Source organism: Vibrio sp. CUB2 (genome assembly GCF_001557945.1).
GTDB classification, from domain to species: Bacteria; Pseudomonadota; Gammaproteobacteria; order Enterobacterales; family Vibrionaceae; genus Vibrio; species Vibrio owensii.
Genome location: NZ_LNRB01000020.1, coordinates 1 through 56,408, shown reverse-complemented (window position 1 = coordinate 56,408; position 56,408 = coordinate 1). Strand labels below are relative to the sequence as shown.

Here is a 56,408-nt window from a genome sequence, read left to right as displayed (position 1 = left end):
TGGATGACATCGGTCTTGGCGATAAAGGAGAAAGTTATCCAGCGGCTCTGTCTGGTGGCCAACAACAACGTGTGGGTATCGGCCGAGCGATGGCGCTGCAACCGGAACTGCTGCTTTTTGATGAGCCAACTTCTGCATTAGATCCTGAATGGGTTGGAGAAGTTCTCTCATTAATGAAGAAGTTAGCCAATCAACATCAAACCATGTTAGTGGTCACGCACGAGATGCAATTTGCCAAAGAAGTGGCGGATAGAGTGATCTTTATGGCCGAAGGCAACATCGTTGAACAAGGTTCTCCACAAGATATCTTCGACAATCCACAAGATCCTCGTTTGAAAAAATTCCTTAACCAAGTTGGAATAGAGTAAAGATCAAGCATCAAGATCAATCGATCCTTGAGATTTTACTCACACTACGTATAATCGCCCGGCCGGAATTTCGTACTCATGAGTCATTGACACATTATGTGAGTGTGATTACAATTCCGCCTCTTTGTTGAGAGGCGTCGGTTGTTCTTCTTTAATAAAGAGCTTCTTTATATAAAGAAAGCAAAATGCCCACGCCGGGTTTAACAAGAACCTAAAACTACTGATCAGTAAAGGTAATTATCATGAAACGCACTTTTCAACCTACAGTTCTAAAGCGCAAGCGTACTCACGGCTTCCGTGCTCGCATGGCAACTAAGAACGGTCGTAAAGTTATCAACGCACGTCGTGCAAAAGGCCGTGCGCGCCTATCAAAATAATCGCTAGTTTATTTTGAACACGTACGCGTTTAATCGGGAGTTACGCTTGTTAACTCCCGAGCATTATCAAAACGTCTTCCAGCAAGCTCATCGAGCTGGCTCGCCTCATTTCACCATCATTGCACGCAATAACAAACTTTCTCATCCTCGATTAGGTTTAGCTGTTCCGAAAAAGCAAATCAAAACTGCTGTTGGTCGTAACCGCTTTAAGCGTTTGGCTCGTGAAAGCTTTCGTAACAATCAACATCAACTTCCAAATAAAGATTTTGTTGTGATTGCAAAGAAAAGCGCGCAAGATTTAAGCAATGAGGAATTATTTAAGTTGTTTGATAAGCTATGGCATCGCCTGTCTCGCCCTTCACGTGGATAGCCATTGGGCTCATTAATCTATATCGCTGGTTTATCAGCCCTCTGATTGGTCCTCGTTGCCGGTTCACTCCAACTTGTTCCACTTACGCGCTAGAAGCTTTGAGAGCTCACGGTTTTGTAAAAGGATGTTGGTTATCAGGCAAACGTCTATTAAAATGCCACCCTTTGAATGAAGGGGGGTATGACCCCGTTCCACCAGTCCAAAAACAAGACAGAGATAACTAACGATGGATTCTCAACGTAATATCCTGCTCATCGCTCTGGCACTGGTTTCTTTCTTGCTGTTTCAACAATGGCAAGTAGCAAAGAATCCAGCACCTCAAGCGGTTGAACAGGCTCAATCAAGCAGTACTCTACCTGCACCATCTTTTGCTGATGACTTGGATCCAGTTCCTGGCCAACAGCAAGCTTCTGCAAAAACTATCACAGTAACGACTGATGTTTTAACTCTGTCGATCGACACCGTTGGTGGCGATGTGGTACATGCCGACCTGAACAAATACGCTGCTGAACTTGATTCATCAGACCCATTCGTTCTGCTAAAAGACACCAAAGGCCACCAGTTCATCGCACAAAGCGGTCTAGTGGGTCCTCAAGGTATCGATCTTAGCAGCACTAACCGTCCTCACTACAACGTGAGCGCAGACAGCTTTACTCTAGCTGACGGTCAAGACGAACTACGCGTTCCAATGACATTCACTGCAAACGGTATCGAATACATCAAAACTTACGTATTCAAACGTGGCAGCTACGCGCTGAACGTAGAATACGATGTTGTGAACAACTCTGGTAACAACGCAACATTTGGTATGTACGCTCACTTGCGTCAAAACCTAATGGACGCTGGTGGTAGCATCACAATGCCGACTTACCGTGGCGGTGCTTACTCAACAGAAGACGTTCGTTACAAGAAATACAGCTTTGAAGATATGCAGGATCGTAACCTGTCTATCAACCTAGCAGATGGCCAAGGTTGGGCAGCAATGATCCAACACTACTTCGCTGCAGCTTGGATCCCACGCAACGAACCAGGTACTAACCTGTACACTCGCGTGATTGGTAACCTAGGTGACATCGGCGTACGTATGCCAAACAAAACTATCGCAACGGGTGACCAAGCGAAGTTTGAAGCAACACTATGGGTTGGTCCTAAGCTACAAAAAGAAATGGCAGCTGTGGCACCAAACCTAGACCTAGTAGTGGACTACGGCTGGCTATGGTTCATCGCTAAACCACTTCACTCACTGCTTGCTTTCATCCAAAGCTTTGTGGGTAACTGGGGTGTAGCAATCATCTGTTTGACCTTCATCGTTCGTGGTGCAATGTACCCACTAACGAAAGCGCAATACACGTCTATGGCGAAAATGCGCATGCTACAGCCTAAGCTGCAAGCAATGCGTGAGCGCATCGGTGATGACCGTCAGCGCATGAGCCAAGAGATGATGGAACTGTATAAGAAAGAGAAAGTGAACCCACTGGGTGGCTGTCTACCTCTTATCCTACAGATGCCTATCTTCATCGCGCTTTACTGGGCACTAATGGAATCGGTTGAGCTACGTCACTCTCCATTCTTCGGTTGGATTCATGACCTTTCAGCGCAGGACCCTTACTACATCCTGCCTCTACTGATGGGTGCGTCAATGTTCCTAATCCAGAAGATGAGCCCAACAACAGTAACGGATCCAATGCAGCAGAAGATCATGACCTTTATGCCGGTTATGTTTACCTTCTTCTTCTTGTTCTTCCCATCAGGCCTAGTTCTATACTGGTTGGTGTCGAACATCGTTACGCTTATCCAGCAAACTTTGATTTACAAAGCGCTGGAGAAAAAAGGCTTACACACTAAGTAACCTTGATAGAAAAGCATAAGAAAGGCGGCCAAAAGGTCGCCTTTTTGTTTTTGGCTGATTACAATTCAGCTAATTAATTGGTTCTGGCTCCCTAGGGGTGTAAACCCTATAGCCCAGCTAAAAAGGCAAGATTATGACTACAGATACGATTGTCGCTCAGGCTACCGCACCCGGTCGTGGTGGTGTCGGCATTATTCGTGTTTCTGGCCCTAAGGCCAATCAAGTGACGCTAGAAGTCACAGGTAAGACGCTAAAGCCTCGCTACGCAGAGTATCTGCCATTTCAAGCGGAAGATGGCACCGTGCTAGACCAAGGCATTGCCCTGTACTTCCCTAACCCACATTCGTTTACAGGCGAAGACGTACTTGAACTGCAAGGTCACGGTGGCCCGGTGGTAATGGATATGCTGATTAAGCGTATCTTGGGTATCGACGGCGTACGTGCTGCTCGACCTGGCGAGTTCTCAGAACGTGCCTTCCTAAACGACAAGATGGACCTAACTCAAGCAGAAGCGATTGCCGACCTGATCGATGCCAGCTCAGAAGAAGCAGCAAAATCAGCACTGCAATCATTGCAAGGCCAGTTCTCACAACGCATCCAAACGCTGGTGGAATCTCTGATCCACTTACGCATCTACGTGGAAGCGGCCATTGACTTTCCAGAAGAAGAAATCGACTTTTTGGCCGATGGTAAAGTGTCTGGTGACCTACAAACAATCATCGATAACCTAGATGCGGTACGTAAAGAAGCCAACCAAGGCGCGATCATGCGTGAAGGCATGAAAGTCGTGATTGCAGGCCGACCTAATGCTGGTAAATCAAGCCTATTGAACGCTCTATCTGGCAAAGAATCCGCTATCGTTACAGATATCGCCGGTACTACGCGTGACGTATTGCGTGAACACATCCATATCGACGGTATGCCTTTACACATCATCGATACCGCTGGTCTGCGTGATGCTTCTGATGAAGTAGAGAAAATCGGTATCGAGCGTGCATGGGATGAAATCGCCCAAGCAGACCGTGTTCTGTTTATGGTTGATGGCACCACAACTGACGCAACGGATCCAAAAGACATTTGGCCAGACTTCGTTGATCGCTTGCCAAACAGTATTGGCATGACGGTGATCCGTAACAAAGCGGATCAAACGGGCGAAGATATGGGGATCTGCCATGTAAATGATCCGACACTGATTCGCCTCTCAGCAAAAACAGGCGCAGGTGTGGATGCTTTGCGTACTCACTTAAAAGAGTGCATGGGCTTCTCAGGCAATACCGAAGGCGGCTTTATGGCTCGTCGTCGTCACCTAGATGCGCTAGAACGTGCGGCTCAGCATCTTCAAATCGGCCAAGAACAGCTTGAAGGCTATATGGCGGGGGAAATCCTCGCAGAAGAACTGCGTATTACTCAGCAGCACTTGAATGAGATTACTGGCGAGTTCAGCTCTGATGACCTCCTCGGCAGAATCTTCTCCTCATTCTGTATCGGTAAATAATCAAAACGCGCGGTGTTAAGCATAAGTTTAACGCCGCGTTTCTTTTTGTACTGACGCACTGTGGTTACCCCAGGCGTGAGTATGGCTCAATAAAGGAAGACACATGATCCACATTATTACAGGCAGTACGTTAGGTGGCGCAGAATACGTAGGTGATCACCTGAGTGATCTGCTAAATGAAAACGGTTTAGAAACGACGATCCACAACCAACCAGAATTGTCATCGATCGAGAACCAAGGCACTTGGCTAGTGATCACTTCAACTCACGGCGCGGGCGAATACCCAGATAATATCCAACCTTTTATTGCTGCGTTACAAAACACACCACCTAAGATGGCCGATGTGAAGTTCGCAGTGATTGCGATTGGAGATTCAAGCTACGATACATTCTGCGCAGCAGGTCAGCATGCTTATGACCTGTTAGAAGACATTGGTGCAACGCCTATCACAGACTGCTTGAAGATTGATGTACTCAGCCATGATGTACCTGAAGACGCCGCAGAGGTGTGGTTGAAGGAGAATCTGGCACGCTTTACCGCTTAATACCTCTCTTACAGAGTCGCATCGCGGCTCTGTTTCTCCTCTTTGTGAATAACTTCCTACAAAACTTTTTGTTCAACCGCTCAAAAAACACCCAAATTCGCTGTGGATAAGTAAGGTAAGATCCGGTGACTTTCCTTTAGTTATCCCAAGAACAACTTTGATCCGTTTTACCCCCTGTGTATAACCCCGCATTTTGATCTCAGGAAATCCTCGATCTGATCAAGTCATGATCACAAGATATGATCCAAAGAAGATCTATGATCTTGTTGATCATTTTCTAGTTATCCACAGAAACGGTCGATCCTAATAATAGATCCAATAAAAGATCATATATATAGATCTTATATATATAGTCTTAGGGACTAAAATTTGAAAAGCGAGAAAACGATTCTCTCTCACAGAGAAAAAAGGTAAAATACCGCTCTTTTTTATCTGTCCATTAAATCCTTTGAATACCTGAGGTCAGTTCATGCTTTATCACGAAAACTTTGACGTCATTGTTGTCGGTGGCGGACACGCAGGAACGGAAGCCGCGCTCGCATCTGCACGCACAGGACAAAAAACACTCCTTCTTACCCATAACATCGATACATTAGGCCAGATGTCATGTAATCCGGCGATTGGTGGTATCGGTAAAGGTCACTTAGTAAAAGAAGTGGATGCTATGGGCGGTCTGATGGCAGAAGCCATTGACCATGCGGGTATTCAATTCCGAACGCTAAATGCCTCTAAAGGTCCAGCAGTTCGTGCAACTCGCGCGCAGGCTGACCGTGCATTGTACAAGGCGTACGTACGCAACGCGCTAGAAAACGCACCAAACCTAACTCTGTTCCAACAATCGGTTGATGATCTGATTGTGGACCAAGATCGTGTGGTTGGCGTTGTGACTCAAATGGGTCTGAAATTCCATGCAAAAGCTGTGGTTTTAACCGTAGGTACTTTCCTTGGCGGTAAGATCCACATTGGTATGGAAAGCTCTTCAGGTGGTCGCGCTGGGGATCCACCATCGATCGCATTGGCGGATCGATTACGTGAACTCCCATTCCGTGTGGATCGTCTGAAAACGGGTACACCACCACGTATCGATGCGCGCAGTGTCGATTTCTCTGTGTTAGAAGCACAGCACGGTGACAACCCAACACCAGTATTCTCATTCATGGGTAAACGTGAGCATCAGCCGCGCCAAATCCCATGTTTTATTACTCACACCAATGAGCAAACTCATGATGTGATCCGCAATAACCTTGATCGCAGCCCAATGTACGCCGGCGTGATCGAAGGTATTGGTCCGCGCTACTGTCCGTCTATCGAAGACAAAGTGATGCGTTTTGCGGATAAAAACAGTCACCAAATCTTCATTGAGCCAGAAGGCCTAACCACGCACGAGTTATACCCGAATGGTATTTCCACCAGCTTGCCGTTTGACGTGCAAGTACAAATCGTTCGTTCAATGAAAGGTTTTGAAAACGCACACATCGTTCGCCCAGGTTACGCGATTGAGTACGATTTCTTCGACCCACGTGATTTGAAGCAAACTTACGAGACCAAGTTCATCAGCGGTCTGTTCTTTGCGGGTCAAATCAACGGTACAACTGGCTACGAAGAAGCCGCTGCACAAGGTTTGATGGCTGGCTTGAACGCTAGTTTGCACAGTCAAGGCAAAGAAGGCTGGAGCCCACGCCGTGACCAAGCTTACATGGGTGTATTGATTGACGACTTGTCGACTATGGGTACCAAAGAACCGTACCGCATGTTCACATCTCGTGCGGAGTACCGTCTGTTGCTGCGTGAAGATAACGCCGATCTACGTTTGACGGAAAAAGCGCGTGAACTTGGTTTGATTGATGATGCTCGTTGGGCACGTTTCAACGAAAAAATCGATAACATGGAAACCGAGCGTCAACGCCTGAAATCGACGTGGATGAACCCGAATTCTGTGGGTATTGATGAGCTGAACAAGCTATTGAAAACACCAATGGCACGTGAAGCAAGCGGTGAAGATCTTCTTCGTCGTCCAGAGATCTCATACTCACAATTGACGCAACTGGATGCTTTTGCTCCTGCTCTAGAAGATCAACAAGCGTCAGAGCAAGTTGAAATTCAAGTCAAGTACGATGGTTACATCAAGCGCCAGCAAGAAGAGATCGAAAAATCACTGCGCCATGAGCACACTAAGCTCCCTGCGGACTTGGATTACAAAGACGTGAAAGGTCTATCCAACGAAGTAGTCGCTAAGCTGACAGAAGCGAAACCAGAAAGCATCGGTATTGCATCACGTATTTCTGGTATCACGCCGGCTGCGATTTCGATTCTGCTTGTTCACCTGAAGAAGCACGGCTTGCTGAAAAAAGGTGAGGAAGAGTAATGAGCGCTTTACGCACAAGATTGGATGACCTGATCGCTCAAACTGATTTGGAAGTGTCTGATAAACAACGCGAGCAGTTAGTCGGCTACGTCGAACTGCTCGACAAGTGGAACAAAGCATACAACCTGACGTCGGTTCGTGACCCACTTGAGATGCTAGTGAAACATATCCTTGATAGCATCGTCGTTAGCACTCACTTACCAGGTGAGCGTTTTATCGATGTTGGCACAGGACCTGGTTTGCCAGGTATTCCATTGGCAATCATGAATCCAGAGAAGACCTTCTTCTTGCTCGATAGCCTTGGCAAACGCATCCGCTTTATCAAGCAAGTTGTGCACACGCTAGGGCTGAAAAATGTGACGGCAATTCAAAGTCGCGTCGAAGAATTCCAGCCAGAAGAAAAATTTGATGGCGTTTTGAGTCGAGCTTTTGCTTCAATGACGGACATGGTGGAATGGTGTCATCATCTGCCTAAACAAGATTCTGGGGTGTTCTTGGCTTTGAAAGGTCTTCACCCTAAAGATGAAATAGATCTGCTTCCTGAATGGTGTAGTGTGACGGAGATCATATCTTTAGCTGTTCCTGAGTTGGAAGGTGATCGTCATCTAGTAATCTTATCGCGCAAGGAAAATTAGCGAGGTAATCGTGGGTAAAATTGTAGCAATCGCCAACCAGAAAGGTGGGGTCGGCAAAACAACAACGTGCATTAACTTAGCAGCTTCGATGGCGGCAACAAAGCGCAAGGTTTTGGTGATCGATCTCGACCCTCAAGGCAATGCTACGATGGCCAGTGGCGTTGACAAGTACATGGTTGACGCGACGGCGTATGATCTTCTGGTTGAAGATACCCCGTTTGATCAAGTGGTTTGTACTGAAACCACAGGGAAATACGATCTGATTGCAGCGAACGGCGACGTCACCGCTGCAGAAATCAAATTGATGGAAGTATTCGCGCGCGAGGTGCGTCTGAAAAACGCCCTTGCGTCAGTTCGCGATAACTATGATTTCATCTTTATTGATTGTCCTCCTTCTCTAAACCTTCTTACAATCAATGCTATGGCCGCAGCCGACTCTGTGCTGGTGCCGATGCAATGTGAATACTTTGCGTTAGAAGGTTTAACTGCTCTTATGGATACAATCAGCAAGTTAGCGGCCGTGGTCAATGAAAACCTCAAAATCGAAGGTTTACTGCGTACCATGTACGATCCACGTAACCGCCTGTCTAATGAAGTATCCGATCAACTTAAAAAACACTTTGGTAGTAAAGTTTACCGTACTGTGATCCCACGTAATGTGCGTTTGGCCGAAGCGCCGAGCCACGGTAAACCTGCAATGTACTATGACAAGTACTCCGCAGGCGCCAAAGCGTATCTTGCTCTAGCGGGCGAAATGCTCCGCCGCGAAGAAATCCCAGTTTAACTCTCTAACCTAAGGAATTCCTCCTATGTCTAAGCGTGGTCTAGGAAAAGGACTGGATGCGTTGTTGTCGACCAGTTCGTTGGCTCGTGAAAAACAGCACATTGCATCGCACAGCCAAGCATTGTCGGCAGACGGTGAACTGACTGATTTGGCGATTGGCCAATTGCAGCCTGGTGTTTACCAACCGCGTAAAGATATGGCGCCAGAAGCGCTAGAAGAACTCGCAGCTTCAATTCAATCGCAAGGCATCATTCAGCCGATCGTGGTTCGCCAAGTGGCAAGTGGCCAGTTTGAAATCATCGCTGGTGAACGCCGTTGGCGCGCAGCAAAGCAAGCCGGTCTAAAACGTGTACCTTGTTTGGTGAAAAAGGTCGAAGACCGCGCTGCAATTGCTATGGCGCTTATCGAGAACATTCAACGTGAAGATTTGAATGTGATTGAAGAAGCTCAAGCGCTTGAGCGTCTACAGGATGAATTCACGCTAACGCATCAGCAAGTGGCCGATGTGATTGGCAAATCAAGAACCACTGTTAGTAACCTATTACGTCTAAATCAGTTAGAAATTGATGTAAAAGGTCTGGTTGCAGACAAAAAATTAGAAATGGGTCATGCTCGAGCTCTGTTAGCCTTGGAAGGCGAGCAGCAGGTTGAAGTGGCTCAACAAGTGGCTAAGAAGCAAATGACCGTTCGCCAAACCGAACAGTTAGTAAAAAAGTGCTTAGCCCCACAAAATGAGCAAAAAGCTCAACAAGAAGATACCGAAGCGGAGCAAATGTCGCATAAATTGAGTCAACTGCTTGATGCTAAGGTTTCTTTGGTCCGTTCTGCAAACGGCAAAGCGAAAGTGACGATAAGTCTTGATGAGCCTCACAAATTGGATCAACTGATTGCCAAGCTAGAGGCCTAAATGAGATAATTGATTTAGGTCAATTAATTAAAATAATCGAATTTTGTGTGAAAGTTGTCGGATTGTAAACAAAACTGTAAGTTTTTGATGCAATATAATTGCATTCAATTGTTCGCACCGTATAATTTTCGCCAATTTCCCTGCACAGAGAGTTTAGTGCAAAGTGGATATTACTAGAGGTACGAATACATGGTAGCTGCGTTAGCTAGACCAGGACGAGAGCTCGCAAAGCAATTGTTAATGATCCAGTCTGGCGCGGTTATTTTTGTGGCTGCAGGAATGGCGATAGCCGTGAATCCTGAATGGGGAATTTCAGCGCTGGTAGGTGGAGGCATCTTTGTTGTTGCCAATGCTGTCTTTGCGCTATGTGCTTTTATGTTTAGTGGGGCTCGTGCTGCCAAACGCATCGCGGCGTCTTTCTACACAGGTGAAGTACTGAAAATCCTCATCACGGTTGTGTTGTTCTACGTAGCCTACATGTATATGCAGGTGGAACTTGTTCCCCTCAAACTAACCTATTTGCTGGTACTAGGTATTAATATCTGTGCACCAGTGCTATTCATTAACAACAAAAAATAGGATGAGTTATGGCTGCGCCAGGTGAAGCGCTAACATCGTCCGGTTACATTGCCCACCACTTATCAAACCTTTCTTTAGCTAAGTTAGGCTTGGTAGCGGATGAAGCAAGTTTCTGGAACGTACATATCGATAGCCTGTTTTTTTCTTGGTTTACTGGTTTAATCTTCCTCGGAATTTTTTACAAAGTAGCGAAGGGAACAACAGCGGGTGTACCGGGTAAGCTTCAGTGTGCTGTAGAAATGATCGTTGAATTTGTCGCGGAAAACGTCAAAGACACGTTCCATGGACGCAACCCACTGATCGCGCCTTTAGCACTGACTATCTTTTGTTGGGTATTCTTGATGAACGTGATGGACTTAGTCCCGATCGACTTCTTACCGTACCCAGCAGAGCATTGGCTAGGTATCCCTTATCTTAAGGTTGTACCGTCTGCTGATGTGAATATCACCATGGCTATGGCTCTAGGCGTTTTCGCATTGATGATTTACTACAGCATCAAAGTGAAAGGTCTAGGTGGATTCGCAAAAGAACTTGCACTACATCCATTCAATCACCCACTAATGATTCCGTTTAACCTACTGATCGAAGTGGTATCGCTACTAGCGAAGCCTCTTTCTCTTGGTATGCGTCTATTCGGTAACATGTTCGCGGGTGAGGTTGTATTCATTCTTTGTGCGGCAATGCTACCATGGTACTTACAATGGATGGGTTCACTACCGTGGGCAATCTTCCATATCTTGGTTATTACGATTCAAGCCTTCGTATTCATGATGTTGACAATTGTTTACCTGTCAATGGCACACGAAGACGCTGATCATTAATTTTTTAAGCTTTTTATTTGGGCACTAAGCCAACAACTATAAATTGGAGATAGTAATGGAAACTTTACTGAGCTTTTCTGCAATCGCCGTAGGTATTATCGTCGGTCTTGCTTCTCTTGGTACAGCGATTGGTTTCGCACTACTAGGTGGTAAATTCCTAGAAGGTGCAGCACGTCAACCAGAAATGGCTCCTATGCTACAAGTTAAGATGTTCATCATCGCAGGTCTACTTGATGCGGTTCCAATGATCGGTATCGTAATCGCGCTACTATTCACTTTCGCAAACCCATTTGTGGGTCAACTAGCAGGCTAATTAACAACTCTGTTAATTGTATTTTTGTAGTTGATTCTTAAAAGGGAGTAGCTGTTGTGAATATAAACGCAACTCTGCTAGGTCAAGCAATCTCGTTCGCACTATTTGTGTGGTTCTGCATGAAGTATGTATGGCCACCGTTGATGCAAGCGATCGAAGAACGTCAGAAGAAAATTGCTGACGGTCTTCAAGCAGCAGAACGTGCTGCAAAAGACTTGGATCTAGCACAAGCCAACGCTTCTGATCAGATGAAAGAAGCGAAGCGCACAGCAACTGAGATCATCGACCAAGCGAACAAGCGTAAGTCTCAAATTATTGATGAAGCTCGCGAGGAAGCTCAGGCAGAACGCCAGAAAATCCTAGCGCAAGCGGAAGCAGAACTTGAAGCTGAACGTAATCGTGCACGCGATGAGCTGCGCAAACAAGTTGCTACTCTGGCTGTAGCTGGTGCCGAGAAAATCCTTGAGCGTACTATCGATAAAGACGCTCAGAAAGATATTCTCGACAACATTACTGCAAAACTTTAAGTCTGGGGGCGCATATGTCTGATATGACTACAATCGCACGCCCCTATGCTAAAGCAGCTTTTGACTTTGCTGTAGACAAAGACCAATTGGACCAATGGGGCCAAATGTTGTCTTTCGCTACTGAAGTTGCCAAAAACGAACAAATGAATGAACTTCTAACGGGTTCTGTCTCTGCTGACAAATTGGCGGAGATTTTTGTTGCAGTTTGTGGTGAACAAGTTGATGCACACGGTCAAAACCTGATTAAGGTTATGGCTGAGAATGGTCGTCTAACGGCCCTTCCAGATGTTTGTGAGCAATTCTTCTTATTGAAGAAAGAACATGAGAAAGAAATCGATGTTGAAGTCATTTCAGCAAGCGAACTTTCTGATGAACAGCTAGCAAACATTGGCAGCAAACTTGAAGTGCGTCTTGAACGCAAAGTGAAGCTGAATTGCAGCGTAGATGAGACCCTACTTGGTGGGGTTATTATTCGAGCCGGAGACCTAGTCATCGATGACTCAGCGCGAGGTCGTTTGAACCGCCTGAGCGATGCATTGCAGTCTTAATGGGGATTGGAGCATGCAACTTAATTCCACGGAAATTAGCGATCTAATCAAACAGCGTATCGAATCTTTCGACGTTGTTAGTGAAGCTCGCAACGAGGGTACTATCGTATCGGTAAGCGATGGTATCATCCGCATCCACGGCCTAGCGGACGTGATGCAAGGTGAAATGATTGAATTACCGGGTGGCCGTTATGCACTAGCACTTAACCTTGAGCGTGACTCGGTTGGTGCGGTAGTAATGGGCCCATATGCTGACCTTAAGGAAGGCATGAAAGTTACAGGTACTGGCCGCATTCTTGAAGTGCCAGTTGGTCCAGAACTTCTAGGTCGCGTAGTGAACACACTAGGTGAGCCTATCGATGGTAAAGGTCCAATCGAAGCTAAATTGACTTCGCCTGTAGAAGTAATCGCACCAGGTGTAATCGACCGTAAATCGGTAGACCAACCTGTACAAACTGGCTACAAATCAGTTGACTCAATGATCCCAATCGGTCGTGGTCAGCGTGAGCTTGTAATCGGTGACCGTCAGACTGGTAAAACAGCAATGGCGATCGACGCGATTATCAACCAGAAAGACTCTGGTATTTTCTCAATCTACGTAGCAATCGGTCAGAAAGCATCGACTATCGCTAACGTAGTTCGCAAACTAGAAGAGCATGGCGCGCTAGCTAACACTATCGTTGTTGTTGCATCTGCTTCTGAATCTGCAGCGCTACAATACCTAGCGCCATACGCAGGTTGTGCGATGGGTGAATACTTCCGCGATCGCGGTGAAGACGCACTGATTGTTTACGATGATCTATCTAAGCAAGCGGTAGCTTACCGTCAGATCTCTCTACTACTAAAACGTCCACCAGGCCGTGAGGCATTCCCAGGTGACGTATTCTACCTACACTCGCGTCTACTAGAGCGTGCAGCTCGTGTAAACGAAGAGTACGTAGAGCGTTTCACTAACGGTGAAGTGAAAGGTAAGACTGGTTCTCTAACTGCTCTTCCTATCATCGAAACTCAAGCAGGTGACGTTTCAGCATTCGTACCGACTAACGTAATCTCGATTACCGATGGTCAGATCTTCCTACAAACTGAGCTATTCAACGCGGGCGTACGTCCAGCGGTTGACCCTGGTATCTCAGTATCTCGTGTAGGTGGTTCAGCTCAGACGAAAATCATCAAGAAGCTATCTGGCGGTATCCGTACAGCACTAGCTCAGTACCGTGAACTAGCGGCATTCGCACAGTTCTCGTCTGACCTTGATGAAGCGACGAAGAAACAGCTAGACCATGGTCAAAAAGTTACAGAACTAATGAAGCAGAAGCAGTACGCTCCAATGTCTGTATTTGACCAAGCACTAGTAATCTTCGCGGCAGAGCGCGGCTATTTAGCAGATGTTGAACTAAGCAAACTGCTAGATTTCGAAGCGTCTCTACTATCGTACGCTCGCGGTCAATACGCTGAATTCGCAGCTGAGATCGACAAGACGGGTGCATACAACGATGAAGTTGAAGCTCAGTTGAAGAAACTGACTGACGACTTCGTAGCAACCCAAACTTGGTAATTAGGTCGGTGGCAGTTTCTGCCACCAACTAACGGAGAGTAACGATGGCCGGCGCAAAAGAGATACGTAATAAAATCGGTAGTGTTAAAAGCACTCAGAAAATTACGAAAGCGATGGAAATGGTAGCAGCTTCAAAAATGCGTCGTTCTCAAGACGCAATGGAAGCTTCTCGTCCATACGCTGAAACAATGCGTAAAGTGATCGGTCATGTGGCTAATGCAAATCTAGAGTACCGTCATCCGTACCTAGAAGAGCGTGAAGCTAAACGTGTTGGTTACATCATCGTTTCGACAGACCGTGGTCTGTGTGGTGGTTTGAACATTAACGTGTTCAAAAAAGCCGTTACAGACATGCAATCATGGAAAGAGAAAGGTGCTGAAGTTGAACTGGCTGTAATTGGTTCAAAAGCAACAGCTTTCTTTAAACATGGTGGCGCAAAAGTTGCGGCACAGGTTTCTGGTCTGGGTGATAGCCCAAGCCTAGAAGACCTAATCGGTTCTGTTGGCGTAATGCTTAAGAAATACGATGAAGGTGAACTGGATCGTCTATATGTGGTGTTCAACAAGTTTGTGAACACTATGATTCAGCAACCAACGATCGATCAATTGCTACCTTTGCCTAAATCGGACAGCGAAGAGATGCAGCGTGAGCACTCATGGGACTACATCTATGAGCCTGAGCCAAAACCTCTATTAGACACACTTCTAGTGCGTTACGTAGAGTCTCAGGTATACCAAGGTGTGGTTGAGAACCTTGCTTGTGAGCAAGCGGCTCGAATGATTGCGATGAAGGCTGCAACGGATAACGCAACCAACTTGATTGAAGATTTAGAACTTGTGTACAACAAAGCCCGTCAGGCTGCGATCACACAAGAACTATCGGAAATCGTTGGTGGTGCATCTGCGGTTTAAGCTTAGGTAAAACGAAATAGTTTAGAGGATTAACGATGGCTACAGGTAAGATCGTACAGATCATCGGTGCGGTAGTCGACGTAGAGTTCCCACAGAGCGAAGTACCAAGTGTATATGACGCTCTAAACGTTACAGAATCTAAAGAGCGTCTAGTTCTTGAGGTTCAACAACAGCTAGGCGGTGGCGTAGTTCGTTGTATCGTAATGGGTAGCTCTGATGGTTTACGTCGTGGCGTTGAAGTGGTTAACACTGGCGCTCCAATTTCAGTACCAGTAGGTACTAAAACTCTAGGTCGTATCATGAACGTCCTAGGTGACGCGATTGATGAGCGTGGTGAGATCGGTGCAGAAGAGGTTTACTCTATTCACCGTGAAGCACCAAGCTACGAAGAGCAATCAAACGAAACAGCACTTCTAGAAACTGGTGTTAAAGTAATCGACTTGGTTTGTCCATTCGCTAAGGGTGGTAAAATCGGTCTATTCGGTGGTGCAGGTGTAGGTAAGACCGTTAACATGATGGAACTTATCAACAACATCGCACTTCAACACTCAGGTCTATCAGTATTTGCTGGTGTTGGTGAACGTACTCGTGAAGGTAACGATTTCTACTTTGAGATGCAGGAAGCGGGCGTTGTAAACGTTGAGAATCCTGAAGAATCTAAAGTAGCGATGGTTTACGGTCAGATGAACGAGCCACCAGGCAACCGTCTACGTGTTGCACTGACTGGTCTAACAATGGCAGAACGTTTCCGTGACGAAGGTCGTGACGTACTTCTGTTCGTTGATAACATCTACCGTTACACGCTTGCAGGTACTGAGGTATCAGCACTTCTAGGTCGTATGCCTTCAGCGGTAGGTTACCAGCCAACTCTTGCAGAAGAGATGGGTGTACTACAGGAGCGTATCACGTCAACTCGTCAAGGTTCTATCACGTCTGTACAGGCGGTATACGTACCTGCGGATGACTTGACTGACCCGTCTCCAGCAACAACGTTCGCGCACTTGGATGCAACGGTTGTACTTAACCGTAACATCGCAGCTATGGGTCTATACCCAGCGATCGACCCACTAGATTCGACTTCTCGTCAGCTAGACCCACTAGTAGTTGGTCAAGATCACTACGACACAGCTCGTGGTGTTCAGCAGACTCTTCAGCGCTACAAAGAGCTGAAAGATATCATCGCGATTCTGGGTATGGACGAGCTATCTGAAGAAGATAAGCAAGTTGTATCTCGTGCACGTAAGATTGAGCGTTTCCTAACTCAGCCTTATCACGTAGCGGAAGTATTTACAGGTGACCCAGGCGTTTACGTACCTCTTAAAGAGACACTACGTGGCTTTAAAGGTCTACTAGCTGGTGAATACGATGACATTCCAGAGCAAGCGTTCATGTACTGCGGTACGATTGACGATGCTATCGAGAATGCGAAGAAGCTATAAGGCTAACTAGGAGGCGATATGGCACCAATAACCTTTCACCTAGACGTAGTAAGCGCTGAGAAACGTATTTTCTCTGGTCGTGTAGAAACGTTTCAGGTGACCGGTAGCGAAGGTGAGCTGGGTATTTTCCACGGCCACACTCCGCTGCTGTCCGCTATTAAGCCTGGTATGGTGCGTATTGTGAAACAGCACGGCCACGAAGAGTTCATTTATGTCTCTGGTGGTATGGTCGAAGTTCAGCCTGGTACTGCTACAGTACTGGCTGATACAGCGATTCGTGGTGAAGATCTAGACGCAGCGAAGGCAGAAGAAGCCAAGCGCCGCGCTGAGGAGCAAATCCAGAATCAGCACGGTGATATGGACTTCGCACAAGCGGCCAGTGAACTGGCTAAAGCCATTGCTCAGCTACGAGTTATCGAGCTGACCAAAAAGCGTCGCTAAGCTCAATTAGCAACGTTGCATGAAAAAAGGCGGCCATTTGGTCGCCTTTTTGATTAATTTTAGTTGGAAATTTACATCCCACCATTAACTATTCCTTTTTAGCTGTTTAAAATAACGCCCAATTAAAATAGAACGTCAATAGGTTATTAATGAAATTCAGTGCTGTGATTCTTGCTGCGGGTAAAGGTACCCGTATGTATTCGAACATGCCTAAAGTGCTACACACTTTGGCAGGGAAGCCGATGGCAAAACATGTTGTCGATACATGTACAGGTCTTGGCGCACAAAACATCCACCTAGTATATGGTCACGGTGGTGATCAAATGCAGCAAACGCTAGCAGAAGAGCCGGTTAACTGGGTACTGCAAGCGGAGCAACTAGGTACAGGTCACGCGGTTGATCAAGCGTCTCCAAAGTTTGAAGATGATGAAAAAGTATTGGTACTTTACGGTGATGTTCCACTGATTTCAGCTGAAACGATTGAAAACCTATTAGATGCACAGCCAACGGGCGGCATTGCACTGTTAACAGTGATGCTAGATAACCCAATGGGCTACGGTCGTATCATTCGTAAAAACGGTCCAGTAGTGGCGATCGTTGAGCAAAAAGATGCGACAGAAGAGCAGAAGCTCATCAAAGAATGTAATACTGGTGTGCTGGTGGCGACAGGTGGTGATCTGAAACGCTGGCTTGCTGGTCTAAACAACGAAAACGCACAAGGCGAATACTACTTAACAGATGTTATCGCGGCTGCGCACGATGAAGGTCGCGCGGTTGAGGCGGTGCACCCAGTAAACGCGATTGAAGTGGAAGGTGTTAACGACCGTGCGCAATTGGCTCGTCTTGAGCGTGCATTCCAATCAATGCAAGCACAGAAATTACTAGAGCAAGGCGTAATGCTGCGCGACCCAGCGCGTTTCGACCTACGTGGTGAACTGCAATGCGGTATGGATTGTGAAATCGATGCGAACGTAATCATCGAAGGTAAAGTATCACTGGGTGATAACGTTGTAATCGGCGCTGGTTGTGTACTGAAAGACTGTGAAATCGACGATAACACCATCGTTCGCCCATACAGCGTAATTGAAGGCGCAACAGTTGGTGAAGAATGTACAGTTGGTCCATTCACACGCCTACGCCCAGGCGCAGAGATGCGTAACGACTCTCACGTGGGTAACTTCGTTGAAGTGAAAAACGCGCGTATCGGTGAAGGTTCTAAAGCGAACCACCTAACTTACCTAGGTGATGCAGAAATCGGTCAACGTACTAACATCGGTGCTGGTACCATCACTTGTAACTACGACGGTGCGAACAAGTTTAAGACCATCATTGGTAACGACGTCTTCGTTGGTTCTGACAGCCAACTTATCGCGCCAGTGACAGTTGCGGATGGTGCAACCATTGGTGCTGGTACTACGTTAACCAAAGATGTCGCTGAAGGTGAGCTTGTGATCTCTCGTGCGAAAGAGCGCAAAATTACCGGTTGGCAGCGTCCAGTTAAGAAGAAGTAAGCTTAATTCGCTTACATAAAAAGAATAAAAACCAAAGCCGCTCTTGATGAGCGGCTTTGTTGTATCTGGTGCTGTGAAAGAGAGAGTTTAGTGACTTGGGATCGCTATGCGCTTCTCTAGCCAGCGCACCGCTTGAGAGACCAAAAGAATCAGCACCAAATATTCTAAGACGAGAAACGTATAGATCTCTAATGGTAAGTACTCATTTACGACCAACTCATTCGCTCGTCTCGTTAAGTCACTTAAACCTATCACGCTGACCAACGAACTCATCTTTAGGATATAAACGAATTGATTCCCCAGCGGCGGTAAGATTTGGCGAAATGCTTGGGGAAGAATCACTAAGCGCATTTTTTGCCAGTAGTTCAATCCGAGTGACTCCGCTGCTTCATGTTGTCCACGACTGATGGCTTGGATTCCCCCTCTAAATACTTCCGCCATGAAGGCACTCTCTGCAATGGTTAGCGCAATCACACCTGCCCAAAAGTGGTTCAGGGATACATCGAGTAGTGTCGGCATTCCGTAATACACCCACAACAACAATACCAAGACAGGAATGGAGCGAATCACTTCCACGTAAACTCGGTTGATCCATTTGAGAATTGGAGAGTCAGAAAGCGCGGGTAAAGCGATGCTCAATCCAATTGTCATCGCAAATAGCATGCTGAGCAGTGACACTTGGATTGTGTCATTAAAACCAGCGATCAGAAACTTGATGTTTGTTAGCCCTTGCTCAGTCGATGGATCAAGTACATACCAGCCCCATTGGTAGTCGGAGCAACCTGTGAGAAAAAGCAATGAAACGAGGCATAGATGTCGATAGTTCACATTTACTCCCTGAACTGACTAAAAAACTTCCTTTGTTGCTGCTATGTTATCAATGAAGCCGTACTAATGGTTAATAATTAAAGGGAATATCTCCTACCGTCATTCTTTTAAGGGAATAGAAAATGAAAAAAACGTTGCTTGCGTTGGGAATGTGTCTGCTTGCGATGACTCAAGTCGCTCATGCAGAAAGTCGTCTACAAGAGATCTTGGACAAAGGCGTGTTGCGTGTCGGGACAACAGGGGATTGGAACCCGATGACGATGAAAGATCCTGCGACCAATAGTTATCGTGGTTTTGATATCGATGTCACCACTGAGCTTGCTAAAGATCTGGGCGTTAAGGTGGAATTCGTTGCGACCGATTGGAAAACACTGGTTAACGGTATTACGGCCAACAAATACGATATTACTGGTAGCGCATCATTGAACATGTCACGGGCAAAAGTAGCAGGTTATAGCCAACCGTATTTCTATCTTGCGTTTGTGCCTGTGGTGCAAAAGAAAGACCTAGTGAAATTCTCTGATTGGGCAGACTTCGATAAGCCAGATGTGAAAGTAGCAGCGACGTTAGGAACGGTTCAAGAGAAGTTGGTCAAAGACTTCTTTCCATCAGCGCAGCATATTGTGATTGAAGCGCCAGCGCGTGACTTCCAAGAATTGCTAGCTCGCCGTGCCGACGTATCGGTTACATCAAACGTAGAAGCGGCCACGTTGGTGGAGAAGTTTAAACAGTTGGCGATTGTTCCAGTTAAAGAGCCGCGTAAACCAACTCCAATTGCGATGCTCTTGCCGCAAGATGACCAAGTATGGATTAACTACATCAACCACTGGGTTGAGCTTAAGAAGACTCAAGGTTTCTTTAAGCAAACGGCTGAAAAATGGGGTTTGAAGAGTATGTAAGCTCTTATTCATCGCTATCCTAGAAAAACAAAGAGCCGCATAGTGCGGCTCTTTGTTTATTGTTTTTAGACTGAGCTTACTGGTTTTTAAAGCTCGTCTTCACTTACCACTCGAGCATTGTCAGGTGTTGTGAAGTGCTGAGACAATTCACGGTTAGACAGAATGTAACCCATCCACAGACCACCCATACAAATCACAATAGCAACACCTGTCACCATTTGTGCTTGGCTCGCCATTGCTGCAACGAGTGCGCTTGATAGGCTGCTCACGGTAATTTGCAGGCTGTTTTGTAGACCAGCAGCCGTAGCAGGACTCTGTTGAGCACTTGCTAAGGCGCGGTTTACGACGATTGGGTAAAGCGCACCGTTTGCCACCGCAATCAAACAGAATGGAGCTAGGATTGGCCAGATAGAGGTCAGTTGCCATTGTGACGCAGCGAAGATAAGCAGTGCAGCAACACTAAACAGGCCAATCAACTGACGCAGAATCTTTTCGTCACCATATTTACGAACGCCAACCTTACCTAAGTAGCCACCAACCATGAAAGCAATAGTTTGTGGGATAAAGCTCAAACCGATGTCTTTTGCTTCATAGCCGAGTTGAGACATGATTTCTGGCATACCGGTTAGGTAAGCAAAGAAAGCCGCAGACGCTGTTGCAAACATAAACACGTTACCTAGGTAAGTTTTAGAACCTAGTAGTGATTTGATGTCTGAAGAGATGCTGGTTTGTTTTACTTCTACTTTTTCATCTTTTTGCGCCATTGTCGCAACGACAAGCAGTACGCCCATCAGCGTCAATGCAACAAAAATGCTGTGCCAACCGAAGTTGTTTGCCAACAACACACCTAGCTGAGGGGCTAGTGCTGGAGACAGTGCTACAAGCGGCATGATAGTGGCAAAGATTTGTTGGCTCTGGCTAGAGTGGCGTTTGATTACCATCGCTTGCCAAATAACGGCTGGAGCACATACACCGATAGCCTGTACAAAGCGCAGTGCTAAGAGCTGCCACACTTGCTCACTGAATGCGAGACCGAATGAAGCAACAGTAAACAGCGCTAAACCTGCGGCTAGCGTATTACGATGACCAAATTTGTCTGAAGCCAGACCCCACATCAACTGACCAAAAGCCATACCAACAAGAAAGACGGTCAGAGAAAGTGCGATTTGTTCTGGACCTGTAGCAAAGTCGATTTCCATCGCTTTGAAGGCAGGTAAGTACATATCGGTGGCGATAAAGCCGAGCATAGATAGGGCTGCTAGATAAACAAGCTGTAGTTTTGATATTTTCATGATTCAACCAATCAAATTATTTAATCATTTTTTGTTCAGTATCAGTTGGCGCCAACCCTGATTTATTTACCTCGCCATTCTATTTTTCGATTTTGAGAAAATAAAACGCTAAAATTGTTGGTTATCAATCAAATTTTTTGAAAGGTCGAAATCATGTTCTCCAAGTCTTCACTGGAAATGCTCGATACCGTTGCTCGTTTGGGTAGTTTTACTGCGGCAGCAGAGGTGCTGCATAAAGTGCCTTCTGCAATTAGCTATGGCGTGCGCCAAGTTGAGCAAGAGTTAGATGTGGTTTTGTTTCGTCGATTACCGAGAAAGGTGGAATTGACGCCTGCAGGTGAGTTGTTTATCGAAGAGGCGCGCTTGTTGCTCAGGCAAATGGCAGAAGTGAAAGCGCAAACTCGCCGCGCGGCACATGGCTGGCAATCAACACTCAAGCTCACACTGGATAACGTGGTTAAGCTCGATAAGCTCAAGCCTCTGGTTGAGGATTTCTATCGAGAATTTGAATTTGCAGAGCTGCAAATCAACATGGAAGTGTTTAACGGCTCTTGGGAAGCCATTGCTCAAGGGCGTGCTGATATTGTTGTTGGAGCCACGTCTGCCATCCCGGTAGGTGGTGATTTTGAAGTCAAAGACATGGGGATGTTGGACTGGGCATTTGTAATGTCTCCTGCACATCCTTGTGTTCGCCAACAAACCCTAACAGAAGAGTTTGTCAGTCAATTTCCGGCGATCTGTCTCGATGATACTTCTAACGTGTTGCCAAAACGTCACACAGGGCACTACCCCAAACAGAGACGTTTATTGCTGCCTAACTGGTACAGCGCAATTGAGTGTTTAAAAAACGGAGTCGGAGTGGGTTACATGCCACGCCATATTGCGATGCCGCTTATCCATGAAGGCGTGCTGGTGGAAAAAGTTCTGCAGGATGATAAGCCGTTGAGCCAATGCTGCTTGGTATGGCGTAATGACGATAATCACAAGTTGATTCAATGGATGGTGGATTATCTTGGTTCGTCAAGTCAACTGCATCGAGATTGGCTACAACATTCATAAAAATGGAAATTGCTTTAAACACCTGTTGACAACATGGTCAATTTATTAACAATCAAAACAAAGTTCGGTAAATTTAGGATGAAGGATTATGTCAAAGCTAGTGGATCGAAAATGGCAAATCTTACCGATCATTGCATTGTCTGTGTTTATGTTGGTGGGGCTTTACGGTTTTTATATGACGCTTGAGCGTTCTGTGCATGATTCAGTTCAGCGCACTACCGAGTCATTGCTCACTGACGTTATTTATGAAATCAAGGAAGACAACCCTCACTTTGCTAGCGAGTCGGATATCGACGACTACATTGGCGATCTCACGCAAGCGGATGCGGACGCTCGTATTCAAGTGATAGATCAGCAAGGGACGGTGGTAGGTGATACCGCACTTTCTGATCGTGCTCTGATTGGCTTGGAGAGTCACGGCGATCGTCCGGAGTTTATTCAGGCTTGGGAAAACGGATCTGGCTACGATGTGCGCTTTAGTGAAGTGCTGTCGGTCGACCTATTCTACGTTTCACGCAAGATTGAATTTGATGCTCAGGAATTTGTGGTCGTGTTATCCGTACCGATGCATCACCTTAAAACCATGACTTCGGAGTTAATGGCAATCTTAGGTGTGATGGTTGTTTTGAGTATTGGTTTTCTTATTGCGACCTCGATCTTCAGTCATCGCCAAATTATCCATAAAGTCTCTGAAGAGCAGAAAAAGCAGGACGAGCGTATTCGTCAACGCACTCTAGAAATCGAGCTAATGCATCGCCTAGCGAATATGCTGGCAGCATGTAACAACCTGGTCGAAGCGCAAATGGTGGTGGAAGACATCGTGCCGCGTATCCTCGGTAAAGTGAATGGCAGTATTTCCCTGATGCGTTCTTCGCGCAACCAGTTGGTTACTCAACTTGATTGGGGAGAGAGTTGGCCGGGCAGTCGTTCTTTCGCTCCGGATGAATGCTGGTCATTGCGCAAAGGTCGCAGTCACTTATCGATAGAATCTTTCCATAACCTCACGTGTGAGCACATGGCATCGGTTGAGAATAACCAAACGTTGTGCATTCCTCTGACAGCGCATGGGAACACTATTGGCATTATGCATTTGTACTTTGGCCAAGGTGATATCAAGGTTGACGAGATGACCATGCAGCTTGCTTACAGTGTGGCGGAGCACCTTGGTTTGGCATTGGCTAACCTGAGCCTGCAAGAAAAACTGCGCTCGCAAGCACTGAGCGATCCGTTGACAGGTTTGTACAATCGTCGCTTCTTCGAGCAGAAGCTGACTGAACATGTGAACAACTCGGCAACCAGTACAGAAGATATGTCTCTATTGATGCTCGATCTCGACCACTTCAAGCGATTTAACGACAACTTTGGCCATGATGCCGGTGATTACGTGCTCAAAGAGATTAGCGCTCTATTAAAACGCACCGTCTCTGAAGATGAAACGGCGTGTCGTCTCGGTGGAGAAGAGTTAGCCGTGATTCTGCCGCATTGCGATATGGCTTCCGCGACCGACTATGCACAAAACATTGTTGACCAGATTAGAGCGTTGCATCTTGAGCACAAAGGTTTGTCGTTAGGGCAGTTAAGTGTGTCGATTGGTGTTGCAACGTATCCAGAACCGGCTTCGGATATTGAGGGACTGGTGAAGATGGCGGATAAGGCGTTGTACCTTGCGAAAGACCAAGGTCGAGACCGTGTTGTTAACTATCAGCAATACAGCGAGTTCAAGGCGCCAGAGCCGGAAACGGCAGAGATTGCGTTGATTCAAAGTTGATAAAAAAATCCCTCATCAAACGAGGGATTTTTTATTGCATGATACTGGTTACGACAAGAAGAACTTGTAAGACGGGTTGTCTGTTTCGTCTTTGCATTGATAGCCAAGTTCGCGCAAATGCGCAGAAAACTGAGCTAAGTCGCTTTCATCTAACTCGAAACCACATAAAACGCGTCCGTAGTCAGCGCCGTGGTTACGGTAGTTGAACAAGCTGATATTCCAATGAGTACCGAGTGTACTCAAGAACTTAAGCAGCGCTCCCGGATATTCTGGGAATTCAAAGCTGTAGAGGCGTTCTTTGAGTGGCTTAGATGGCTTACCACCAATCATGTAGCGCACGTGCAGTTTCGCCATTTCATCATCAGAGAGGTCAACCACAGGGTAGCCACCATCACGTAAGTCGTGAATGATGTTTTCTAGCTCTTCCTGACCGCCTTGCAAACGAACACCGACAAAGATATTCGCCAGGGCGTCATCATTGTAGCGATAGTTAAACTCCGTTACGGCACGGCCGCCAATGAGGTTACAGAACTCAAAGAATGCACCTTGACGCTCAGGAATAGTAACTGCAAGCAGACCTTCACGTTTCTCACCAAGCTCGCAACGCTCAGAAACATAACGCAGACCATGGAAGTTAGTGTTTGCACCAGACAGCACGGTGCCTAGATTCTTACCTTGCAGTTTGTTTTGCTCAGCAAACTTCTTCAAACCTGCCAGAGCAAGTGCGCCTGAAGGTTCAGCAATGGCGCGAGTGTCTTCAAAGATGTCTTTTACTGCTGCGCAGATTTCATCGCTAGAGACCGCAATATGGCCATCAATGTACTTTTGACATAGACGGAAAGTCTCTTCGCCAATGCGTTTTACAGCGACGCCATCGGCAAACATACTGACTTGGTCTAGTACCACTGGCTCACCAGCATCCAAAGCGGCTTTGAGGCATGACGAATCTTCTGGCTCAACCGCAATCACTTTGATTTCTGGCATGAGCTGCTTCACAAGCACCGCAACACCCGCAGCCAAACCGCCACCACCGACAGGGACGAAGATGTAGTCAAGGTGACCATTTTGTTGCAGCATTTCCATGCCGATGGTGCCTTGACCTGCAATCACCAGTGGATGATCGAAGGGAGGGACAAAGGTGTACCCGTTTAACTCGGATAGACGCTCTGCCTCGGCTTTTGCCTCATCAAAGTTACTGCCGTGCAGCACCACGTTGCCACCAAAGCCACGTACCGCATCAACTTTGATGTCAGGTGTGGTTTTTGGCATCACGATAGTGGTCTTGATGCCTAGCTTAGTACCAGAAAGCGCCATGCCTTGAGCGTGGTTACCTGCAGATGCTGCGATGACACCTGCGGCTTTTTGCTCTTCAGACAGGCTTGCCACCATGTTGTATGCACCGCGCAATTTGAACGAGTGCACGGGTTGGCGGTCTTCACGTTTGATTTGCACATTGTTGCCAATACGAGCAGCAAGGCGAGGCATCTCTTGCAAAGGTGTGACAGTCGCGACTTCATACACAGGAGCACGCAAGATCTGGCGCAGATAATCTGCACCAGATTGGTTTTCCTGTTTTAAGGGAAAGGGTTGACTCATAAAGCTAGCCCTCAAGCTTAGATTTGTCTCGTACTGCACCTTTGTCAGCACTGGTCGCCATACTTGCGTAAGCTTTGAGTGCAAATGAAACTTCACGTTGGCGGTCTACCGGTTTCCAGCCTAACTCGTCTTGTTTCGCACGGCGCTCTGCAAGTTCTTGTTCAGACACTTGAAGTGAAATTGAACGGTTTGGAATATCAATCGCAATAATGTCGCCTTGCTTCACCAAGCCAATCGCACCGCCGTTTGCTGCTTCAGGAGAGGCGTGGCCGATAGACAGGCCAGATGTACCGCCAGAGAAACGGCCGTCAGTCAGAAGTGCACACTCTTTGCCAAGGCCCATCGATTTTAGGTAAGTGGTTGGGTACAGCATTTCTTGCATGCCCGGGCCACCTTTAGGACCTTCGTAGCGGATAATTACCACGTCGCCTGCTTTTACTTTGCCACCCAAGATGCCTTCCACGGCGTCTTCTTGGCTTTCAAATACTACGGCTGGGCCAGTGAACTTATGAATGCTCTCATCAACACCAGCTGTCTTAACGATACAACCATCCAGCGCGATGTTGCCTGATAGAACGGCTAGGCCACCTTCTTGGCTAAAGGCATTTTCTTTGGTACGAATACAACCTTCTGCTCGGTCATCATCAAGGCGATCCCAGCGGCAATCTTGTGAGAACGCTTGAGTGGTGCGAATACCCGCAGGGCCTGCGCGGTAGAACTTAAGTACTTCTTCGTCTTCAGTTTGGATGATGTCGTATTTTGCCAGCTGCTCTTTCATCGAAAGGCCAAGTACGGTGCGCGCATCATTGTGTAGTAGACCTGTGCGGTCAAGCTCACCAAGAATCGCCATTACGCCACCAGCGCGGTGTACGTCTTCCATGTGATATTTCTGGGTAGATGGTGCCACTTTGCATAGGTGTGGTACTTGGCGAGATAGGCGATCGATATCTTCCATATCGAAATCCACTTCGCCTTCTTGCGCTGCAGCCAATAGGTGCAAAATAGTGTTGGTCGAGCCACCCATTGCAATATCCAGCGCCATTGCGTTTTCGAACGCATCAAACGTAGCGATGTTGCGAGGTAGTGCTGATTCGTCATCTTGCTCGTAGTAACGACGAGTCAGTTCAACGATACGACGACCTGCATTGAGGAACAGTTGTTCACGGTCAGCGTGTGTTGCCAGCATAGAACCGTTACCCGGTTGAGAAAGACCCAGTGCTTCCGTTAGACAGTTCATTGAGTTTGCAGTGAACATGCCTGAACACGATCCACACGTTGGGCATGCGCTGCGTTCGATCTGCTCACTTTGCTCGTCAGACACTTTTGGATCCGCACCTTGGATCATTGCATCAACAAGGTCTAGCTTGATTATCTGATCAGAAAGCTTGGTTTTACCCGCTTCCATTGGACCACCAGAAACAAAGATAACAGGGATGTTAAGACGCATAGATGCCATCAACATTCCCGGAGTGATTTTGTCACAGTTAGAGATACAAACCATGGCATCGGCACAGTGCGCGTTGACCATATATTCTACTGAGTCTGCGATCAGTTCGCGTGAAGGCAGTGAGTACAGCATGCCGCCGTGACCCATTGCGATACCATCATCAACCGCGATGGTGTTGAATTCTTTTGCGATGCCGCCGGCTTTTTCGATTTCACGTGCTACAAGCTGACCCATGTCTTTTAGGTGTACGTGACCCGGAACAAATTGAGTAAATGAGTTTACGACGGCGATGATTGGTTTACCGAAGTCTTCTTCTTTCACACCCGTTGCACGCCATAGTGCTCGTGCTCCCGCCATGTTACGACCATGTGTTGTGGTTGCTGATCTATATTTTGGCATTTCCTAATCCTTCTTACTTCTGTTCTGGGTACACATAGTCTAACCAGCCCCACTTATCTTCCGTGGTACCGTTAAATAGGCCAAAGTAGGCCGCTTGTAGTTCTTTAGTGATTGGGCCGCGTTTACCTGTGCCCACATCAATTTTGTCGATAGTTGCTACTGGTACAACTTCAGCTGCGGTACCTGTCATAAAGACTTCATCGGCAAGGTAAAGCGCTTCACGTGCAATATTGGCCTCACGCACTTCATAACCTTTATCGCGTGCAATAGTCATGATCGAATCACGAGTAATGCCCGGTAGAATCGCGCTCGTTGCTGGTGGTGTAGTGATCACGCCGTCTTTGATAACAAAAATGTTTTCACCGGCGCCTTCCGATAGGTAACCATCGACGCTCAGTGCGATACCTTCGTCATAGCCGTGACGACGAGCTTCACCACCAACGAGCAGTGAAGATAGGTAGTTACCACCTGCTTTAGCCGCAGTTGGGATGGTGTTAGGTGCTGCGCGATTCCAACTAGAGATCATGGCATCAACGCCAGCTTCTAGCGCTTCTTCACCTAGGTAAGAGCCCCAAGGGAATGCGGCAATGATTAGGTCCATCTCTGTGCCAACGGGAGGACACACGCCCAAGCCAACATTACCGACAAAACCCAATGGACGAATGTAAGCACTGTCGAGTTTGTTCTGGCGCAGTGTTTCGCGTGTTGCTTCCATGATTTCTTCCACTGTGTATGGAATCGGGAAGCGGTAAATCTTGGCAGAATCTTTTAAACGTTGTGCATGCTCACGGTGACGGAAGACAATTGGTCCTTTTGGCGTGTTGTAGCAGCGTACGCCTTCAAATACAGAGGTGCCGTAGTGCATTGCGTGAGTCAGAACGTGAACGTTCGCCTCTGCCCACGGAACCATCTCGCCATTAAACCAAATGAAATCTGCAGTTTTCGTTGCCATTTATTGCCTTCCTTATGCACTCACGTGTTGTTGTAAGTTGTGATTTGGGAGTTCATCGTTGCGGATCTTAAGTACCTCAACGGTACGAATGTCCCACAACTTCTCAATTTGATTGACCAAAAACGAGATAGGTCGATCGCTGTCGACGATGATCTCTACGCTGGCTACTTTGCTTTCGTGGTTTTGGGTAGCCGCGACTTGTTTGATCACAAAGCCTCGGTGACGAATCACACGAAGAACGCGCTCCAACAATACCGGTTTATCGTCGGCTTTGATGTCGAGTAAATATCTGTCCATGCGATTGTCTCCTAAGTGTTTTCCAACATATCACTGTTTGATGCACCAGGTGGTACAAGTGGCCACACGTTCTCTTCTTCGTCGATTAAAACGTGAAGCATGTAAGAAGTCTTACTTTCTAGCATCTCTTTGAGAGCCGGTTCGACTTCTTCCTTCTTGGTGATGGTTTTACCCGGGATATCGAACGCTTTGGCCAGCATTACGAAGTCTGGGTTGTCATCAAGAATGGTTTCGCTGTGGCGGCCGTCAAAGAACAGCGACTGCCATTGGCGAACCATGCCAAGACGTTGGTTGTTAAGAAGGACAATCTTTACTGGAATCTGACGACGCTTCAGCGTGCCCAACTCCTGCACGTTCATCATAAATGAACCGTCACCTGTAATAAGGATAGACTGATCATCAGGACGTGCGACTGCAGCGCCCATCGCCGCTGGTAGGCCAAAGCCCATAGTGCCAAGGCCAGCAGAAGTGATGAAGTTTTGTGGATCGCGTGGTTGGATGTGCTGTGCTGCCCACATCTGATGCTGACCTACGTCGGTCGAGACAATAGAGCTATCCGGCATCATGTCTGACAACTGTTTAAGTAGCAGCGGAGCGTAGATCAACTCGCCCGGGTGGTCGTAACGCCATTTGAATCCGCTACGCAGGCTTTCACTGTGATGTACCCAAGGAGTGATATCTTGAGTGAGCTCTAGTTGAGGAAGAATCTTGCTGATCTCACCACGAAGAGGTGCATTGGCGTGGCGAAGCTTATGGATTTCAGCCGCATCGATGTCGATATGAATGACTTTCGCGTTTGGCGCAAACGTGTCGAGCTTACCTGTCACGCGGTCATCAAAACGTGCCCCAACCACAATCAAAAGGTCACATTCTTGAACCACAAGGTTTGCGGCTTTGGTGCCATGCATGCCCAACATACCTAAGTAGTGCGGGTCGTGACGTTCAATGGTGCCCAAACCTTTTAGCGTGCTTACTGCTGGCATTGGGTTTAAACGTAGGAATTCGCGTACTGAGTCTGTCGCTTTGGCAATCTGTACGCCACCACCGACGTATAAAACTGGACGAGTTGAAGCGGCAAGCACTTCTTGAGCGCGCTGGATATCAGCATCAGTGACTAAAGGTGCAGCTGGTGGAACAAAAGGAGGCAGTAATTCGGTTGGTGCTTGTGCAAGCTGAACGTCTTTGGCGATATCAACAATCACCGGACCAGGACGCCCTGTTTTTGCTACTTCGAACGCTTCGGCTAGCGTTGGGGCAAGGTCTTCAATCTCAGTCACTAGATAACTGTGTTTGGTACAGGCTAGAGACATTCCGATCACATCCATTTCTTGGAACGCGTCGGTACCGATATGAGAGCTAGCAACCTGACCTGTGATGGCTACTAGAGGAACGGAATCGAGGAAGGCGTCGGCAAGGCCAGTAACAAGGTTGGTGGCGCCTGGGCCTGAAGTGGCCATACAAACGGCAACGTCTTGCGTCGCTCGAGCCATCCCGATGGCGGCCATTGCAGCCCCTTGCTCATGACGGCATAAGATGTGTTCTACACCTCCGTCATACAACGCATCGTAGATTGGCATGATGGCTCCACCAGGATACCCAAACACCGTCTCGATGCCTTGCTGTCTTAAAGCGGCTACGACTAGTTCTGCACCGGTCATCGTAAACCTCCTTTGCTACGTTGTGGCTCGTAGCTATCGCCATGTGTTTTGCACTTCATGTGCACTCCCATTCTTCCCGTTAAGCTGTCTAAGGGTTAGACAGATGACAACTTGTAGTTGTAAAAAAACCCCCGGACTTCTCAGTGCGGGGGTTTTTTGTAATTTGTGGTTATCTTTCGCCCACAATCCCCCGCGCGGTGCCAATAATGACCACGATAATCAGGGCTAGCAGTGAGTTGATGTGAGCGAATAAGTTCATCTGTCTGTCGTTCTGTTTTCGTTAATAAGTATTGTGTAATGTTCTACGAAAATGTTTGCGTCACTAGTGGTAACACACAAATCTGCTGCATGACAAGCAAAAAGTCATTCTTTTTTCACATTAAGTACCAATCTGGACAGGCTATATAACATATCCATATAGAAAACATCTGGTTATATAACGTACAAGAATTTGAGGAAATTATGGGGCTGGCAATCATTCATAGTCGAGCAAGTGTGGGTGTGCAAGCGCCGTCGGTAAGTGTGGAAGTCCACATCAGTAACGGGATGCCGGGCTTTACGCTAGTGGGTCTACCGGAAACGACAGTAAAAGAATCGAAAGATCGCGTCCGCAGTGCGATCGTCAATTCCAACTTTCAATTCCCTGCCAAGCGAATTACGGTAAATTTGGCACCTGCGGATCTGCCCAAAGAAGGTGGACGCTTCGATCTGCCAATTGCATTAGGGATTTTGGCAGCTTCAGAACAAATCGCGACAGATAAGCTCAAAAACTACGAATTTGTTGGTGAATTAGCCCTTTCTGGCGGACTAAGAGCTGTAAAAGGCGTGCTGCCTGCTGCATTGGCTGCGAACAAAAAACAGCGCCGTTTAGTGGTGCCTCATGCCAATGGTGATCAAGCAGCATTAGTGGGTAAAGAGCAGCACAAATCTGCTCAATCGCTATTGGAAGTTTGTGCTGAGCTTTGTGGTCAGCATCAATTGAATTTGTATCAAACCCCGAAGAAAAAAGAGATCAAAAAACACAGCCGAGATTTGCAAGACATCATCGGTCAACAGCAAGGTAAACGCGCTTTAGAGATCGCTGCAGCAGGCAATCACAATCTATTGTTTCTTGGCCCACCTGGTACGGGGAAAACCATGCTGGCATCACGCCTGTGTGACTTGTTACCTGAGATGAATGTTGAAGAGGCAATGGAAACCGCTTCTGTGGCATCACTGACCCAAAGTGAAATCAACGAGCACAACTGGAAGACGCGACCGTTTCGCGCGCCGCACCATTCTAGCTCAATGGCAGCGCTCGTGGGGGGCGGTTCTGTGCCTAGGCCGGGTGAGATTTCATTAGCACACAATGGGTTACTGTTCCTAGATGAGATGCCTGAGTTTGACCGTAAGGTGCTCGACTCTTTACGTGAGCCATTGGAGTCTGGTGAAATCATTATCTCTCGCGCGCAGGGTAAAACCCGCTTTCCAGCTCGATTCCAATTGGTTGGCGCATTAAATCCAAGCCCGACAGGGTATTACGAGGGCAATCAAGCTCGGACAAACCCGCAAGCCATCCTGCGTTACCTTGGTCGGTTATCAGGCCCGCTTCTTGACCGCTTTGATATGTCGTTAGAGATTCCCGCATTGCCAAAAGGCACACTTGCTGAAGGGGGCGATCGAGGAGAGCCTACCGCTGTGGTTAAGCAAAGAGTCAATCAGGCCAGAGAAAGCATGGTGAAACGCAGTGGTAAAGTGAACGCGTTATTGGGAAGTCGAGAGATTGAAGCCTTTTGCCCGCTGCAAAAAAGCGACGCTGAGTTTTTAGAAAATGCGCTGCATCGCCTTGGATTATCGATTCGTGCTTACCATCGCATCATCAAAGTCGCACGCACTATCGCTGATCTGGAAGGCTCACCGCAAATTGAGCGAACGCATCTGGCAGAAGCTTTGGGTTATCGAGCAATGGATAGGTTGCTCAAGCAGTTGACGGCTCAAGCGGTATAAGGAATAAAGAAATCGCAGTGAGCGGCTTTGCTCACTGCGATTAACGTGTCTAGAAGTCGTAGTTCAAACCGACAGACAGTAGGTATTCTTTTTCATCGTAGAAGGTGATGTTGGAATCGTTGTTCCCGTAACCTGCCAGAGAGATGAGTGACCAGTTTTCCCAATCGAATACGTTCTTGTACTCGTAGGCCGCGAACAAGCTGAGTTTACCGTCATCACGCGTCTTATCGAATGTATCACTGTCTGCTTCGTAGTTTTTCAGCGTGTAGCCTGCCGTAACTGCAAAACGATGGCGATTCACAAACTGGAACCAACTTAATTCGAATCGGTAAGAGTCGAAGGATTCCGCTTCGCCATCTGCATCTTGGTAGACATAAGTAAATGCGGGTTGCAGCATCGACGTGCGGCTGAGCGGAATGCGGTAGTCACCTTTGATGTGGTAGATCTTTGCATCACGCAGCAAAGATGAATCGGTCACGGTATCTTTTTCTACGTCTTTATCTGCGTACGCCAAATCAAGATTAAAGTTGTCGTCTAAGAAGCGATTGATTTGGAGACGAAACGCATTGCCGCCCTCATCGGTGGTTTTTCTCGACTGTCCCGTTAAGTACGGATCTTGCCAAGTTTCTCCCTCCAAGATGGTTGGTAAGTAGGAAAAGTCGAGTACAGTGCCTGAAGCCAGTTGGTATTTGTAACCAAGTTGGAAGGCGAGAGTACCGATCGCGATATCGGAACGAGTGGTACCGGCATACACTTGGTGGTTGAGTTTATTACCAAAGGTATACGCTGCGCTGCCTAGCGGTGCAACGATAAAAGATTCATCACTTTCGGCACGCTGATTCAATGACGTGATAGTGCTGTTGCTGTCTGTATTGAAGTTGGATTCTGATGAGACGAAGCCTGCGTTCAACGAAATCTCACCGCTAAAACCTGCTGTTTCTGCAAGCTGAGCTTGTGCTGAACTGACGATAAAGGCCAAAGGCAGTAAGGTTAGCCTTGGATTCATTCGCTTTCTCCTTGTTTGTCGAATGAAAGATGTCACTTGAGCGTTGGTCCAGTTTTACAGTGAAACAAATCTGACCATTCTTACAAATGTTTCAATGTGGCAACGGATTCGTATAATTACACGCTGTTTTATTACTCACGCGCTATAGTTACTGATTGGTTACCATGTTGGCATATTTGTTACTCATTTTTAACGCTTCTTTTGTGATTATAAATTCTGCGGTTTGTTCCATCGCAATTTGTATCATCGCCATTTTTAAGCTGTTGCTTCCAACTGCGAAGCTCAAAGCCAAAGGCACCGAGGCTGCCAACAAAATGATGTGGGTGTGGGCAACGGTCAACGCCGGTATTCTTGCGCTCTCAAATCGCGTTGAATGGGATGTTCAAGGCGGTGAAAACCTAAAGAAAGACGGCTGGTACTTACTGATCAGTAATCATCTTAGTTGGACTGACATTGTTGTACTGTGTTGCGTGTTTAAAGATCGCATTCCGATGCCAAAATTTTTCCTTAAGCAGCAGCTATTATATGTGCCTTTTATCGGAATGGCATGCTGGGCGTTAGATATGCCGTTCATGCGTCGCTATTCGCGAGAGTATTTGCTTCGTAATCCAGACAAACGTGGGCAAGATCTGCAAACCACGCGCCGTTCATGCGCCAAGTTTAAACATACGCCAACCACAGTGGTGAACTATGTAGAGGGCACACGCTTTACTCAAGATAAGCAACGTAAGAGCCGAGCGGGTTATCAACATTTGTTGCAACCTAAATCTGGTGGCATTGCTTATACGTTAGCGGCCATGGGGGAGCAGTTTGAGAACATCATCGATGTGACCTTAGCGTACCCAGAAAACACCAATAAACCCTTTAAAGATATGCTGATGGGGCGTATGACCAAAATTGTGGTGCGAGTGAAGGTTCTGCCAGTTGATGAGCGAGTGTTGGGTGATTACTTCAATGACAAGCCATACAAACGCCAGTTCCAACAATGGTTAGGTGATGTGTGGCAAGAGAAAGACCAAGTGCTGCAAGAGATTCATAAATAGAAAGGGGAGCAATGTGCTCCCCTTTTTAATGACGGTCTGGATTACTTCAGTGTCAGCAAGTAATTCACTAGCGCAAAGTACTCGTCAGTAGACTTAATGCCCTGTGCTTGAACTAGGTATTTGTTGTTAACGATAACCGCTGGAACACCAGTTAGGCCGCTGTTTTCAAATTGCTTGTCCATACGGCGAACCATTGAATCAACCGCGAAGCCTTTGAATGCAGCATCGAATTTCTTCGCATCTACGCCTTCATCTAGGAAGATTTGACGAAGCTCTGCATCGTCACGAGGTGCTTTACGCATGTTGTGAATGCGGTTAAACATCACAGGTACCATCTTGTCTTCAATTTTAAGCGCAACCATGGTCGCGTATGCTTTGCTCATTGAAGGGCCCATGTTGCCACCCATGAATGACACGTGGTTCTTTTGCAGTTTCACATCTTCAGGTAGCTGCTTCTTCAGTTGCTGAATGATCGGCTCGAAAGAATGACAGTGTGGGCAGTAGAAAGAGAAGAACTCAGTCACTACAGGCTTTTTCGATGCCTCTAGAGCCAATACTTTGTAATGTTCACCTTCTTTGAATTGCGCTGCATGTGCCGACAGGCTTAGCATCAGCATAGAAAACAGTGCGAACAGCTTTTTCATTTAATTATCTCCATTTTGAATTGTTCGGCCTGACTTACCATTGAGGCATTAAAGATAGCGGTGCTTCTTCTAAGTTGGCAATCTGCTCTTTAAATGCAAGGACCTGACCTTCCCAGTATTTTGGCTCATTAAACCATGGAAAAGCGAGCGGAAATGCCGGGTCGTGCCAACGTTTTGCTAGCCATGCCATATAGTGCACCATTCGTAGACCGCGAAGTGGTTCGATTAGTTTCAATTCTGCCGAGTTAAAATCGCAAAACTCTTGGTAACCTTCTAAAACAATATCTAATTGCATTAGCTTGTCTTGGCGCTCGCCATTGAGCAGCATCCATAAGTCTTGTACCGCTGGGCCATTACGTGAGTCATCCAAATCGACAAACATTGGGCCATCGCGCCATAAGATGTTCCCCGGATGGCAATCGCCGTGCAGACGAATCGTGCTGAAGCCTTCTTGCCAGTGACTTTCAATCGATTTAATCAGCATATCCAAATCATTGAAGAAGCTGTTCTCCAAATGCATCGGAATCATGTTGGCGTTTTGCAGAATCTCTCTTGGTTGATAGAGGTATTCTTGCAAGCCTATGGTTGGTCTGTGTTGAAAGGATTGGCGGCTACCGACTTTGTGGATGCGGCCAAGGAAACGACCCACGCCTTCGAGCTGCTCTAAGTTGTCGACTTCATACTGACGGCCACCCACGCTCTCAAATAAAGCAAAACCGTAGCCTTGGTAATGATGCAAAGTATGACCATTAATGCGAACGGGTGGAGCGACCGGAATTTCGTTGTCGATCAATTCAAGTGTGAAATCATGCTCTTCTTGAATCTGCTCGTTGCTCCAACGTTCAGGGCGGTAGAACTTCACCACGTAGCGCTGACGCTCTTCGTCTGTGAATTGGTAAACGCGGTTTTCGTAGCTGTTGAGTGCTAGAAAGCCCGATTCTGCTCGAATGCCGATGCTCTCTAGCGCGTACCACATAAAGTCAGGCGTGAGGGCATCAAAGTTGAAAGTACCTTGGGACATATAAATAAAAAGGCTCATTACTGAGCCTTTTTCCATTGGTCATTGAAGTTATAGCTTCTTGATAAATCGGCTTTCCACTTCAATGGTGAATTCGTTGCTCTTATCGGTGAGTATAAACTGAATTGTCGTGATCGCAGAGTCTAGCTTGTCAGGATCTGCGCCAAGGCTCATTGGTAAGTTCAATACCTCTCCTGGTTCAACTTGAATGGTTTGTTTGCCATACCAGCTAACATCACTCAAACCTTCGACGTTCAAGTCGTACTCTTGAACTTGTTGAGTTTTGTTGATCACTTTCAAGGTATAGGTGTTTTCTACTTCGCCAGAGCTGTTCACTCGGAACAATTGGTTACGGTCACGTAGAACACTCATGCCTGCTGGATCAACCGATGCCACTTGTAGGAAGAACAGGCCAATCATGACTAAGAGCACTGCGCCATAGCCAAGCAGTTTCGGACGCATAACTTTGGTGCTTTTGCCTGAGAGACGATGTTCCGTGGTGTAGTTGATCAGACCTTTCTCGTAACCCATGCGTTCCATGGTGTTGTCACACGCATCAATACACGCACCACAATTGATACATTCATACTGCAAGCCATCACGAATGTCGATGCCGGTAGGACATACCTGAACACACAAGTCACAATCGATACAGTCACCTAAACCAAGCTGTTTTGGATCGGCTTTGCGTGAACGAGGGCCGCGCTTCTCACCACGTTTGGTGTCGTAACCCACAATGAAAGTGTCTTTGTCGAACATCGCCGATTGGAAACGCGCGTAAGGACACATGTGAATACACATAATAGAGCGCATCCAGCCTGCATTGCCGTAGGTACAAATGGCAAAGAACATCACCCAGAAGACTGGCCAGAAGTTGGCATTAAAGGTGAAGAAGTCGATAACTAGCTGCTTCATCGGCACGAAATAACCGACAAAGGTGAAGCCAGTGGCGAGCGCTATCGCAAACCACGCTATGTGCTTGATGGTTTTGCGCATTGCTAAATTGGCTGTCAGTTTATTGGAGTCCTGCTTACGGCGTTTATTAGCACTGCCTTCGAGTTTTTCCTCAAACCAGATATAAATGAAGGTCCACACGGTTTGCGGGCACAAGTAGCCACACCAAACCCGCCCCAAGAAGGTGGTGATAAAGAACAGCCCAAACGCGGCTATTACAAACAGCAGTGCGAGTAGGGTAAGGTCTTGTGGATACAGCGTTGTGCCGAAAAAGTTGAACTGCTGGTTACCGATGTCCAGCAAAATGGCTTGGCGCTCGCCGTAAGGAATCCATGGAACCAATGCAAACAACAGCAACAAAAACCAACCGCCATAACGACGCAGCTTTTGAAACGTGCCTTTACTCTCACGTACATAGATTCGATTACTTGGGTTGAAACGATCCCCGTTCCCTTTGTGGGTTTTCGGGTTAAAGGTTTTTGGAGTCACATCTTTGATATCAATCTTATCCTGACTCATGCACTCATCCTTCTTTAGGCTTTCTTATAATGTACGGTGACATTTCTAATGATGTCACTCGATGACATTGCTGCTTCGCCCATATCATTATTCATGACGGGACATAATTATTTTAGTAAATACTGATGAACGGCGATTATACAATCAATAACAATTCCGTTTCTTTAACGCAGTCAACGTTTAACAACAAAAGTCAGTACAGTTAACCTGATAAATGACTGAACAGTTATAAATACCTTTTTGAACTGTTTGATTTAGTTATAAAAAAAGCGACTCAAATGAGTCGCTTATCAATGCTGGGTGTTGAGCGGTTTACTTGATGATACCGCGTGCGCGTAGGATCGCTGTTTTGAAATCATCTTCTTGGTCTTTCTTAAGACCAGGGATCATTTCATCTTTGCCGCTGTTGCGCATTTTTAGGTGGTAGATCAGCACGTCGTCGGTGAGATCTTCCAGTTTACCTTCGTAACCCGCTTCGTTTGCCAGTTTCATGATGAACTGTAGCAGGTTCATTTCTTGGTCTTTATGCCACTCAGGCTCTAGTAGCTCAAGCAGCTCTTCAATACGATGACACTTCATTTCTTTCTCCACAGAATTTATAGGTGTTATTTGCTACTAAAGGTATCAAATTGCTTGGCGAACACCAAATAGGAAAGGGCGGAGAGAAAAGAAAAAAGCGCGGTGATTGCCGCGCTTTTTAATTAAGCTGCTTTGATAACTTTGTTTGGAACACTTGGCACAATCGCTGTCTTCTCAACCAGAGTCATTGCTGGCGCAACTAGTTTTGCCTTTGGCGCAGTAGTAAAACCACTGCGACGGCGCATTGCACTACGATTTGTATGTGCGAACCTGACTGTTGTTGGGCGCATTTAGATACCTAACTGCCAGGCATATCCATTGCCGATGTAATGGCCTAACTCACTATGAGTTGAGCTTCAACTGCTTGAAGGGTGGCTCTTCTGGCTCTCGCCAATCCAAATAATGAATCAGGAATAACGATATGCATGCATATCATGTATAGGTTAGCACTCCTGTCATAATTGGTCGATAGTTGAGCAGTTGAATTGTATGGAATTTATGGTTTTCTGTGCGAATTCGAGACGAAAATTTGTTTTGATCCCATGATCAGCAGTAGTAGTATGAGATCTCTACCAAGGAGGTGCATATGTCATTTTTGAAGAAGACACTTGCGAGTTTTGGGATCGGCAGTGCCAAGGTTGATTCGATCCTAAACCAAGACGTGCTGTTTCCCGGTCAGAGTGTGGATGTCTCTATCCACGTCTATGGCGGAGCGACCGAACAAGCGATCGATAACATCGATCTCAAGCTGTGTTGTCGTTATATCGCGGAAGCGCCAGACGATCGCGGAGCAAGAGAAGGGCACAGCATGCGACGCGTACCCCAAACGCATGTTCTGGCAAAGTGGAACCTCCCATACGCATTTACTATCCATCCCGGCGAAGATCGAACCTTCGAAGTTAAACTTGATGTGCCGTGGAATACCCCTGTCACCATCGGTGATGCCAAAGTCTGGCTAGAAACGGGTTTGGACGTTGCGATGGCACTCGATCCTACCGACAAAGACATTCTCACCGTTAGACCTGACCCACTTATGGATGCCGTTTTGTCTGCTTTTGAATCGCAAGGTTTGCGCATTCGCCAAGTAGAGTGCGAAGAAGTTAAAGGCTTCGACCTACCATTTGTACAAGAGTTTGAAATGGTGCCAACCGATGGCCCATATCATGGCGTATGGCGAGAGTTGGAATTTGTTGCTCACCGCGACGAGCAAAACCTCAAACTGTGGTTTGAAGTAGACCGTACCCGCAGTGGAGCAAGTGGCATGCTGGCGAGCTTACTCGGGAGTGGCAAACTAAAACGCGAACTGAGCATTCCGGTGAACACGAAACTGGATGACGTTGGCCCATTAATCCTGAATTACCTCGAACAAACCACGGCTGCACACGAGTCTTAATTTAAGCTTACACGTGTACGCTTAATGTGCCATACTAGAGTGAATATTCAAAACTCTAGTATAGGCACGTTCATGTCCTCACCTCAGAAAGCACAATACAGTCAGGGCGAAGAACTGGCCAACTCCATTACCCATGGTATCGGAATGATTTTCGGTATTGTTGGCTTGGTACTACTATTGATTAAAGCCGTCGACCACCAAGCCGACGCGTTAACCATTACCAGTATGGCGATCTATGGTTCTAGCATGATTGTCCTGTTTCTGGCCTCTACGCTCTACCATGCGATCCCATATCCAAAAGCTAAGCGTTGGCTGAAAACCTTCGATCACTGCGCCATCTATCTTTTGATTGCGGGTAGCTACACACCGTTTCTATTGGTTAGCCTGCGCACCCCATTGGCGATTGGGTTGATGATTGTTATTTGGACCATCGCGCTGATCGGCATCATCATGAAAGTCGCGTTTGTCTATCGATTCAAAAAATTGTCTTTGATGACGTATCTGGTGATGGGCTGGTTATCTTTGATCGTGATTTACCAACTGGCGATAAATCTGGATATTGGTGGTTTGACGCTTTTAGCTGCGGGTGGGTTGGTGTATTCGATTGGGGTGATTTTCTACGTTGCCAAGCGAATCCCATTTAATCACGCAATTTGGCACGGATTTGTGTTGGCGGGTTGTGTATGTCACTTCTTCGCGATTTATTACTTTGTCGAGCCTATCTAACTGATAGAGATAAACCCGACAAAGCATGTCTTATCGTATTAGCGAGTTTTCACTTCTAATACTTCTGCTGAGAACTGGTATTGCTGCGACTGTGGCACTGCCAGTTTAATCGCTTTACCTTGCTCGGCCTGTTGTGGGCGAAGGTAGGTATCTGCCATGCGTTTGATAGACTGCCAAACCGTGATGTTTTCTTTCGCTAATTGTTTGCCAGCCATATCGAATACCTGCACTTCCACTTCTACCTGAATCACCGATTGTGAGTTTTGGTTAGTGATAGAAGTAGGGAAGACCAGTTCACCATCTTCATAGCTTGCCGAGCCAATCAATACATCCACTCCTGAATCAGACAGCTGCATGGTTGGCTTCTTCGCGTTTACAACAACGGTAGTACCGACTTTCTTGTTCACAACCGGAATTGTCGCCATCTCTGTTGTTGCAGGAGCTGAAGTTGCCACGGCTTCAACGGCGGTGGTTGAGGCTACGACAGCCGCAGCTTCTACTGCTTCAACTTTCTCTAGTGTGGTCTCTGCGGCTTTTGGTGTGGCCTTTTTCACGACATATTCCCATGTGAAGTCGTCGTTCAGTTTTACTTCGCGCCCATCCGCCAGTTTCACAACTTCGGCTGCGTAAACCGATGAAGAGGCGAGTAGGGTCGCCAGAGTGATCCATGTTTTCATTGTTATACCTTTTATTTGAGTCTGTTTAACGGCGCCAAAACGCAGGGAAGAACAGTACAAGAATAGTCAGAATTTCCAGACGGCCCATCAACATACCAAAGCTTAGCAGCCACTTAGCAGCGTCTGGTAAAGGTGCAAAGTTACCTGTTGGGCCAATCACGCTGCCCATACCCGGGCCCACGTTCGCTACTGCGGTAATGGAACCAGAAATACTGGTCACAGGGTCTAGACCTAGTGCGCTTAAGCAGCCTGCGATAAAGATGATGGTGATAAAGAACATCAAACCAAATGCCACCACTGAACGAACAATATCGTCATTCACTGGTCGTTGGTTGTAGCGTTGAACGAACACGCCAGATGGGTGAATCAGTTTCATGATTTGCTTGTTAAGCAGCGTCATTGCGATCTGGAAGCGGAAGATTTTAATCCCGCCAGAGGTCGAGCCCGAACACGCGCCCGCCATCATTAAGAAAGCAAACAACGTGGTAGGTAGAGCGCCCCATGCGGTGAAGTCTTCTAGACCAAACCCAGTTGTCGTCACCACCGACACGATATTGAACATTGAAACGCGCATTGCATCCAAAATGGTGTAGCCATCGCGAATCACCAACCAAGCAGAAACCACTAAGCTAGAGAATAAGAACAGGTAGGCAAAACCGCGTACCTGAGCATCTCTAATTAATACTTCGACACTGCGCTTGCGTAGCGCGGCAACAAACAACAGGAATGGCAGGCCACCAAGGAACATAAAGGTGGTTGCGACCCAGTGCGCACCATTAGAGAAGTGGTTCATCGAACCATCAGACGTTGAGTAACCGCCGGTGGATAGGGTTGTGAAGGCGTGGTTGATGGCTTCAAACAGGTTCATGCCAGTCAGCAAATAACCCACAATACACAAGCCTGTCAGCATCAAGTACACCAATACGATGTTCTTCGCGACGGTTTTGGCTCTCGGGCTGCTCTTATCAGACCAATCAGACGATTCGGTTTGGAATAGCTTCATACCACCAACGTTAAGCATCGGTAGGATAGCTACCGCCATTACGATAAAGCCAATACCACCCAACCATTGCAAGATGGAACGCCACAACAAGATACTCGGCGCCATGTTGTCTAAACCACTGAGCACAGTAGAGCCTGTGGTGGTGATGCCAGACATGGTTTCGAAATAGGCGTCGGTAAAACTAATGTGGTTGATAAACACAAACGGCAATGCAGCAAACGCACTGGCGATGGTCCATACCAAACTGGTGATGAGGAACATATCACGCACACTGAGTTTGAACTTGGCGGTTCGACCAATCGTCAAACAGATGAATGCGGCTAGGTGGGTGATCACAACGGCTTGGGCGAAATCGAGGAATCCGCCCGTACCTGTGAAAAACGCGACCAAAGTCGGCACGTACATAAAAAGGGCCAGTTTGGATAAAACCAGCCCGATAACAAACAGTACGGGACGTAAGTTGACCATAGGAAAATCCTAGAGGAAGAATGGACTCGGCTGGAACAGCGCTTCGACGTCTGGTACGTACTTTTTGTCGACCAGGAACATCACGACGTGGTCATCTTGTTCGATGACGGTACGGTCGTGTGCGATAAGAACTTCTTCGCCACGAACGATAGCACCAATGGTGGTTCCTGGTGGGAGTTTGATATCACCAATCGCGCGACCGACCACTTTCGATGTGGTTTCGTCACCGTGCGCAACGGCTTCGATTGCTTCTGCCGCGCCACGACGCAGAGAAGATACGTTAACGATGTCAGCACGACGAACGTGCGTGAGTAGAGCAGAAATCGTCGCTTGCTGTGGTGAGATCGCCACATCAATCACGCCGCCTTGTACTAGGTCGACATAAGCGCCGCGCTGGATCAGCACCATCACTTTCTTCGCGCCCATGCGTTTTGCTAACATCGCTGACATGATGTTGGTTTCATCCTCGTTGGTTAACGCGATGAACACATCTACTTGGTCGATGTTTTCTTCGGTCAGCAGTTCTTGATCCGCAGCATCACCACAGAAGACGATGGTGTTTTCTAGCTGCTCAGACAGTTTTTCTGCACGCTGATAGTTACGCTCAATTAACTTCACACTGTAAGCTTGCTCAAGACGTTTTGCTAAGCTGGCACCGATGTTACCACCACCAACAATCATGATGCGGCGGTAAGGTTTCTCAAGGCGCTGAAGTTCACTCATTACCGAGCGAATGTGGTTACTTGCTGCAACAAAGAAGACTTCATCATCAGCTTCTATGATGGTGGTGCCTTGCGGACGAATAGGGCGACCTTGACGGAAAATCGCAGCAACACGAGTATCGATGTGTGGCATGTGTTCACGCAGAGCGGATAGAGCGTTACCAACCAGCGGGCCACCATAGTAGGCTTTTACTGCGACTAGGCTGACTTTTTGCTCGGCAAAGCTGACGACTTGCAATGCGCCAGGGTATTGGATGAGGCGTTCGATGTAGCTGGTTACCAGCTCTTCAGGTGCGATAAGGTGATCGACAGGGATTGCACCAGATTTGAATAGCGCTTCTTTTTCTGCCAGATACTCTGGAGAACGAATACGTGCAACACGGTTTGGGGTATTGTACAGAGTGAAGGCAACCTGACACGCGGCCATATTGGTCTCATCGGTGTTGGTCACCGCAACTAGCATGTCGGCGTCTTGTGCACCTGCTTCACGCAACACATCTGGGTGACTCGCGTGACCATTAACAACACGAAGATCGTACTTGTCTTGCAACTCTCGCAGTCGGTCGCCATTTTTGTCGACGATGGTGATGTCGTTATTCTCACCAACGAGGTTTTCTGCCAATGTGCCGCCAACCTGACCAGCACCAAGAATAATGATTTTCATACTCTTTACTCGTTATCTGAAAAAGGCGATTGAATTCGCTTCAATCGCCCTATTTAGCATGCTGTTACGCGTGTTTTTTCGTTAGCACTGCGTAGTAGAAACCATCCATATCTTCTTCGCCTGGTAGAATCTGACGACCAGGTTGTTCGGGATCCGAGTCCACTAGTTGCGCGTTTTCAGTGCGCGCTAAGAACGCTTTTACTTGCGCCACGTTTTCTTGTGGTGTGATTGAGCAAGTCGCGTAAACCATGGTGCCGCCCGGTTTCAGTTGCGTCCACATTGCATCAAAAATTTCGCTCTGTAGTTCCGCAAGTGCGGCAATATCATCAGCACGACGTAGCCATTTGATGTCTGGGTGACGACGAATTACGCCCGTTGCAGAACATGGTGCGTCCAGCAAAATGCGATCAAATTGTTCGCCTTGCCACCATTCTTGAGGATTACGCGCATCGCCGCAAACCACTTTTGCCTGAAGGTTGAGACGCTTCAGGTTTTCGTGCACACGTTTAAGGCGTGTGTCGTCGCAGTCAATGGCTACCACTTCGCTGCCAGACGTACGCTCAAGAATGTGCGCCGTCTTACCGCCCGGTGCTGCACAGCAGTCTAGGATCAGCTCGCCATCTTTTGGTTCAAGATAATTAATCGACAGCTGTGCTGCCGCATCTTGCACCGATACCCAACCTTTTTCAAAGCCCGGTAGTTTCATCACATCGCATGGCGCGGCCAATTTTAGGGCGTCCATTGCTTGTGTGTGTGGCGTGCTATCAATGTTTTCATTTTTGAGTAGCGTTAGGTATTCATCACGAGTGTGGTGCTGGTGGTTTACACGCAGCCACATTGGTGCTTTTTGGTTGTTGGCTTCAACAATGCTTTCCCACTGCTCTGGGTAAGCTTCTTGCAGCAGTTTAAGTAACCAGCTTGGGTGGCCGTACTTGCCCGCATTGTTGCTGACCGCCATTTGGTCTAGCTCTTCTTGGTTGCGCTGGTAGTTACGCAATACCGCGTTGATAAGACCGCGCAGACGAGGACCTTTCAGCTCTTTAGTACCTTCAACTGTTTCACCGACTGCAGCGTGCGCAGGAATACGCATGAAGCTTAGTTGATAAATGCCAACCAAAATAAGGTGATGGAAAACGCGTTGTTTGCCTTTTAACGGCTTATCCATCAATTGGTTTGCAATCATTTCTAGGCGAGGGAGGTAACGTAGAGCGCCGTAACAGATCTCTTGTAGAAGAGCGTGGTCACGTGGTCGTACGTTTTGTTGAGCCGCTGGAAGAGCGCTTGAAAGTGAGTGGCCCTTGTCGACGACAAGATACAAGACGTTGGCAGCCGCAGCGCGAACATTCATGATGAGTACCTTAAAGTAAAGGAGGGCATCTCTGCCCTCTAAAAGTTCGTATTATTGGTCTTTGACACTATTGTCTGGCTTTTTAAACCAGTTGGGTGCCAACTTCAAACCAAGATGCACGTGAGTTCAAAATATCTTGAACTGACATGGCTTTTTTACCCGGAACTTGCAGTTGTTCCAGTACCAGTGTGCCATTGCCTGTCGCAACATAAATGCCGGTTTTATCTGCTTGCACAATAGTGCCCGCTGGCTTGTCACTGGTTTGTTCCGCCACACGACTTTGCCATACTTTGATGCTGTTTTCAGCCGCTTCAAAGTGGCTCATTGGCCATGGGTTGAATGCGCGAACGCAACGCTCGATGTGTGCCGCGTCGTCATTCCAATTAATGCGTGCTTCTTCTTTGCTCAGCTTCTTCGCGTAGTTTGCAAGCTCGTCATCTTGCTTCACTGGCTCAGCTTTACCTGTTGCGATGTCTGCTAGGCAGTCAATCAGTGCATCAGGGCCTAAGCCTGCAAGTTTTTCGTACATAGATGCGCTGGTGTCACTTGCTTCAATCGGCAATGTTGCGATTTTCAGCATGTCACCTGTATCCAAGCCAATGTCCATCTGCATGATGGTTACACCTGTTTCTGCATCACCAGCCCAAATTGAGCGTTGGATAGGAGCTGCACCACGCCAGCGAGGAAGAATCGAACCGTGCACGTTAATACAGCCCAATTTAGGCGTATCTAGCACGACTTGTGGAAGCAATAGACCGTAAGCCACAACCACCATGATGTCGGCGTTCAGATCAGCAAGCTCTTGCTTGGCTTCATCTGATTTGAAGTTTTCTGGTTGGTATACCGGAATGTTGTGCTCAAGCGCGATGGTTTTCACTGGGCTGGCAGTAAGCTTCTTACCACGACCTGCTGGGCGGTCTGGTTGAGTGTATACCGCAATTACTTCGTGCTCCGAAGACAACAACGCCGCCAAGTGACGGGCGGCGAAATCCGGAGTACCTGCAAAGACAATTCGTAAAGACTGACTCAAGGTAGGCTTCCTTCTAATTAAATTGTATCGAGATTAAGCGTTTTGCTGTTTCTCGTTAAAGCGTTTGATTTTCGCTAGCTTGTCTTGAATACGCTTACGCTTAAGTGGCGATAGGTAATCAACGAACAGTTTACCCATTAGGTGGTCTAGTTCGTGTTGAACGCAGATTGCTAGCAGATCGTCAGCGTCAAATGTGTATTCTTTGCCGTCGCGATCTAGGGCTTTAACCGTAACTTCAGCAGCGCGAGGCACAAGTGCGCGAGCACCTGGTACCGATAGACAGCCTTCTTCGATGCCGTCTTCGCCACGCTTTTCCAGAATCTCTGGGTTGATAAGCACCATCGGCTCATCGCGAGTCTCTGAAATATCGATAACTACGATACGTTTGTGGACATCAACCTGCGTTGCCGCAAGGCCAATACCTTCTTCGTCGTACATGGTTTCAATCATGTTATCGACGATTTTTTGAATCTCAGGTGTCACCTCTTCTACAGGTTTTGCAACGGTACGCAGGCGATCATCTGGGAATGTTAATACTTGTAATACAGACATATTCACTCGAAATATTGAACTGTGCCGTAACAGCACAAACCTTGTTGGCTCAATTCTAGACATTTTATGACCTAAATGACAGCATCCTGATACCAATTTCCATTCTGGTAACTGCCTAATAGACCAAGGACGAGGGTCATGAATCGAATTTTCCGCAACGTTTCTCGTATTACGTTGCCGTTACTTTTCTCTTTCAATGTTGTAGCAAATACGGACTCCCAACCACTTACCGTTAAAGATGATGCACCCAAAACTTATGTTGTGGTCAAAGGTGATACGCTTTGGGATATTTCAGCGATGTACCTTGATAGCCCTTGGTTGTGGCCTCGTTTGTGGCAAGTGAACCCAGAGATCGATAACCCGCACCTGATTTATCCGGGAGATAAGTTATCGCTGGTGTGGATTAACGGTCAGCCAGTCTTGAGCTTAAAACCCGTCAAAAAACTCAGCCCTAAAGCTCGCATCACTGAAAAGAAAGCAGTACCCACTGTAGCCGAAGGTTTGGTGATGCCGTACTTAAAGTCCGATCGCTTAGTGGATGAAGAGACATTAGAAAACGCAGCGAAGGTGATGGGCAGCAGTAAAGGCAGTAAATACCTGACTGCAGAAGACACGTTGTACATCAGTGGCAAGCAAGCATGGACAGATTGGGCAATATATCGACCAGTGGAAACCTTCTCTCGAGATGATGTATCACAACAAATCACGGCATTGCGTTTGATTGCCAAAGGTGAGTTGATCGAGGCGTCAGACGAATTTTCAGGACTGAAAATCACCACTCAACTGCAAGAGATCATCCGTAATGATATTGCTTTGCCGGTTCAAGCATTAGAAAACGGGGATTTCACGGCCACCTTCTATCCATTACCTTCGCCGCAAGGCAGTTCTGCTAAGTTATTGGGGAATATTGAAGGCATTCGTTTTAGTTCGACTAACCAAGTGGTGGTGATCGATAAAGGCACATCGGACGAACTTCGCCAAGGCAGTGTGTTCGATCTTAAAGAAGATGCGCATCCTGTTTATAAAGATGGTGATGACTTTGCCAAGGACAACGGTTTTCTCGACTCCAAGATCACTTTGCCACAGAGTAAAGTTGGTGAATTACTCGTGATTCGCCCTTATGAATATTTCAGCCTTGCTCTGATCACCAATAGCACCAAACCAATCAATAAAGAGGTATCTGTGGTTTCTCCTCTGGTAGAGGAACCGACCACCAATGAAACCACACAATGATACGGATCTCGCCGCTTGGTTAAAGCTGAGTTGTTTGCCAGGCATTGGCGGGGTCAAGCTGAGTAAGCTGCTGAGCAAAGACACGCCGAGTAATATTGTCCAATATTCCACGGAGCAGCTTCAGCTTTTAGGTTTAACGGCGAAACAACTGCAAGCGTGGTCGAAGGTCGATAAAGAAGTCGATGCTTGTCTGGCTTGGGCTGCTGCATCTTCTCATCATCATATTCTTACTTTGGCGGATGCTTTGTATCCGCCACTTCTCAAACAAACCGTCGCACCGCCTCCTTTATTATTTGTAAAGGGAGACGCGAGCTGCTTGTCTCAGCCACAAATAGCCATGGTTGGCAGTCGTAATGCCAGCGTGGATGGACTACAACATGCAAGAAGCTTTGCATCAGACTTGGTACAACACGATCTGATCGTCACCAGTGGTTTAGCATTAGGTATTGATGGTCATGCTCATGATGGCGCGCTTTTAGCTGGCGGTAAAACCATCGCAGTGCTTGGTTCTGGGTTGGAACAAGTGTACCCAGCAAGACACCGAGGTTTAGCGCAGCGAGTGATGGAAAATGGTGCGCTTGTCTCTGAGTTTCGTCCTGATGCTAAACCTCGCGCAGAAAACTTCCCACGTCGTAATCGAATTATCAGTGGTTTGTCGCTGGGTGTTTTGGTGGTGGAAGCGGCTGAAAAAAGTGGTTCCTTAATCACTGCTCGCTATGCCCTTGAGCAAGGTCGAGAAGTTTTCGCTCTGCCAGCTTCGATTAATGCTCCTAACGCCAGTGGTGGTAATCAATTGATTCGTAACGGGGCTTGCCTCGTACAAAATACTCAAGAGGTGCTCAATGAAATACAGTCTTTACTCGACTGGTCTATTAATCAGAGCTTAGATTTATTTTCTGCGCCAATTGATGAAGAAGAATTGCCATTTCCTCAGCTGTTAGCTAACGTAGGAAATGAGGCTACACCAGTTGATATTCTTGCAAGCAGGACCAATATACCTGTCCAAGAAGTCATGATGCAGCTCTTAGAGCTTGAGCTTTCAGGGCATGTTGTTGCAGTATCCGGTGGCTATATTCGAAAGGGGAGGGGCTAGCTATGATGATGGATATACTTATGTATCTATTCGAAACCTACATCCATAGCGATGCAGAGTTACAAGTCGAACAAGACGAATTGGAAGATGAATTGCTTCGTGCAGGCTTCCAGCAAAAAGACATCTACAAAGCCCTTGTCTGGTTAGAAGAGCTGGCGGCATTGCAACAAAGCGATGAACATTCAGCCATTTCAACCTGCATTGCATCGGCATCGACACGTATCTATACCGCTTCAGAGATGCAGCGACTGGACCTCGAATGTCGTGGTTTCTTGTTGTTCCTAGAGCAAATCAATGTTCTGACCACAGAAACGCGTGAGATGGTTATCGACCGTGTCATGGGGCTTGAAACCAATGAGTTTGAGCTTGAGGACCTTAAATGGATCATTCTTATGGTGCTGTTTAATGTTCCAGGCAACGAAAACGCCTACACGCTGATGGAAGAGCTGCTGTACACCAAGGAACAAGGTATTCTTCATTAATATCTTCGCTTGAGTGGTGAGTATGAGTAGTAAAATCGATCACAACCTTTTCTCGGCACATGAACATGCGCTTGAGCGCGAACCTTGCCCTAAATGCGGTGGGGAAGTTTCGCTTAAGCACGGTAAACACGGTCCTTTTTTAGGTTGTAGCCAATACCCAAGTTGCGATTACATTAAGCCGCTACACAGCAATGACGGTCACATCGTGAAAGAGTTGGGTGTGCCTTGCCCTGAGTGTGGCAATGAATTGGTACTCCGCCAAGGGCGCTACGGTATGTTCGTTGGTTGTAGCCATTACCCAGCATGCCATCATATTGAGTCGATTAACCAACCTGAGCCAGAGCAGCAAGCGAAAGAGCAACATGCTTGCCCTGAATGTGGCAAAGGACATTTGGTTGAGCGTAAAACCCGATTTGGTAAAACATTCTACGCGTGTGACAACTATCCGAAGTGCAAGTTTGCGGTCAACTTGCCGCCTGTAAGAGGCCGCTGCGAGGAATGTGGATTTACCTTGTTGGTCGAAAAAAAACTTGCCAGCGGGGTTAAACTGCAATGCGCGAGTCGTAAGTGCCAGCATACTCAATCGCAATAACCTTCAGTACGAATTAAAAAGGGTCGCATCATGCGACCCTTTTGTTATTTATTCCGCTGCTTTTCTATGCTTGCCACTGCTTGGCAAATTCATGTACGGCAGGGAAAGCCTGTTCATCCAATACGTCTGCTAATGCACAAAGTCTACGATTAAGTTCGCCAGTGTAGTCACCACATACGTTGATGTGGCCCATCTTGCGACCCGCACGTTTTTCTTTGCCGTACCAATGAATGTGGTAACCATCCATCGCTAGCAATGCTTCTGGTAGTGTGTCTTCACCAAGAATATTAAGCATCGAGGTTTCACGAACCAGCTTCGTGCTACCTAAAGGCATACCGCATACGGCGCGTAGGTGGTTCTCAAACTGACAGGTTTCTGCTCCTTGTTGAGTCCAGTGACCAGAGTTGTGTACGCGTGGTGCGATTTCATTGACTAGCAAAGTACCGTCAACATCGAAGAACTCCAGCGCTAGCACACCAACGTAATTCAAGCTGTTGGCAACGGCCGTGAACATCTGTTTTGCTTGCTCTTGCAACTCTGGTGCATCAATCGCAGTAGAAAGGCTCAATACACCATTGGTGTGGACGTTCTCTGCCAGAGGGTACACTTCAACGCTGCCATCTTTACCGCGAGCACCAACCAGTGAAACTTCGCGGTTAAAAGGGACAAATTCCTCAGCAACAATCGCTTGAGTTGGTGTTGCGGCAATGCACTCTGCCATCTCAGTCCAAATGTCTTCGACTTGAGAAGTTTCTTTTAAGCGCCACTGGCCTTTACCATCGTAACCACCTAATGCACTTTTCAGAACCATTGGCATACCAACGTGTTCAATTGCGCGATCAAAGTCTTCACGAGTTTCGATTACGTAGTATTTCGCGTTACGCACGTCAGCATCATCAAGCAATGCCTTTTCAATGCGGCGATCACCACCTGCTTTGATGGCTTGCGTACTTGGTAAGAACTTACCGCTCGCTTCGCAAACATCGAGCACATCATGTGGGATATGCTCGAACTCAGCAGTAATGACGTCGACTTGTTCAATTGCATTCTCTAAGCCGTTGCCTATTACGTGCTGAGTCAGTGGATGAACGATGTTACCGCTGCCCACATCGTAAGCTGATATTTGAATATTCAGTGGCGCACCAGCCAGAGACATCATACGAGCTAGTTGACCCGCACCAAGAACCAGTACATGCATCTGATTAATCCTCAGCAGGGTTTGGGTTCGCCAATACGGTTTCCGTTTGTTCGTTACGGAACGCTTCGACTTTTGCCATGATCGCTTCATCATGTGTACCAAGGATTTGAGCTGCTAGGATGCCAGCGTTTGCTGCACCAGCTTCGCCAATCGCCAATGTACCAACCGCAATACCCTTTGGCATTTGCACGATAGAAAGCAGTGAATCCATGCCTTTCAGCGCACGAGACTGAACTGGGACGCCAAGTACAGGTACGCTGGTAAACGCTGCTGCCATGCCTGGTAGGTGAGCGGCACCGCCAGCACCCGCGATGATGACTTTAATGCCACGTTCTTTCGCGCTGCTTGCATAATCAGCCAATAATTGAGGAGTACGGTGAGCTGACACCACCTTTGTTTCGTAAGACACGCCAAATTGATCCAGCATGTCTGCTGCTAGTTTCATGGTTGGCCAATCTGATTTAGAACCCATGATGATACCGACTTTCATCTCAAACTCCTTCAAGCTGCAAAATTAGGTGAGCTGATAAATTTGTGCGCATTATACGGGGATTTTTACCTCAAGCAAACGTTTGCGTGTGTTTGTAAATGGTATTGATACATTTTATAAACAAATTGATTTAGTCTCTGAGAATGAATATTTGTACACTTAGTGCAAACACAACAGATAAGACTATCAGGAAGTAATTGGTGGATAACTTTGAACAGGTGCTTGAAGCACTACAAAAAGGCGAAGTGATTGCCTATCCAACAGAAGGCGTATTTGGTGTCGGCTGTGATCCAGATAACCCAGAAGCGATTCAAAAGTTGCTAGAGCTAAAGCAGCGCCCAGTAGAGAAGGGGCTCATTCTTATTGCGGCTAGCTATGAGCAGCTTTTGCCTTATGTTGATGAATCTCAGTTGACTCAAGAGCAGTTAGATAAAGTCCATGCGACGTGGCCAGGGCCATACACGTGGATCATGCCAGCGAGTGACAAAGTCTCTCACTGGGTATCGGGTCAATTTGATTCGATTGCAGTACGTGTGACTGATCATCCTTTAGTACAAAAGATGTGTAATGCATTCGGAAAGCCGCTAACCTCTACCAGCGCGAATCTTACTGGTCTGCCTCCTTGTATGACGACGGAAGAAGTTGAAGAACAGTTAGGTGACCGACTTGTGGCGATCTTACGTGGTGAAACCAGTGGTCGTGACAAGCCTAGTGAAATCCGTGATGCTAAAACCTCGCAAATATTAAGACAGGGCTAACCCTGCTAGTCAGCAATCAATAGGTACTACACGTATGTCAGCAATCGATAAGCACGCCGTAAAGCAGTTCTTGATGTCACTTCAGGATTCCATTTGTCAGCAACTAGAACAAGAAGATGGAAAGGCCGTCTTTGTCGAAGATGCATGGCAACGTGAAAAAGGAGAGCGTCTTGGTGGCGGTGGCCGCACTCGCGTATTGCGTGATGGTCATATCTTCGAGCAAGGAGGAGTTAACTTCTCTCATGTAGAGGGTAATGAAATGCCAGCATCAGCGACGGCACATCGTCCAGAGTTAGCGGGGCGTCGTTTTGAAGCGATGGGTGTTTCTTTGGTTATTCACCCTAAAAACCCTTATGTACCGACTTCGCACGCTAATGTCCGCTTCTTTATTGCAGAGAAAGATGGCGAAGACCCAATTTGGTGGTTTGGTGGTGGTTTTGACCTCACGCCTTTCTACCCATTTGAAGAAGATTGCCAATCATGGCACGACACAGCAAAACAGCTTTGTGCGCCATTTGGTGAAGACGTTTACGCAGAGCACAAAGCATGGTGTGACAAATACTTCTTCCTACCACATCGAAATGAAACTCGCGGTGTCGGCGGTCTGTTCTTTGATGACCTAAACCAATGGGAATTTGATAAGTGCTTTGACTACATCAAAGCGGTTGGTGAGGGATACTGTCAAGCTTACCTACCGATCGTTTCTCGTCGTAAAGACATTGAATTTGGTGAGCGTGAGCGCGAGTTCCAACTGTACCGACGTGGTCGTTACGTAGAGTTCAACCTAGTGTATGACCGTGGCACTCTGTTTGGTTTGCAAAGTGGTGGTCGTACCGAGTCGATTCTAATGTCGATGCCACCACTTGCGCGTTGGGAATACAGCTATGAGCCGCAAGCTGGTTCACCAGAGGCAGAGCTTTACGAGCAATACCTAACGCCCCGAGAATGGTAAGCGCTGAATCTCCTTTTCTATGTAGATAGATAGTGATAGGGTCATCTGTAATCAGGTGGCCCTGTTTTTTTCTATATAAGTAAGGAATAAAGGTAAGGAAATGACTCAGCAAATTGATCGCTATGCCGTGTTTGGTAACCCTATCGGACACAGTAAGTCGCCATTCATTCACACCTTGTTTGCCCGTCAAACCAATCAGTCTTTGGTGTACACCGCAGAAAGTGCACCTGTTGATGGCTTTATTGACGCAGCGAAGGTGTTTTTTGCTGAAGGTGGCAAGGGGTGCAACATTACCATGCCATTTAAAGAAGACGCTTATCAATTTGCTAGCCGTCTGACTGAGCGTGCTCAGTTGGCGGGCGCAGTGAACACTCTCAAGAAGTTAGATGATGGTGAAATCATTGGTGACAACACCGATGGGGCAGGTCTAGTGCAAGATCTGCTTCAACACCAAGTTGTATTGGAAGGTGCACGAATCCTAATTATTGGTGCTGGTGGTGCTGCTCGTGGTGTTATTAAGCCACTACTCGATCAAAAGCCGACTTCTTTAACCATTACCAACCGTACCTTTAGTAAAGCACAGGAGCTTGCAGAGTTGTTTGTCTCTCACGGCCCTATCGTAGCGAGAGAGATGGAAAGTATTGATGAAGAGTATGATGTCATCATTAACTCCACTTCCGCTTCTCTTAGTGGTGAACTGCCTGCAATCTCTTCCTCTATCTTTGCCGCCAACAGCACAAGTTATGACATGATTTATGGAAAAGGGGTGACGAGCTTTAACTTATGGGCAAGAGAAAATGGTGCCGCTCATGCGTATGACGGTCTTGGAATGCTAGTTGGGCAGGCTGCAGAAAGCTTCATGCTCTGGCGTGGCTTACGTCCTGGTGCCAAACAAATTCTCAGAGAACTAAGAAAGAATCTTGAAGGTCAATAATCAATGAATCAATCTATCCTATTCCCTGACATGCAGTCTTGGGATGAAGCCTCGCAATCGGTAAATTTTGCTGCGCAGCAATCTGGTGCGTTGATTGAGTGCTATGTAACAAAACAAAAGCTAGAAAAGCTTAGTGGTTCTCTGATTGAAACTGAGCAAGCGGCAATCAAAGTGTTTACTGATTACCGATTCGATCTAGAAGAAATCGCCGAAGAGCTAATAGAAGATGAAGCCTTCGATGAAGAAGGCCATATCATTATCGATTAGCGGACGATTCCTGGCTACTCTTTGATGTCTTCTACTTCGTTAATGTAGTCGTCTTTGTTCTGCACATAGTTGTTGGCAGACTTTTGCAAGAAAGCTCGTTCTTTATCTGATAGAGGGCGAGCTTGCTTAACAGGGCTTCCAACATATAAATAACCACTTTCTAATACCTTCCCTGGTGGCACCAAACTTCCTGCACCAATCATCACATCTGATTCCACCACCACGTTGTCTAATACAATAGCTCCCATACCGACTAATACGCGATCGTGGATCTCGCAGCCATGCAACATCACTTTGTGACCTATGGTGACATCATTGCCAATGAGGAGTGGGTAGCCATTGGGATTTTCTGCGTTCTTATGAGTTACATGAAGTACGCTGCCATCTTGAATGTTGGTTCGCTCTCCGATGTGGATGTGGTTTACATCGCCCCGAGCTGCGACCAATGGCCAGATACTAGAATCATCGCCAATTCGGATATCACCGACTAAAACAGAGGTTGAGTCGACATATACACGTTCGCCCAACTGAGGACGTATACCTTTATAACTTCTCATTGAACTCATCTTTACTCCTTATAAAGCGTTAATAACGGTGATATCTGGTGAGAAGAGTAGCAAAAACTCGCCTTTTAGAATAAAAAACATTCAAACGATAAAAAAATCAAAAAAAACGAGAAAAAGGGCTTGCCAATGTGATCGCAATCTCTATAATGCCACCTCGCTGACACGGCAACGCTTCGAAGCTTAGGTTTCGAAAGTTCGAAAGTAAGAAGCCAAGTTAGCAAGCCAATTAGCCAAGCGGAAACGCTTGAAAAAAGTTTGAAAAAAGTGATTGACACTAAACTTTAACTCGCTAAAATGGCCGTCCGATTTGAGCAAAGCTCAATAGGAAAGCTCTTTAACAATATAGACCTATCAATCTGTGTGGGCACTCGTTGATGATAATCCAATTAGAAGCTTCGGCTTCAAATTAGGTTTCAATGAAACGAAGTGACCATTGAATCGAAAGATTCAGCACAGTCAATTCAAACATTACTTATGTAATGTTCAGTATTCATTGAGCCGAACAAAATCTTAAATTGAAGAGTTTGATCATGGCTCAGATTGAACGCTGGCGGCAGGCCTAACACATGCAAGTCGAGCGGAAACGAGTTATCTGAACCTTCGGGGAACGATAATGGCGTCGAGCGGCGGACGGGTGAGTAATGCCTAGGAAATTGCCCTGATGTGGGGGATAACCATTGGAAACGATGGCTAATACCGCATAATGCCTACGGGCCAAAGAGGGGGACCTTCGGGCCTCTCGCGTCAGGATATGCCTAGGTGGGATTAGCTAGTTGGTGAGGTAATGGCTCACCAAGGCGACGATCCCTAGCTGGTCTGAGAGGATGATCAGCCACACTGGAACTGAGACACGGTCCAGACTCCTACGGGAGGCAGCAGTGGGGAATATTGCACAATGGGCGCAAGCCTGATGCAGCCATGCCGCGTGTGTGAAGAAGGCCTTCGGGTTGTAAAGCACTTTCAGTCGTGAGGAAGGT

General features: G+C 47.0%; 58 protein-coding genes and 1 rRNA gene (1 of these 59 running past the window's edge). 37 read left to right on the top strand and 22 right to left on the bottom strand.

Going from position 1 to position 56,408, the window contains the following annotated elements; genetic code table 11:
• The 21 genes from ATB78_RS23835 to glmU form a co-directional block, all read left to right on the top strand.
• On the top strand, positions 1-368 hold the 3' end of the coding sequence (locus ATB78_RS23835; RefSeq protein ID WP_061010820.1) for an amino acid ABC transporter ATP-binding protein. The gene continues 370 nt to the left of window position 1, outside the view; the window shows 368 of its 738 coding nt (coding positions 371-738); its start codon lies off the left edge, out of view; its stop codon occupies positions 366-368.
• 242 nt (positions 369-610) lie between these two features.
• The gene (rpmH, locus tag ATB78_RS23830) at positions 611-745 is read left to right on the top strand and encodes a 50S ribosomal protein L34 (RefSeq protein WP_005378825.1); all 135 of its coding nucleotides are present in this window, start codon (positions 611-613) and stop codon (positions 743-745) included.
• Between the two features lie 46 nt (positions 746-791).
• Positions 792-1,115, top strand: a complete 324-nt coding sequence (rnpA, locus tag ATB78_RS23825; RefSeq protein ID WP_009699098.1) for a ribonuclease P protein component — start codon at positions 792-794, stop codon at positions 1,113-1,115.
• Complete coding sequence (gene yidD / locus ATB78_RS28685) at positions 1,082-1,339, top strand: membrane protein insertion efficiency factor YidD (protein WP_078608021.1); 258 nt, start codon at positions 1,082-1,084, stop codon at positions 1,337-1,339. Before rnpA ends, yidD begins: the two co-directional genes overlap by 34 nt.
• Positions 1,340-1,341: 2 nt before the next feature.
• The gene (yidC, locus tag ATB78_RS23820) at positions 1,342-2,964 is read left to right on the top strand and encodes a membrane protein insertase YidC (RefSeq protein ID WP_009708036.1); all 1,623 of its coding nucleotides are present in this window, start codon (positions 1,342-1,344) and stop codon (positions 2,962-2,964) included.
• Between the two features lie 133 nt (positions 2,965-3,097).
• Entirely contained in the window at positions 3,098-4,459 is a 1,362-nt protein-coding gene (gene mnmE, locus ATB78_RS23815) for a tRNA uridine-5-carboxymethylaminomethyl(34) synthesis GTPase MnmE (protein ID WP_061010819.1), read from the top strand.
• 103 nt (positions 4,460-4,562) lie between these two features.
• Complete coding sequence (gene mioC / locus ATB78_RS23810; protein ID WP_005440825.1) at positions 4,563-5,003, top strand: FMN-binding protein MioC; 441 nt, start codon at positions 4,563-4,565, stop codon at positions 5,001-5,003.
• Positions 5,004-5,472: 469 nt separating this feature from the next.
• Positions 5,473-7,368, top strand: a complete 1,896-nt coding sequence (gene mnmG / locus ATB78_RS23805) for a tRNA uridine-5-carboxymethylaminomethyl(34) synthesis enzyme MnmG (RefSeq protein WP_061010818.1) — start codon at positions 5,473-5,475, stop codon at positions 7,366-7,368.
• Entirely contained in the window at positions 7,368-8,003 is a 636-nt protein-coding gene (gene rsmG, locus ATB78_RS23800) for a 16S rRNA (guanine(527)-N(7))-methyltransferase RsmG (RefSeq protein ID WP_061010817.1), read from the top strand. The genes mnmG and rsmG overlap by 1 nt, the downstream gene beginning before the upstream one ends.
• 10 nt (positions 8,004-8,013) lie before the next feature.
• Positions 8,014-8,787: a ParA family protein gene (locus tag ATB78_RS23795; protein ID WP_005440815.1), complete on the top strand. Its 774-nt coding sequence runs from the start codon at positions 8,014-8,016 to the stop codon at positions 8,785-8,787.
• A gap of 25 nt (positions 8,788-8,812) precedes the next feature.
• Positions 8,813-9,694 (top strand): ParB/RepB/Spo0J family partition protein, encoded by an 882-nt coding sequence (locus ATB78_RS23790; RefSeq protein ID WP_005440814.1) that lies wholly within the window; start codon positions 8,813-8,815, stop codon positions 9,692-9,694.
• Between the two features lie 189 nt (positions 9,695-9,883).
• Positions 9,884-10,273: a F0F1 ATP synthase subunit I gene (locus tag ATB78_RS23785; RefSeq protein ID WP_005440813.1), complete on the top strand. Its 390-nt coding sequence runs from the start codon at positions 9,884-9,886 to the stop codon at positions 10,271-10,273.
• Positions 10,274-10,281: 8 nt separating this feature from the next.
• Positions 10,282-11,094: a F0F1 ATP synthase subunit A gene (atpB, locus tag ATB78_RS23780; protein WP_020195196.1), complete on the top strand. Its 813-nt coding sequence runs from the start codon at positions 10,282-10,284 to the stop codon at positions 11,092-11,094.
• A 55-nt stretch (positions 11,095-11,149) separates the two neighbouring features.
• Positions 11,150-11,407: a F0F1 ATP synthase subunit C gene (gene atpE, locus ATB78_RS23775; protein ID WP_005372317.1), complete on the top strand. Its 258-nt coding sequence runs from the start codon at positions 11,150-11,152 to the stop codon at positions 11,405-11,407.
• Positions 11,408-11,463: 56 nt separating this feature from the next.
• Complete coding sequence (gene atpF / locus ATB78_RS23770; RefSeq protein WP_005451032.1) at positions 11,464-11,934, top strand: F0F1 ATP synthase subunit B; 471 nt, start codon at positions 11,464-11,466, stop codon at positions 11,932-11,934.
• A gap of 14 nt (positions 11,935-11,948) precedes the next feature.
• A complete protein-coding gene (gene atpH / locus ATB78_RS23765; RefSeq protein WP_005440809.1) occupies positions 11,949-12,482 on the top strand; it encodes a F0F1 ATP synthase subunit delta in 534 nt (177 codons plus the stop codon).
• A gap of 13 nt (positions 12,483-12,495) precedes the next feature.
• A complete protein-coding gene (gene atpA / locus ATB78_RS23760; protein WP_009708033.1) occupies positions 12,496-14,037 on the top strand; it encodes a F0F1 ATP synthase subunit alpha in 1,542 nt (513 codons plus the stop codon).
• A 44-nt stretch (positions 14,038-14,081) separates the two neighbouring features.
• Entirely contained in the window at positions 14,082-14,948 is an 867-nt protein-coding gene (atpG, locus tag ATB78_RS23755; RefSeq protein ID WP_005440806.1) for a F0F1 ATP synthase subunit gamma, read from the top strand.
• 35 nt (positions 14,949-14,983) lie between these two features.
• Positions 14,984-16,387 (top strand): F0F1 ATP synthase subunit beta, encoded by a 1,404-nt coding sequence (gene atpD / locus ATB78_RS23750; RefSeq protein WP_061010816.1) that lies wholly within the window; start codon positions 14,984-14,986, stop codon positions 16,385-16,387.
• 18 nt (positions 16,388-16,405) lie between these two features.
• Positions 16,406-16,828, top strand: a complete 423-nt coding sequence (locus ATB78_RS23745; RefSeq protein WP_005429758.1) for a F0F1 ATP synthase subunit epsilon — start codon at positions 16,406-16,408, stop codon at positions 16,826-16,828.
• Positions 16,829-16,977: 149 nt separating this feature from the next.
• Positions 16,978-18,339, top strand: a complete 1,362-nt coding sequence (gene glmU / locus ATB78_RS23740; RefSeq protein WP_061010815.1) for a bifunctional UDP-N-acetylglucosamine diphosphorylase/glucosamine-1-phosphate N-acetyltransferase GlmU — start codon at positions 16,978-16,980, stop codon at positions 18,337-18,339.
• A gap of 87 nt (positions 18,340-18,426) precedes the next feature.
• Here glmU and ATB78_RS23735 read toward each other — a convergent pair whose 3' ends face one another.
• Positions 18,427-19,167 carry an amino acid ABC transporter permease gene (locus ATB78_RS23735; RefSeq protein WP_061010813.1) on the bottom strand — a complete coding sequence of 247 codons (741 nt, stop codon included), beginning with the start codon at positions 19,165-19,167 and terminating at the stop codon, positions 18,427-18,429.
• Between the two features lie 122 nt (positions 19,168-19,289).
• On the opposite strand from ATB78_RS23735, the gene ATB78_RS23730 reads away from it, so the two are divergent.
• Complete coding sequence (locus ATB78_RS23730; protein ID WP_061010811.1) at positions 19,290-20,066, top strand: transporter substrate-binding domain-containing protein; 777 nt, start codon at positions 19,290-19,292, stop codon at positions 20,064-20,066.
• An 86-nt stretch (positions 20,067-20,152) separates the two neighbouring features.
• Here the strand turns inward: ATB78_RS23730 and punC are convergent, their stop codons facing one another.
• Complete coding sequence (punC, locus tag ATB78_RS23725; RefSeq protein WP_061010809.1) at positions 20,153-21,358, bottom strand: purine nucleoside transporter PunC; 1,206 nt, start codon at positions 21,356-21,358, stop codon at positions 20,153-20,155.
• A 153-nt stretch (positions 21,359-21,511) separates the two neighbouring features.
• Here punC and punR point away from each other — a divergent pair, with 153 nt between their 5' ends.
• Positions 21,512-22,417 carry a DNA-binding transcriptional activator PunR gene (punR, locus tag ATB78_RS23720; RefSeq protein WP_061010807.1) on the top strand — a complete coding sequence of 302 codons (906 nt, stop codon included), beginning with the start codon at positions 21,512-21,514 and terminating at the stop codon, positions 22,415-22,417.
• Between the two features lie 88 nt (positions 22,418-22,505).
• The gene (locus ATB78_RS23715; RefSeq protein ID WP_061010805.1) at positions 22,506-24,185 is read left to right on the top strand and encodes a sensor domain-containing diguanylate cyclase; all 1,680 of its coding nucleotides are present in this window, start codon (positions 22,506-22,508) and stop codon (positions 24,183-24,185) included.
• Positions 24,186-24,233: 48 nt separating this feature from the next.
• Here ATB78_RS23715 and ilvA read toward each other — a convergent pair whose 3' ends face one another.
• Genes ilvA through ilvG form a run of 5 tightly spaced genes read right to left on the bottom strand, consistent with a single transcriptional unit; the run spans position 24,234 to position 30,534 of the window.
• The gene (gene ilvA / locus ATB78_RS23710; RefSeq protein ID WP_005440790.1) at positions 24,234-25,781 is read right to left on the bottom strand and encodes a threonine ammonia-lyase, biosynthetic; all 1,548 of its coding nucleotides are present in this window, start codon (positions 25,779-25,781) and stop codon (positions 24,234-24,236) included.
• A gap of 4 nt (positions 25,782-25,785) precedes the next feature.
• On the bottom strand, positions 25,786-27,627 hold the full coding sequence (ilvD, locus tag ATB78_RS23705) for a dihydroxy-acid dehydratase (protein WP_061010803.1): 1,842 nt from the start codon (positions 27,625-27,627) through the stop codon (positions 25,786-25,788).
• Positions 27,628-27,640: 13 nt separating this feature from the next.
• Positions 27,641-28,579: a branched-chain-amino-acid transaminase gene (gene ilvE / locus ATB78_RS23700; protein WP_061010801.1), complete on the bottom strand. Its 939-nt coding sequence runs from the start codon at positions 28,577-28,579 to the stop codon at positions 27,641-27,643.
• A 12-nt stretch (positions 28,580-28,591) separates the two neighbouring features.
• Positions 28,592-28,876, bottom strand: coding sequence for an acetolactate synthase 2 small subunit (gene ilvM, locus ATB78_RS23695; RefSeq protein WP_005440786.1), 285 nt, complete (start codon positions 28,874-28,876; stop codon positions 28,592-28,594).
• 11 nt (positions 28,877-28,887) lie between these two features.
• On the bottom strand, positions 28,888-30,534 hold the full coding sequence (ilvG, locus tag ATB78_RS23690; protein ID WP_005440785.1) for an acetolactate synthase 2 catalytic subunit: 1,647 nt from the start codon (positions 30,532-30,534) through the stop codon (positions 28,888-28,890).
• A gap of 462 nt (positions 30,535-30,996) precedes the next feature.
• Between ilvG and ATB78_RS23685 the strand changes: the two genes are divergently transcribed.
• Entirely contained in the window at positions 30,997-32,520 is a 1,524-nt protein-coding gene (locus ATB78_RS23685; RefSeq protein ID WP_061010799.1) for a YifB family Mg chelatase-like AAA ATPase, read from the top strand.
• 49 nt (positions 32,521-32,569) lie between these two features.
• Here ATB78_RS23685 and ATB78_RS23680 read toward each other — a convergent pair whose 3' ends face one another.
• On the bottom strand, positions 32,570-33,526 hold the full coding sequence (locus ATB78_RS23680; RefSeq protein WP_039987213.1) for a DUF2860 domain-containing protein: 957 nt from the start codon (positions 33,524-33,526) through the stop codon (positions 32,570-32,572).
• A gap of 164 nt (positions 33,527-33,690) precedes the next feature.
• Between ATB78_RS23680 and ATB78_RS23675 the strand changes: the two genes are divergently transcribed.
• A complete protein-coding gene (locus tag ATB78_RS23675; RefSeq protein ID WP_005440777.1) occupies positions 33,691-34,569 on the top strand; it encodes an acyltransferase in 879 nt (292 codons plus the stop codon).
• Positions 34,570-34,610: 41 nt separating this feature from the next.
• On the opposite strand, the gene ATB78_RS23670 is transcribed toward ATB78_RS23675, so the two are convergent.
• From ATB78_RS23670 to ATB78_RS29615, 5 genes are all read right to left on the bottom strand, one after another.
• Positions 34,611-35,213, bottom strand: coding sequence for a thiol:disulfide interchange protein DsbA/DsbL (locus tag ATB78_RS23670; RefSeq protein ID WP_061010797.1), 603 nt, complete (start codon positions 35,211-35,213; stop codon positions 34,611-34,613).
• A gap of 34 nt (positions 35,214-35,247) precedes the next feature.
• Positions 35,248-36,234, bottom strand: coding sequence for a serine/threonine protein kinase (locus tag ATB78_RS23665; protein WP_061010795.1), 987 nt, complete (start codon positions 36,232-36,234; stop codon positions 35,248-35,250).
• A 48-nt stretch (positions 36,235-36,282) separates the two neighbouring features.
• Positions 36,283-37,704 (bottom strand): cytochrome c oxidase accessory protein CcoG, encoded by a 1,422-nt coding sequence (gene ccoG, locus ATB78_RS23660; protein WP_041061113.1) that lies wholly within the window; start codon positions 37,702-37,704, stop codon positions 36,283-36,285.
• Between the two features lie 312 nt (positions 37,705-38,016).
• Positions 38,017-38,283, bottom strand: coding sequence for a YihD family protein (locus tag ATB78_RS23655; protein WP_005429763.1), 267 nt, complete (start codon positions 38,281-38,283; stop codon positions 38,017-38,019).
• A gap of 122 nt (positions 38,284-38,405) precedes the next feature.
• Positions 38,406-38,573 (bottom strand): hypothetical protein, encoded by a 168-nt coding sequence (locus ATB78_RS29615; protein WP_020196731.1) that lies wholly within the window; start codon positions 38,571-38,573, stop codon positions 38,406-38,408.
• A 296-nt stretch (positions 38,574-38,869) separates the two neighbouring features.
• Here ATB78_RS29615 and ATB78_RS23650 point away from each other — a divergent pair, with 296 nt between their 5' ends.
• Positions 38,870-39,676 carry a sporulation protein gene (locus ATB78_RS23650; protein WP_020196732.1) on the top strand — a complete coding sequence of 269 codons (807 nt, stop codon included), beginning with the start codon at positions 38,870-38,872 and terminating at the stop codon, positions 39,674-39,676.
• A 72-nt stretch (positions 39,677-39,748) separates the two neighbouring features.
• Positions 39,749-40,402 carry a hemolysin III family protein gene (locus ATB78_RS23645; protein WP_020196733.1) on the top strand — a complete coding sequence of 218 codons (654 nt, stop codon included), beginning with the start codon at positions 39,749-39,751 and terminating at the stop codon, positions 40,400-40,402.
• Positions 40,403-40,440: 38 nt separating this feature from the next.
• On the opposite strand, the gene ATB78_RS23640 is transcribed toward ATB78_RS23645, so the two are convergent.
• The 6 genes from ATB78_RS23640 to def all read right to left on the bottom strand — a co-directional run bounded on the left by ATB78_RS23640 (position 40,441) and on the right by def (position 46,866).
• Positions 40,441-41,079 carry a DUF3157 family protein gene (locus ATB78_RS23640; protein ID WP_061010793.1) on the bottom strand — a complete coding sequence of 213 codons (639 nt, stop codon included), beginning with the start codon at positions 41,077-41,079 and terminating at the stop codon, positions 40,441-40,443.
• Positions 41,080-41,104: 25 nt separating this feature from the next.
• Positions 41,105-42,550, bottom strand: a complete 1,446-nt coding sequence (locus ATB78_RS23635) for a TrkH family potassium uptake protein (RefSeq protein WP_061010791.1) — start codon at positions 42,548-42,550, stop codon at positions 41,105-41,107.
• Positions 42,551-42,559: 9 nt separating this feature from the next.
• Positions 42,560-43,936, bottom strand: a complete 1,377-nt coding sequence (gene trkA, locus ATB78_RS23630) for a Trk system potassium transporter TrkA (RefSeq protein ID WP_005440765.1) — start codon at positions 43,934-43,936, stop codon at positions 42,560-42,562.
• 64 nt (positions 43,937-44,000) lie between these two features.
• Complete coding sequence (gene rsmB / locus ATB78_RS23625; RefSeq protein WP_061010790.1) at positions 44,001-45,284, bottom strand: 16S rRNA (cytosine(967)-C(5))-methyltransferase RsmB; 1,284 nt, start codon at positions 45,282-45,284, stop codon at positions 44,001-44,003.
• Positions 45,285-45,366: 82 nt separating this feature from the next.
• A complete protein-coding gene (fmt, locus tag ATB78_RS23620) occupies positions 45,367-46,314 on the bottom strand; it encodes a methionyl-tRNA formyltransferase (protein WP_061010788.1) in 948 nt (315 codons plus the stop codon).
• A 33-nt stretch (positions 46,315-46,347) separates the two neighbouring features.
• Positions 46,348-46,866 carry a peptide deformylase gene (gene def, locus ATB78_RS23615; protein ID WP_020196738.1) on the bottom strand — a complete coding sequence of 173 codons (519 nt, stop codon included), beginning with the start codon at positions 46,864-46,866 and terminating at the stop codon, positions 46,348-46,350.
• A 138-nt stretch (positions 46,867-47,004) separates the two neighbouring features.
• Here def and ATB78_RS23610 point away from each other — a divergent pair, with 138 nt between their 5' ends.
• The 4 genes from ATB78_RS23610 to ATB78_RS23595 are packed head-to-tail and all read left to right on the top strand — an operon-like array spanning position 47,005 to position 50,266.
• The gene (locus ATB78_RS23610) at positions 47,005-48,099 is read left to right on the top strand and encodes a LysM peptidoglycan-binding domain-containing protein (RefSeq protein WP_061010786.1); all 1,095 of its coding nucleotides are present in this window, start codon (positions 47,005-47,007) and stop codon (positions 48,097-48,099) included.
• Positions 48,083-49,192: a DNA-processing protein DprA gene (dprA, locus tag ATB78_RS23605; RefSeq protein WP_039987202.1), complete on the top strand. Its 1,110-nt coding sequence runs from the start codon at positions 48,083-48,085 to the stop codon at positions 49,190-49,192. Before ATB78_RS23610 ends, dprA begins: the two co-directional genes overlap by 17 nt.
• Positions 49,193-49,194: 2 nt before the next feature.
• Complete coding sequence (locus ATB78_RS23600; RefSeq protein WP_005429833.1) at positions 49,195-49,674, top strand: DUF494 family protein; 480 nt, start codon at positions 49,195-49,197, stop codon at positions 49,672-49,674.
• 22 nt (positions 49,675-49,696) lie between these two features.
• On the top strand, positions 49,697-50,266 hold the full coding sequence (locus ATB78_RS23595; protein WP_009708006.1) for a topoisomerase DNA-binding C4 zinc finger domain-containing protein: 570 nt from the start codon (positions 49,697-49,699) through the stop codon (positions 50,264-50,266).
• A 64-nt stretch (positions 50,267-50,330) separates the two neighbouring features.
• Here the strand turns inward: ATB78_RS23595 and ATB78_RS23590 are convergent, their stop codons facing one another.
• On the bottom strand, positions 50,331-51,464 hold the full coding sequence (locus tag ATB78_RS23590) for a 5-(carboxyamino)imidazole ribonucleotide synthase (protein ID WP_061010784.1): 1,134 nt from the start codon (positions 51,462-51,464) through the stop codon (positions 50,331-50,333).
• Between the two features lie 4 nt (positions 51,465-51,468).
• Complete coding sequence (gene purE / locus ATB78_RS23585) at positions 51,469-51,954, bottom strand: 5-(carboxyamino)imidazole ribonucleotide mutase (protein WP_005440742.1); 486 nt, start codon at positions 51,952-51,954, stop codon at positions 51,469-51,471.
• Positions 51,955-52,154: 200 nt separating this feature from the next.
• Here purE and ATB78_RS23580 point away from each other — a divergent pair, with 200 nt between their 5' ends.
• From ATB78_RS23580 to ATB78_RS23565, 4 genes are all read left to right on the top strand, one after another.
• Complete coding sequence (locus ATB78_RS23580; protein WP_020196744.1) at positions 52,155-52,712, top strand: L-threonylcarbamoyladenylate synthase; 558 nt, start codon at positions 52,155-52,157, stop codon at positions 52,710-52,712.
• Positions 52,713-52,746: 34 nt separating this feature from the next.
• The gene (hemF, locus tag ATB78_RS23575) at positions 52,747-53,664 is read left to right on the top strand and encodes an oxygen-dependent coproporphyrinogen oxidase (protein WP_005440740.1); all 918 of its coding nucleotides are present in this window, start codon (positions 52,747-52,749) and stop codon (positions 53,662-53,664) included.
• Between the two features lie 100 nt (positions 53,665-53,764).
• Positions 53,765-54,598 (top strand): shikimate dehydrogenase, encoded by an 834-nt coding sequence (gene aroE / locus ATB78_RS23570; protein ID WP_042523879.1) that lies wholly within the window; start codon positions 53,765-53,767, stop codon positions 54,596-54,598.
• Positions 54,599-54,601: 3 nt separating this feature from the next.
• Complete coding sequence (locus tag ATB78_RS23565; protein WP_009708001.1) at positions 54,602-54,865, top strand: DUF1488 domain-containing protein; 264 nt, start codon at positions 54,602-54,604, stop codon at positions 54,863-54,865.
• A gap of 14 nt (positions 54,866-54,879) precedes the next feature.
• On the opposite strand, the gene ATB78_RS23560 is transcribed toward ATB78_RS23565, so the two are convergent.
• Entirely contained in the window at positions 54,880-55,431 is a 552-nt protein-coding gene (locus tag ATB78_RS23560) for a gamma carbonic anhydrase family protein (protein ID WP_061010782.1), read from the bottom strand.
• A gap of 512 nt (positions 55,432-55,943) precedes the next feature.
• Here ATB78_RS23560 and ATB78_RS23555 point away from each other — a divergent pair.
• Positions 55,944-56,408 (top strand): 16S ribosomal RNA (locus ATB78_RS23555); the annotation flags it as partial.

Excerpts from the sequence above, each read along its gene's own strand:
- rpmH (WP_005378825.1), top strand. The coding sequence starts at position 611 with ATGAAACGCACTTTTCAACCTACAGTTCTAAAGCGCAAGCGTACTCAC.
- yidD (WP_078608021.1), top strand. The coding sequence starts at position 1,082 with ATGGCATCGCCTGTCTCGCCCTTCACGTGGATAGCCATTGGGCTCATT.
- yidC (WP_009708036.1), top strand. The coding sequence starts at position 1,342 with ATGGATTCTCAACGTAATATCCTGCTCATCGCTCTGGCACTGGTTTCT.
- mnmE (WP_061010819.1), top strand. The coding sequence starts at position 3,098 with ATGACTACAGATACGATTGTCGCTCAGGCTACCGCACCCGGTCGTGGT.
- mioC (WP_005440825.1), top strand. The coding sequence starts at position 4,563 with ATGATCCACATTATTACAGGCAGTACGTTAGGTGGCGCAGAATACGTA.
- mnmG (WP_061010818.1), top strand. The coding sequence starts at position 5,473 with ATGCTTTATCACGAAAACTTTGACGTCATTGTTGTCGGTGGCGGACAC.
- rsmG (WP_061010817.1), top strand. The coding sequence starts at position 7,368 with ATGAGCGCTTTACGCACAAGATTGGATGACCTGATCGCTCAAACTGAT.
- ATB78_RS23790 (WP_005440814.1), top strand. The coding sequence starts at position 8,813 with ATGTCTAAGCGTGGTCTAGGAAAAGGACTGGATGCGTTGTTGTCGACC.
- ATB78_RS23785 (WP_005440813.1), top strand. The coding sequence starts at position 9,884 with ATGGTAGCTGCGTTAGCTAGACCAGGACGAGAGCTCGCAAAGCAATTG.
- atpB (WP_020195196.1), top strand. The coding sequence starts at position 10,282 with ATGGCTGCGCCAGGTGAAGCGCTAACATCGTCCGGTTACATTGCCCAC.
- atpE (WP_005372317.1), top strand. The coding sequence starts at position 11,150 with ATGGAAACTTTACTGAGCTTTTCTGCAATCGCCGTAGGTATTATCGTC.
- atpH (WP_005440809.1), top strand. The coding sequence starts at position 11,949 with ATGTCTGATATGACTACAATCGCACGCCCCTATGCTAAAGCAGCTTTT.
- atpA (WP_009708033.1), top strand. The coding sequence starts at position 12,496 with ATGCAACTTAATTCCACGGAAATTAGCGATCTAATCAAACAGCGTATC.
- atpG (WP_005440806.1), top strand. The coding sequence starts at position 14,082 with ATGGCCGGCGCAAAAGAGATACGTAATAAAATCGGTAGTGTTAAAAGC.
- atpD (WP_061010816.1), top strand. The coding sequence starts at position 14,984 with ATGGCTACAGGTAAGATCGTACAGATCATCGGTGCGGTAGTCGACGTA.
- ATB78_RS23745 (WP_005429758.1), top strand. The coding sequence starts at position 16,406 with ATGGCACCAATAACCTTTCACCTAGACGTAGTAAGCGCTGAGAAACGT.
- glmU (WP_061010815.1), top strand. The coding sequence starts at position 16,978 with ATGAAATTCAGTGCTGTGATTCTTGCTGCGGGTAAAGGTACCCGTATG.
- ATB78_RS23730 (WP_061010811.1), top strand. The coding sequence starts at position 19,290 with ATGAAAAAAACGTTGCTTGCGTTGGGAATGTGTCTGCTTGCGATGACT.
- punC (WP_061010809.1), bottom strand. The coding sequence starts at position 21,358 with ATGAAAATATCAAAACTACAGCTTGTTTATCTAGCAGCCCTATCTATG.
- punR (WP_061010807.1), top strand. The coding sequence starts at position 21,512 with ATGTTCTCCAAGTCTTCACTGGAAATGCTCGATACCGTTGCTCGTTTG.
- ATB78_RS23715 (WP_061010805.1), top strand. The coding sequence starts at position 22,506 with ATGTCAAAGCTAGTGGATCGAAAATGGCAAATCTTACCGATCATTGCA.
- ilvA (WP_005440790.1), bottom strand. The coding sequence starts at position 25,781 with ATGAGTCAACCCTTTCCCTTAAAACAGGAAAACCAATCTGGTGCAGAT.
- ilvD (WP_061010803.1), bottom strand. The coding sequence starts at position 27,627 with ATGCCAAAATATAGATCAGCAACCACAACACATGGTCGTAACATGGCG.
- ilvE (WP_061010801.1), bottom strand. The coding sequence starts at position 28,579 with ATGGCAACGAAAACTGCAGATTTCATTTGGTTTAATGGCGAGATGGTT.
- ilvM (WP_005440786.1), bottom strand. The coding sequence starts at position 28,876 with ATGGACAGATATTTACTCGACATCAAAGCCGACGATAAACCGGTATTG.
- ilvG (WP_005440785.1), bottom strand. The coding sequence starts at position 30,534 with ATGACCGGTGCAGAACTAGTCGTAGCCGCTTTAAGACAGCAAGGCATC.
- ATB78_RS23685 (WP_061010799.1), top strand. The coding sequence starts at position 30,997 with ATGGGGCTGGCAATCATTCATAGTCGAGCAAGTGTGGGTGTGCAAGCG.
- ATB78_RS23680 (WP_039987213.1), bottom strand. The coding sequence starts at position 33,526 with ATGAATCCAAGGCTAACCTTACTGCCTTTGGCCTTTATCGTCAGTTCA.
- ATB78_RS23675 (WP_005440777.1), top strand. The coding sequence starts at position 33,691 with ATGTTGGCATATTTGTTACTCATTTTTAACGCTTCTTTTGTGATTATA.
- ATB78_RS23670 (WP_061010797.1), bottom strand. The coding sequence starts at position 35,213 with ATGAAAAAGCTGTTCGCACTGTTTTCTATGCTGATGCTAAGCCTGTCG.
- ATB78_RS23665 (WP_061010795.1), bottom strand. The coding sequence starts at position 36,234 with ATGTCCCAAGGTACTTTCAACTTTGATGCCCTCACGCCTGACTTTATG.
- ccoG (WP_041061113.1), bottom strand. The coding sequence starts at position 37,704 with ATGAGTCAGGATAAGATTGATATCAAAGATGTGACTCCAAAAACCTTT.
- ATB78_RS23655 (WP_005429763.1), bottom strand. The coding sequence starts at position 38,283 with ATGAAGTGTCATCGTATTGAAGAGCTGCTTGAGCTACTAGAGCCTGAG.
- ATB78_RS29615 (WP_020196731.1), bottom strand. The coding sequence starts at position 38,573 with ATGCGCCCAACAACAGTCAGGTTCGCACATACAAATCGTAGTGCAATG.
- ATB78_RS23650 (WP_020196732.1), top strand. The coding sequence starts at position 38,870 with ATGTCATTTTTGAAGAAGACACTTGCGAGTTTTGGGATCGGCAGTGCC.
- ATB78_RS23645 (WP_020196733.1), top strand. The coding sequence starts at position 39,749 with ATGTCCTCACCTCAGAAAGCACAATACAGTCAGGGCGAAGAACTGGCC.
- ATB78_RS23640 (WP_061010793.1), bottom strand. The coding sequence starts at position 41,079 with ATGAAAACATGGATCACTCTGGCGACCCTACTCGCCTCTTCATCGGTT.
- ATB78_RS23635 (WP_061010791.1), bottom strand. The coding sequence starts at position 42,550 with ATGGTCAACTTACGTCCCGTACTGTTTGTTATCGGGCTGGTTTTATCC.
- trkA (WP_005440765.1), bottom strand. The coding sequence starts at position 43,936 with ATGAAAATCATTATTCTTGGTGCTGGTCAGGTTGGCGGCACATTGGCA.
- rsmB (WP_061010790.1), bottom strand. The coding sequence starts at position 45,284 with ATGAATGTTCGCGCTGCGGCTGCCAACGTCTTGTATCTTGTCGTCGAC.
- def (WP_020196738.1), bottom strand. The coding sequence starts at position 46,866 with ATGTCTGTATTACAAGTATTAACATTCCCAGATGATCGCCTGCGTACC.
- ATB78_RS23610 (WP_061010786.1), top strand. The coding sequence starts at position 47,005 with ATGAATCGAATTTTCCGCAACGTTTCTCGTATTACGTTGCCGTTACTT.
- dprA (WP_039987202.1), top strand. The coding sequence starts at position 48,083 with ATGAAACCACACAATGATACGGATCTCGCCGCTTGGTTAAAGCTGAGT.
- ATB78_RS23600 (WP_005429833.1), top strand. The coding sequence starts at position 49,195 with ATGATGATGGATATACTTATGTATCTATTCGAAACCTACATCCATAGC.
- ATB78_RS23595 (WP_009708006.1), top strand. The coding sequence starts at position 49,697 with ATGAGTAGTAAAATCGATCACAACCTTTTCTCGGCACATGAACATGCG.
- ATB78_RS23590 (WP_061010784.1), bottom strand. The coding sequence starts at position 51,464 with ATGCATGTACTGGTTCTTGGTGCGGGTCAACTAGCTCGTATGATGTCT.
- purE (WP_005440742.1), bottom strand. The coding sequence starts at position 51,954 with ATGAAAGTCGGTATCATCATGGGTTCTAAATCAGATTGGCCAACCATG.
- hemF (WP_005440740.1), top strand. The coding sequence starts at position 52,747 with ATGTCAGCAATCGATAAGCACGCCGTAAAGCAGTTCTTGATGTCACTT.
- aroE (WP_042523879.1), top strand. The coding sequence starts at position 53,765 with ATGACTCAGCAAATTGATCGCTATGCCGTGTTTGGTAACCCTATCGGA.
- ATB78_RS23565 (WP_009708001.1), top strand. The coding sequence starts at position 54,602 with ATGAATCAATCTATCCTATTCCCTGACATGCAGTCTTGGGATGAAGCC.
- ATB78_RS23560 (WP_061010782.1), bottom strand. The coding sequence starts at position 55,431 with ATGAGTTCAATGAGAAGTTATAAAGGTATACGTCCTCAGTTGGGCGAA.